Annotated in this window: 54 protein-coding genes and 1 pseudogene (1 of these 55 running past the window's edge); 31 read left to right on the forward strand and 24 right to left on the reverse strand. The window is 62.5% G+C overall.

Annotation, left to right across the window (positions count from 1 at the left end):
• The 4 genes and pseudogenes from ABX74_RS18615 to ABX74_RS18630 all read left to right on the forward strand — a co-directional run.
• Positions 1-544, forward strand: a pseudogene (locus ABX74_RS18615) (sulfite reductase subunit alpha); the annotation flags it as partial.
• 46 nt (positions 545-590) lie between these two features.
• Complete coding sequence (locus ABX74_RS18620; RefSeq protein WP_047889458.1) at positions 591-1484, forward strand: hypothetical protein; 894 nt, start codon at positions 591-593, stop codon at positions 1482-1484.
• Between the two features lie 132 nt (positions 1485-1616).
• Positions 1617-3245 (forward strand): ATP-binding cassette domain-containing protein, encoded by a 1629-nt coding sequence (locus tag ABX74_RS18625; RefSeq protein WP_047889428.1) that lies wholly within the window; start codon positions 1617-1619, stop codon positions 3243-3245.
• Between the two features lie 2 nt (positions 3246-3247).
• A complete protein-coding gene (locus tag ABX74_RS18630; protein WP_047889429.1) occupies positions 3248-4795 on the forward strand; it encodes an ABC transporter ATP-binding protein in 1548 nt (515 codons plus the stop codon).
• 11 nt (positions 4796-4806) lie between these two features.
• On the opposite strand, the gene ABX74_RS18635 is transcribed toward ABX74_RS18630, so the two are convergent.
• From ABX74_RS18635 to ABX74_RS18645, 4 genes are all read right to left on the reverse strand, one after another.
• Entirely contained in the window at positions 4807-5394 is a 588-nt protein-coding gene (locus ABX74_RS18635; RefSeq protein ID WP_047889459.1) for a sugar O-acetyltransferase, read from the reverse strand.
• 259 nt (positions 5395-5653) lie between these two features.
• Positions 5654-6739 carry an ABC transporter substrate-binding protein gene (locus ABX74_RS18640; protein WP_047889430.1) on the reverse strand — a complete coding sequence of 362 codons (1086 nt, stop codon included), beginning with the start codon at positions 6737-6739 and terminating at the stop codon, positions 5654-5656.
• Positions 6740-6812: 73 nt separating this feature from the next.
• Positions 6813-7160: a siderophore-interacting protein gene (locus tag ABX74_RS30650; protein ID WP_223257961.1), complete on the reverse strand. Its 348-nt coding sequence runs from the start codon at positions 7158-7160 to the stop codon at positions 6813-6815.
• A complete protein-coding gene (locus ABX74_RS18645) occupies positions 7046-7642 on the reverse strand; it encodes a siderophore-interacting protein (protein WP_223257962.1) in 597 nt (198 codons plus the stop codon). Before ABX74_RS18645 ends, ABX74_RS30650 begins: the two co-directional genes overlap by 115 nt.
• A 171-nt stretch (positions 7643-7813) precedes the next feature.
• Between ABX74_RS18645 and ABX74_RS18650 the strand changes: the two genes are divergently transcribed.
• Entirely contained in the window at positions 7814-9400 is a 1587-nt protein-coding gene (locus tag ABX74_RS18650) for a helix-turn-helix transcriptional regulator (RefSeq protein ID WP_047889431.1), read from the forward strand.
• Between the two features lie 19 nt (positions 9401-9419).
• Here the strand turns inward: ABX74_RS18650 and ABX74_RS18655 are convergent, their stop codons facing one another.
• Positions 9420-10076, reverse strand: coding sequence for a TetR/AcrR family transcriptional regulator (locus ABX74_RS18655; RefSeq protein ID WP_021333340.1), 657 nt, complete (start codon positions 10074-10076; stop codon positions 9420-9422).
• A gap of 167 nt (positions 10077-10243) precedes the next feature.
• On the opposite strand from ABX74_RS18655, the gene ABX74_RS18660 reads away from it, so the two are divergent.
• From ABX74_RS18660 to ABX74_RS18685, 6 genes are read left to right on the forward strand one after another with little or no spacing between them, the layout of a single operon-like run.
• Positions 10244-11632 carry a flavin-containing monooxygenase gene (locus ABX74_RS18660; protein WP_175470368.1) on the forward strand — a complete coding sequence of 463 codons (1389 nt, stop codon included), beginning with the start codon at positions 10244-10246 and terminating at the stop codon, positions 11630-11632.
• The gene (locus ABX74_RS18665) at positions 11629-12783 is read left to right on the forward strand and encodes a serine hydrolase domain-containing protein (RefSeq protein ID WP_047889432.1); all 1155 of its coding nucleotides are present in this window, start codon (positions 11629-11631) and stop codon (positions 12781-12783) included. The genes ABX74_RS18660 and ABX74_RS18665 overlap by 4 nt, the downstream gene beginning before the upstream one ends.
• The gene (locus ABX74_RS18670) at positions 12780-13856 is read left to right on the forward strand and encodes an NAD(P)-dependent alcohol dehydrogenase (protein ID WP_047889433.1); all 1077 of its coding nucleotides are present in this window, start codon (positions 12780-12782) and stop codon (positions 13854-13856) included. The genes ABX74_RS18665 and ABX74_RS18670 overlap by 4 nt, the downstream gene beginning before the upstream one ends.
• Positions 13840-15501 (forward strand): class I adenylate-forming enzyme family protein, encoded by a 1662-nt coding sequence (locus ABX74_RS18675; protein ID WP_047889434.1) that lies wholly within the window; start codon positions 13840-13842, stop codon positions 15499-15501. Before ABX74_RS18670 ends, ABX74_RS18675 begins: the two co-directional genes overlap by 17 nt.
• Positions 15498-17243 carry an N-acyl-D-amino-acid deacylase family protein gene (locus tag ABX74_RS18680; protein WP_047889435.1) on the forward strand — a complete coding sequence of 582 codons (1746 nt, stop codon included), beginning with the start codon at positions 15498-15500 and terminating at the stop codon, positions 17241-17243. Before ABX74_RS18675 ends, ABX74_RS18680 begins: the two co-directional genes overlap by 4 nt.
• Complete coding sequence (locus ABX74_RS18685) at positions 17233-18021, forward strand: SDR family NAD(P)-dependent oxidoreductase (protein ID WP_020971227.1); 789 nt, start codon at positions 17233-17235, stop codon at positions 18019-18021. Before ABX74_RS18680 ends, ABX74_RS18685 begins: the two co-directional genes overlap by 11 nt.
• 2 nt (positions 18022-18023) lie before the next feature.
• Here the strand turns inward: ABX74_RS18685 and ABX74_RS18690 are convergent, their stop codons facing one another.
• From ABX74_RS18690 to ABX74_RS18700, 3 genes are all read right to left on the reverse strand, one after another.
• Positions 18024-18503: a carboxymuconolactone decarboxylase family protein gene (locus tag ABX74_RS18690; RefSeq protein ID WP_020909587.1), complete on the reverse strand. Its 480-nt coding sequence runs from the start codon at positions 18501-18503 to the stop codon at positions 18024-18026.
• A complete protein-coding gene (locus ABX74_RS18695) occupies positions 18500-19624 on the reverse strand; it encodes a dihydrodipicolinate reductase (protein ID WP_047889436.1) in 1125 nt (374 codons plus the stop codon). The genes ABX74_RS18690 and ABX74_RS18695 overlap by 4 nt, the downstream gene beginning before the upstream one ends.
• Positions 19625-19685: 61 nt before the next feature.
• Positions 19686-20366, reverse strand: a complete 681-nt coding sequence (locus ABX74_RS18700; protein WP_047889437.1) for an NUDIX hydrolase — start codon at positions 20364-20366, stop codon at positions 19686-19688.
• A 78-nt stretch (positions 20367-20444) separates the two neighbouring features.
• Between ABX74_RS18700 and ABX74_RS18705 the strand changes: the two genes are divergently transcribed.
• The 6 genes from ABX74_RS18705 to ABX74_RS18730 all read left to right on the forward strand — a co-directional run bounded on the left by ABX74_RS18705 (position 20445) and on the right by ABX74_RS18730 (position 30508).
• Positions 20445-22397, forward strand: coding sequence for an O-acetyl-ADP-ribose deacetylase (locus ABX74_RS18705; protein ID WP_047889438.1), 1953 nt, complete (start codon positions 20445-20447; stop codon positions 22395-22397).
• Positions 22398-22700: 303 nt separating this feature from the next.
• Positions 22701-23810 (forward strand): Ig-like domain-containing protein, encoded by a 1110-nt coding sequence (locus tag ABX74_RS18710; RefSeq protein WP_021333332.1) that lies wholly within the window; start codon positions 22701-22703, stop codon positions 23808-23810.
• 29 nt (positions 23811-23839) lie between these two features.
• Positions 23840-25585, forward strand: a complete 1746-nt coding sequence (locus tag ABX74_RS18715; protein WP_223257963.1) for an Ig-like domain-containing protein — start codon at positions 23840-23842, stop codon at positions 25583-25585.
• 104 nt (positions 25586-25689) lie between these two features.
• Positions 25690-27813, forward strand: a complete 2124-nt coding sequence (locus tag ABX74_RS18720) for a phosphocholine-specific phospholipase C (RefSeq protein WP_047889440.1) — start codon at positions 25690-25692, stop codon at positions 27811-27813.
• Between the two features lie 80 nt (positions 27814-27893).
• Positions 27894-29363 (forward strand): cellulase family glycosylhydrolase, encoded by a 1470-nt coding sequence (locus ABX74_RS18725; protein WP_047889460.1) that lies wholly within the window; start codon positions 27894-27896, stop codon positions 29361-29363.
• 83 nt (positions 29364-29446) lie between these two features.
• Complete coding sequence (locus ABX74_RS18730; RefSeq protein WP_047889461.1) at positions 29447-30508, forward strand: alpha/beta hydrolase; 1062 nt, start codon at positions 29447-29449, stop codon at positions 30506-30508.
• A 7-nt stretch (positions 30509-30515) separates the two neighbouring features.
• Here the strand turns inward: ABX74_RS18730 and ABX74_RS18735 are convergent, their stop codons facing one another.
• Positions 30516-30842 (reverse strand): winged helix-turn-helix transcriptional regulator, encoded by a 327-nt coding sequence (locus tag ABX74_RS18735; protein WP_019745900.1) that lies wholly within the window; start codon positions 30840-30842, stop codon positions 30516-30518.
• 56 nt (positions 30843-30898) lie between these two features.
• On the opposite strand from ABX74_RS18735, the gene ABX74_RS18740 reads away from it, so the two are divergent.
• Positions 30899-31783, forward strand: coding sequence for an NAD(P)H-binding protein (locus ABX74_RS18740; RefSeq protein ID WP_021333327.1), 885 nt, complete (start codon positions 30899-30901; stop codon positions 31781-31783).
• 60 nt (positions 31784-31843) lie between these two features.
• On the opposite strand, the gene ABX74_RS30770 is transcribed toward ABX74_RS18740, so the two are convergent.
• Together ABX74_RS30770 and ABX74_RS18745 are read right to left on the reverse strand one after the other, a co-directional pair.
• Positions 31844-31972 carry a hypothetical protein gene (locus ABX74_RS30770; RefSeq protein WP_003943237.1) on the reverse strand — a complete coding sequence of 43 codons (129 nt, stop codon included), beginning with the start codon at positions 31970-31972 and terminating at the stop codon, positions 31844-31846.
• A 179-nt stretch (positions 31973-32151) separates the two neighbouring features.
• Positions 32152-32724 carry a TetR/AcrR family transcriptional regulator gene (locus tag ABX74_RS18745; protein ID WP_021333326.1) on the reverse strand — a complete coding sequence of 191 codons (573 nt, stop codon included), beginning with the start codon at positions 32722-32724 and terminating at the stop codon, positions 32152-32154.
• 53 nt (positions 32725-32777) lie between these two features.
• Here ABX74_RS18745 and ABX74_RS18750 point away from each other — a divergent pair, with 53 nt between their 5' ends.
• Positions 32778-33215: a DUF2867 domain-containing protein gene (locus ABX74_RS18750; protein WP_019745903.1), complete on the forward strand. Its 438-nt coding sequence runs from the start codon at positions 32778-32780 to the stop codon at positions 33213-33215.
• Here the strand turns inward: ABX74_RS18750 and ABX74_RS18755 are convergent, their stop codons facing one another.
• The 3 genes from ABX74_RS18755 to ABX74_RS18765 are packed head-to-tail and all read right to left on the reverse strand — an operon-like array spanning position 33216 to position 37115.
• Positions 33216-34844 (reverse strand): cation:proton antiporter, encoded by a 1629-nt coding sequence (locus tag ABX74_RS18755; protein ID WP_047889441.1) that lies wholly within the window; start codon positions 34842-34844, stop codon positions 33216-33218. It lies immediately after the preceding gene.
• 37 nt (positions 34845-34881) lie between these two features.
• A complete protein-coding gene (locus tag ABX74_RS18760; RefSeq protein WP_019745905.1) occupies positions 34882-35547 on the reverse strand; it encodes a YoaK family protein in 666 nt (221 codons plus the stop codon).
• A gap of 14 nt (positions 35548-35561) precedes the next feature.
• Positions 35562-37115 carry an MBL fold metallo-hydrolase gene (locus ABX74_RS18765; protein ID WP_021345977.1) on the reverse strand — a complete coding sequence of 518 codons (1554 nt, stop codon included), beginning with the start codon at positions 37113-37115 and terminating at the stop codon, positions 35562-35564.
• A 244-nt stretch (positions 37116-37359) separates the two neighbouring features.
• On the opposite strand from ABX74_RS18765, the gene ABX74_RS18770 reads away from it, so the two are divergent.
• Positions 37360-38337 (forward strand): ABC transporter substrate-binding protein, encoded by a 978-nt coding sequence (locus ABX74_RS18770; protein ID WP_047889442.1) that lies wholly within the window; start codon positions 37360-37362, stop codon positions 38335-38337.
• A 2-nt stretch (positions 38338-38339) separates the two neighbouring features.
• On the opposite strand, the gene ABX74_RS18775 is transcribed toward ABX74_RS18770, so the two are convergent.
• On the reverse strand, positions 38340-39218 hold the full coding sequence (locus ABX74_RS18775) for an alpha/beta fold hydrolase (RefSeq protein WP_047889462.1): 879 nt from the start codon (positions 39216-39218) through the stop codon (positions 38340-38342).
• A gap of 118 nt (positions 39219-39336) precedes the next feature.
• Between ABX74_RS18775 and ABX74_RS18780 the strand changes: the two genes are divergently transcribed.
• Complete coding sequence (locus tag ABX74_RS18780; protein WP_047889443.1) at positions 39337-41277, forward strand: BTAD domain-containing putative transcriptional regulator; 1941 nt, start codon at positions 39337-39339, stop codon at positions 41275-41277.
• Positions 41278-41287: 10 nt separating this feature from the next.
• Here the strand turns inward: ABX74_RS18780 and ABX74_RS18785 are convergent, their stop codons facing one another.
• Positions 41288-42862 (reverse strand): carboxylesterase/lipase family protein, encoded by a 1575-nt coding sequence (locus ABX74_RS18785; RefSeq protein ID WP_020909603.1) that lies wholly within the window; start codon positions 42860-42862, stop codon positions 41288-41290.
• A gap of 112 nt (positions 42863-42974) precedes the next feature.
• Positions 42975-44303, reverse strand: a complete 1329-nt coding sequence (locus ABX74_RS18790; protein WP_047889444.1) for a diacylglycerol/lipid kinase family protein — start codon at positions 44301-44303, stop codon at positions 42975-42977.
• Positions 44304-44457: 154 nt separating this feature from the next.
• Between ABX74_RS18790 and ABX74_RS18795 the strand changes: the two genes are divergently transcribed.
• Genes ABX74_RS18795 through ABX74_RS18810 form a run of 4 tightly spaced genes read left to right on the forward strand, consistent with a single transcriptional unit; the run spans position 44458 to position 46433 of the window.
• On the forward strand, positions 44458-44892 hold the full coding sequence (locus ABX74_RS18795) for a hypothetical protein (RefSeq protein WP_031333873.1): 435 nt from the start codon (positions 44458-44460) through the stop codon (positions 44890-44892).
• A complete protein-coding gene (locus ABX74_RS18800) occupies positions 44889-45152 on the forward strand; it encodes a hypothetical protein (protein ID WP_019745914.1) in 264 nt (87 codons plus the stop codon). The genes ABX74_RS18795 and ABX74_RS18800 overlap by 4 nt, the downstream gene beginning before the upstream one ends.
• Positions 45140-45784: a TetR/AcrR family transcriptional regulator gene (locus tag ABX74_RS18805; RefSeq protein WP_020909606.1), complete on the forward strand. Its 645-nt coding sequence runs from the start codon at positions 45140-45142 to the stop codon at positions 45782-45784. The genes ABX74_RS18800 and ABX74_RS18805 overlap by 13 nt, the downstream gene beginning before the upstream one ends.
• A gap of 10 nt (positions 45785-45794) precedes the next feature.
• Complete coding sequence (locus ABX74_RS18810; RefSeq protein ID WP_021345985.1) at positions 45795-46433, forward strand: DUF5701 family protein; 639 nt, start codon at positions 45795-45797, stop codon at positions 46431-46433.
• On the opposite strand, the gene ABX74_RS18815 is transcribed toward ABX74_RS18810, so the two are convergent.
• Positions 46430-47863, reverse strand: a complete 1434-nt coding sequence (locus tag ABX74_RS18815; protein ID WP_047889445.1) for an amidase — start codon at positions 47861-47863, stop codon at positions 46430-46432. The two genes, ABX74_RS18810 and ABX74_RS18815, sit on opposite strands and share 4 nt — an antisense overlap.
• 68 nt (positions 47864-47931) lie before the next feature.
• Between ABX74_RS18815 and ABX74_RS18820 the strand changes: the two genes are divergently transcribed.
• From ABX74_RS18820 to ABX74_RS18830, 3 genes are read left to right on the forward strand one after another with little or no spacing between them, the layout of a single operon-like run.
• A complete protein-coding gene (locus ABX74_RS18820; protein ID WP_021345987.1) occupies positions 47932-48564 on the forward strand; it encodes a TetR/AcrR family transcriptional regulator in 633 nt (210 codons plus the stop codon).
• Positions 48561-49415 carry an alpha/beta fold hydrolase gene (locus tag ABX74_RS18825; protein WP_031333874.1) on the forward strand — a complete coding sequence of 285 codons (855 nt, stop codon included), beginning with the start codon at positions 48561-48563 and terminating at the stop codon, positions 49413-49415. Before ABX74_RS18820 ends, ABX74_RS18825 begins: the two co-directional genes overlap by 4 nt.
• A 56-nt stretch (positions 49416-49471) precedes the next feature.
• Complete coding sequence (locus ABX74_RS18830; protein ID WP_047889446.1) at positions 49472-50776, forward strand: HNH endonuclease signature motif containing protein; 1305 nt, start codon at positions 49472-49474, stop codon at positions 50774-50776.
• A gap of 97 nt (positions 50777-50873) precedes the next feature.
• Here the strand turns inward: ABX74_RS18830 and ABX74_RS18835 are convergent, their stop codons facing one another.
• Positions 50874-51572 carry a type 1 glutamine amidotransferase domain-containing protein gene (locus ABX74_RS18835; RefSeq protein WP_047889447.1) on the reverse strand — a complete coding sequence of 233 codons (699 nt, stop codon included), beginning with the start codon at positions 51570-51572 and terminating at the stop codon, positions 50874-50876.
• Positions 51573-51788: 216 nt separating this feature from the next.
• Positions 51789-51959, reverse strand: a complete 171-nt coding sequence (locus tag ABX74_RS30455) for a hypothetical protein (protein ID WP_021333309.1) — start codon at positions 51957-51959, stop codon at positions 51789-51791.
• Positions 51960-52111: 152 nt separating this feature from the next.
• Here ABX74_RS30455 and ABX74_RS18840 point away from each other — a divergent pair, with 152 nt between their 5' ends.
• Positions 52112-52525, forward strand: a complete 414-nt coding sequence (locus ABX74_RS18840; protein ID WP_020971251.1) for a hypothetical protein — start codon at positions 52112-52114, stop codon at positions 52523-52525.
• Between the two features lie 15 nt (positions 52526-52540).
• Here the strand turns inward: ABX74_RS18840 and ABX74_RS18845 are convergent, their stop codons facing one another.
• The 3 genes from ABX74_RS18845 to ABX74_RS18855 form a co-directional block, all read right to left on the reverse strand.
• On the reverse strand, positions 52541-53815 hold the full coding sequence (locus ABX74_RS18845; RefSeq protein ID WP_019745926.1) for an RNA polymerase sigma factor: 1275 nt from the start codon (positions 53813-53815) through the stop codon (positions 52541-52543).
• Between the two features lie 3 nt (positions 53816-53818).
• The gene (locus ABX74_RS18850) at positions 53819-54247 is read right to left on the reverse strand and encodes a YciI family protein (RefSeq protein WP_007735729.1); all 429 of its coding nucleotides are present in this window, start codon (positions 54245-54247) and stop codon (positions 53819-53821) included.
• Positions 54248-54406: 159 nt separating this feature from the next.
• Positions 54407-55000: a hypothetical protein gene (locus ABX74_RS18855; RefSeq protein ID WP_047889448.1), complete on the reverse strand. Its 594-nt coding sequence runs from the start codon at positions 54998-55000 to the stop codon at positions 54407-54409.
• 93 nt (positions 55001-55093) lie between these two features.
• On the opposite strand from ABX74_RS18855, the gene ABX74_RS18860 reads away from it, so the two are divergent.
• Both ABX74_RS18860 and ABX74_RS18865 read left to right on the forward strand, forming a co-directional pair.
• Entirely contained in the window at positions 55094-56065 is a 972-nt protein-coding gene (locus tag ABX74_RS18860) for an alpha/beta hydrolase (RefSeq protein ID WP_047889449.1), read from the forward strand.
• A gap of 9 nt (positions 56066-56074) precedes the next feature.
• A complete protein-coding gene (locus ABX74_RS18865; protein WP_223257964.1) occupies positions 56075-57154 on the forward strand; it encodes a helix-turn-helix domain-containing protein in 1080 nt (359 codons plus the stop codon).
• A 22-nt stretch (positions 57155-57176) separates the two neighbouring features.
• On the opposite strand, the gene ABX74_RS18870 is transcribed toward ABX74_RS18865, so the two are convergent.
• Positions 57177-57671, reverse strand: partial view of a LysR family transcriptional regulator gene (locus ABX74_RS18870; RefSeq protein ID WP_046379565.1) — the 3' portion only. The gene runs 405 nt beyond the window's last position; 495 of the gene's 900 nt are visible here — the last part of the coding sequence; the start codon falls outside the window, past its right edge; the stop codon is at positions 57177-57179.

Here is a 57671-nt window from a genome sequence, read left to right on the forward strand (position 1 = left end):
CGTCTGCTCGACGTACCTGGCGGACCGCGTCGGCGAGGGAGATCGGGTCGGAGTTTTTGTCTCCAAGAACAATTCGTTCCGCCTACCTGCCGATGACACTGCTCCCGTCGTGATGATCGGACCCGGCACCGGTATCGCACCCTTCCGTGCTTTCCTGCACGAGCGTCGCGCACGCAACGCGTCGGGGCAGAATTGGCTTTTCTTCGGCGATCAGCATCAGTCGAGTGACTTCATCTACGAGGACGAGTTGAACGGTCTGACCCGTGACGGTGTCCTGACGCGTCTCGATCTCGCATTCTCGCGTGATCAGTCCGAGAAGATCTACGTCCAGACTCGTATGCGTGAACAGGGCCGAGACTTGTTCGACTGGCTCGAAAACGGTGCGCACGTGTACGTCTGCGGCGACGCGACCCGGATGGCAAAGGGCGTCGACGACGCGTTGCACGAGGTGGTCGCCGAGCACGGTGGGTTGGATGCGGACGCCGCCGAGGATTACGTCAACAACCTCAAACGATCGAAGCGGTATCTACGGGATGTCTACTGAGATGTGCCCGCACCGTGGCGAATGCCGTTGCGCGGCTTTGGCGCGCATGTCGGACCTGGATGCACTGCTTGCGCGTCCGGGTTTCCGCGGCGGACTGATCGACACCGCACCTGAGGTAGTCGGCAAAATGTTGCCGCTCTTGGACGACGCCGTAGCAATCACCGTTGCAGGTCCGGCGGCTGTCAACGACTCGGGCAAGTACGCCGTTCCAACAGTTCCCGGCGATCCGCTGGTCTGCACGCCCGGACTCGTCTCTCTACGTTTGAACCCTTCTACTCTCGGTTCGGTGGTGACCACTGACGCAGAACAGCACCTGCCCCCGACGCTTCGGATGTTCGATACCCACGGATCGAGTTCACACACAACGTATTTGACCCCGAACTCGGATCGTCTCGCCTTCGAAGCGATGCGAACTGCGCCCAACACTGCGAGGGAATCAAGCACTCCCGTCCAGACATCGAATACTCCCGCCTTTTGGGCCGAGGCCGATCAGCTGACACAGCTCGACTTCATCCTCGCGGACAGCGGCACCGAACGTCGTAGCGGCTTGGTCGCTCTGGGTGCCCTCGGCTACCGGCGAGTCGATCCTCACCTCATGGCTGCCGGGATGGAGCACCTGTCCTACCACCAACTGCCCGTCACGAGTGTCGTCGCCGGCAACGGCTGCCTGCAGATCCACCGCGGTGATCTCGACGCCGCAGCCATGTTCGGCGGGACATTGACTCTAGCCGCGGACACCTGCCGAACGATGATCGATCTGAACGGCGTCTCGGAGTGTTGGCTGACACGCACCCACGGAGTGCACGGTTTGACGACGTCTGTCGAGGTGTACGACTTCCGCCGCAAGTGCGTAGCCGTGTTCACTCAGACTGGCCCAACCGAATCCGCGGTCATGAGCGTATGGGAAGACGTCATGAGTTCCATTTCGGCCGCATCCTGAAGACCGAAGTACGACCCATTCGGGTGTAAGAAATCGGCGCATCGCGATAACTGGACGTGACGACCGAAGCCTAGCCTTGGGTTTCGGTCATTTGTCGTGTCTGCACTCGGACGCTGATTCAAGGAGTTATCCATGCCCCGCCCTCTCGTCGAACCGTCGCTGGTCCCGGCTTTGCGCCCGGCGCTGCCTGCATTGGCCGCCGGGGTGCTCGCGGCGGCAGCGTCGGGGGTCGCGATGCTCGGTGCGCTCTGGAGCGTCGTGCAACTCATCGGTGAACCGTCGATGACTTGGGCCGGGTGGGCATGTGGGCTGTGGCTCACCGGGGTAACGCTCGCGGCCACGTCGTCGTGGCTCTCGCATCACGCCGAGTCGCTCTTCGAGGCCAGGCTTCGACGCCAGCTCGCAGCTCATCTCGTTCGACTGCCCGCAAGCACGCTGTCCCGCTACAGCGGAGACGCACTGAGGAGGCTCGTTTCGGACGACATCTCGGCGCTGCACCATATGACTGCGCACCTACCGGCCGAGTTCGCGACACTCATCGTGGTCCCGGCGGTCACGATCGCTGTGCTGGTCGCCTCAGCCGGCCCCGTGGCGCTTCTCGCTCTGGCTCCGGGCATCGTGGCAGCACTGTTCTACTTGTTCGTGATCCCCAGAATGGCCGCTCGGCACAGCGCCGAAAGTGCGGATGTCATGGGAGACATCGCGACCGCCGTGGACGACTATGCCCGCGGTATCCACGTCTGCCGGATCTACGGCGCGCAGACCGGCGCCGCCGCCGACTATGCAGAATCGACAGCACGGTTCACCCGGGGAATGCAGGAGCGCGTTCGACTCGTTGCTACCCCTGCGGCCCTCGCGGTTGCCCTCATGCAGGCGACGGCGACGTTCGCGATCGCCTATACCGTCGGATATCGCTGGGATGCAACGACGTTGGCCGCCACTATTCTCTTCAGCCTCGCAATCGTGACACCGGCCCTGCGGCTCGGGCACGGCCTCGACTACGTCGCGGCTGGACGCGCTGCAGCAGTCCGGCTCGCCGCTGCCCTAGACGAACCCACCCTCCCTGCCGGCGAAGCACTCACCGTTCCGGCGTCGAGTCCCTCCGACCGCCTGGAGATCGTCGACCTGACTGTCATGATCGCGGACCGCAGAGTCGTCGACGGCGTCACGCATGCATTCCGCCCAGCCGCGATCACTGCGATCACGGGACCGAGTGGAGCGGGCAAGTCGACGCTCCTGAAAGCACTGGCCGGCTTCGAGATCCCGGAACTCGGTACCGTCCGCTACGCGGGCCAGAGCGTCGTCACGATCGACGAGAACCTGCGGCCACAGTCCATTCTGCTCACACCCCAGGGCGCAGACGTGTTGCCGGCCACGGTGCGCGAGAACATCGCACTGGCCGCCCCCGATACAACGGACGCGGAATACACCGCCGCACTACGCCGGGCACAGATCGACATCAGCCTCGACACCGACGCCACTTCACTCTCCGGCGGAGAACGTCAGCGAGTCGGGCTCGCTCGGGTATTCCTCTCGCCCGCAGCAGTACTGCTGCTCGACGAGCCGACCAGTGCGCTCGACGATCGGACAGCGGCCGAACTGCTGAAGGAACTGCGCCACTTCGCGCACGACGAAGGAAAGACGATCGTGATCGTCACCCACGACCCTGCTCTTGCAGACGACGCCGACGATCGACTCGACCTCGACAGTCCCAACTCGCACAACGCCGCCTCGCGTAATGCCGCCCTGACTGGAGCCTAATAATGAACAGCGCCAATGCAGCCCGTCGCCGCTTGATCACCATCGGATTCGGTTGGGTGTCCGTTGCTGTCCTCGAGGCGATCGCGTACACCACCCTCGCCCTCTCGATCGCTGATCACCGGTCGCCGGTTCTCGTGCTGGCCACGGCCGCAATCGCTCTCTTCGTGACCGTCCTGGTCTCGCGGGGTGGTTACTTCACCGGGGCTCGACTCGTCGGCGATCTCTACGATGCGCTCGGCGACGCCTTCGCCCGCACCAAGCTGTCGTGGTTCACCGACGACAACCGGGCGCTGCTCGCCACCGTCGCCGGGCGCGGAATCCCGTCACTGATGAGCGTTCCCGCGCACCAACTTCAGACCTTCCTCGTTACGCCACTGATACCGCTGCTCCTACTTCCTGGAGTCGCGGTCGTCGCGGGGCCCGGCGTCATGCTGCTCGTCGGCGGACTGCTCGCCGTGTCGCTCGCGGCTCAGACGCTCGCCCAACGCGCTCTCAGCCGAGCGGACGCGCGCCGGCACGAGGCCGAACTCGCAGCAACGCAGTCGACTCTCGAGCTCACCGATCATCTCGAATTACTGCGCACGGCAGCCGGTCCCACACGTTCCGTCGAACGTATCGAGCGAAGTTGGCGGGATCAGGAAACCGCGCTTGCACGGACCAATCTCGCCGCGGCACCAGCGACATTCATCTCGGCGATCGCCACCATTGTGCCGCTGGCAGGCGCAGTGATCTTCCTCGCCGCCACCGGATTCGACGATCCCGCAGCCGCTCTCGCGCTCGTCATCCTCACCGCCCGCGCCGCTGCCCCGCTCGACGAACTCGCTCTGGCCGGAATCGGAGTCAATGAACTGCGTGCAACGGTTCGCGATTATCGGGCCGCGACTTCGGCTCCCGCACTACCCGAGCCCGCGTCCCAGGACGCCGCGCGCCCTGTTGGAACTGACATCAAGGTCGTCGGAGTGGACCACGCTCCGGTTCTGCGCGGCATCAACGCGGAGATCCCCGCCGGGGAGCGTGTTCTCGTCGCAGGGCGCTCGGGTACGGGGAAGAGCACCCTTCTCGGGCTGCTCATGCGCTTCGACGACCCGGACGAAGGCAGCGTCACTCTGGGTGGAGTTTCATTGCGCGACTTGCCATATGACGACCTGGCTACTCACATCGGCTACGTGCCACAAGATCCACTCGTGTTCTCGGGCACGCTCGGCGAGAACATCGGACTGGGAAGACCGGGCGCTACCGAAACCGAGATCGAGGACGCCGCAAGGCGCGCTGCCCTCGGCGCCGTTCTCGACCGCTCGGCGCTCGGCATTCATCAGGACATCGGTCACCAGGGAACCGCTCTCTCCGGTGGCGAACGTCAGCGGGTGGCGATCGCTCGCGCCTTCCTCAAAGACGCTCCCGTCCTGGTGCTCGACGAGGCGACCTCGGCTCTCGACGAGGGCACCGAGCGCCGCATCGCTAGCGCTGTGCGGGAATTGGCGGCTACCGTCTTCGTCGTCACCCACCGCGACCCCGCCATCTGGGAGCCCACCCGCACGATCACGCTCTGACATCGCAAGCCCTAGTGCTCGCGTTGCAGTCCTTCTACTTCGGCAGGTGTACGACGGACAACCCTTGCAGGCGATCCAGCAGCAACGACGTGATCGGGAATGTCATGCAACACCACACTTCCGGCACCGATCACGGCGTTATGACCGATCGAAACTCCTGCACCGACGGTGACGGAGGCACCGAGCCACGTGTTCTCGCCGATGACGATCGGAGCGGCTCGCTCCCATCCCTCGCGACGCCGTAGATGGTCATCGACAGGGTGCAACGCTGTCATCAGCTGGGCTCCAGGCCCGATCCTCACGTCCGCACCGATCGTGATCAGCGCATCATCCATGAAGAACCCGTTCGCGTTGACGAATGCGTTGGCTCCGAGCCGAATGTTGTATCCGTAGCTGCATTGGAACCGCGGCACCACCAAAGCTCCGTCACCTACCTCACCAAAAAGGCTGGCGAGAGCCCGTGAGCGGACAGCGTCGTCGTCCGCCGCAGCCCCATTGAACGAGTCGAGTCGACGCCAACACTCGAGCCGCCGCTGCCGCAGCTCGTCATCATCGAGATACCACTCACCACGAGCAAGACGATCCGCCTGTTCTCCCACCCGCGGATCGTCGCACACCGCGCCACCGCACTCCGACTGGGCACACCGCACCCCATCGAGCGCTATAACAGGGAGGCTCCAATGCAGCCCGGACGGCGAACGAGATCGCACACCTTTACCGCCGGACCGATCACCCCAGGTTGCGCGGCTTTTTTCGTTCCATCGGTGACCCCAACCCGGGACACCTGCTGTACGAACAACCCGTCGCCACACAATCATGTGGCGACGGGTGAGCGCTTTCCGTTCTCCAGTTGTACGCCTACAGCTTCGCGCTGATGAGCGGCACGATATGTTCAGCCGCCCACATCGTTCCGATCGGACCACCACTCGTGATTGCCCACAGAACATCCCCGCCGTCGGCGGTGCGAGGAGGCAGGCCAACCCAATGACCGGAGGACACAGCGCCGAGTGCGTGGAAGAGCTTCCCGCCGGTCAGCTTGTCGAAATCCTCTTCGCTGCCGGCGGCACTACGGCCGATCAGCAGGAAATCCGCGTCGATATTCTCGAGAAGTTCCTCTCCGACCGTGCTCTGGGTGACGAACTCCTTCGCACGCGGATTCTCGGCGAAACCAAGCTCACCCAGGAATGTTGCCGGCGCCGAACCTGGCGCTGAAAGATACTGCAGCCCATTGCCCGTGCCGTAGAAGATCGCCCAAGTCGCAGTCAGACCCGCGAGTTGCGGGTTCTCCTCACGCACTTTGGCGAAGTACTGATCATGCTCTGCCACAACCTTTTCAGCCGCATTCGAGAGATCGAGGGTCTCGCCCAGAACACGGATCGACTCCTTCCACGGCACGAGCATCCGCGACTTCGTGTCGGGGCTCGTCACCACCGGTGCGATGGAGGACAAACGCTCGTAGTAATCACCCATGGACAAACCACCCAGGCCATCAGCCCAGCCGACGGCGACTATGAGGTCCGGTTCGCTCGCGGCGATCGCTTCGACGGGAAGTGTTCCGCCCATCGCGAACTCGAAGGTGTCGAGATCCTCTGCGTCGTAAGGCAACAAGTACGACTGGGAAGCCGATTCCTTCACCATCGACGAGGAGAGGACGGGTTTGACGCCGAGCGCGAGGAGTATTTCCGTGTCGACGGCATTGGGCACGATGGCGGCGATCCGCTCCGGTCGCTTCTCGAGAATACTTGTACCGTATGGCGATTCCAGGGTCAGCGGGTAGGTAGTCGTTCCTTCCGCAGCTGGAAGGGCGTTCCCCTCCGAACCGGGAGAGGATGCCGTTTTCGAGTCTTCGGCCGAGGCCGAGCACCCGGTTACGAGGAGCGCTGCGGCGAGCGCGGCCCCGATCAGTCCGGTGATCCGTGATCGTCTGGTGCGCAGGACTGTCATTTCTGCCTTTCGGTGTTATCGAACACTTTCGGTGTTGCTGCGGTGAAGGTGTTGGGTGAGCGATGGAGCCAGGTCAGGAATCTGCACGCACGGCCCCGCCGCGTTTCCAGTAGCCGGTGAAATCGATGTCGGTCTTCACAATTCCTCGATCACGAATCAAATGACGACGAAGCGAGCGAACCGTCGCCTGTTCGCCTGCAAGCCAAGCGAATACGCGTCCGTCAGACCATTCGACAGCACTGACCGCGTCGAGCAACAAAGTAGTAGCGCCGGGCTCGGCCCCCTCGTGTGGCAACCACGTGACACTCACTCCGGACAACTCGCGCACCGATTGGATGTGAGCCGAGTCCGCAATTTCGACGAACACATGCCCCCTGGCATCGGCGGGCAATTCCTCGAGCAGACGTGAGATCGCCGGCAACGCGGTCTCGTCACCGACGCCAGCAGATACTCGTGATCTTCCGGGAGTCCCTGCGATACAGAGGGGCCCGCGATGTGCATTCGGTCGCCCGGGCTGGCGTCCCGCGCCCAGGTGGTAGCCACTCCGTCGCCGTGAACGACGAAATCGACGTCGAGTTCCCTTGTTTGCGGATCGTAGCGGCGCACGGTGTATGCGCGGGCAAGCGGACGGCGCCCCGCAGCGAAAGTCACACTGCCGTCGACCATTACCGGCAGGACCGGGTCGGATTCGCCGGGGTAGGTGAACAGCAACCGGATGTCGTCGTCGAAGCCCGAACTCACGAAGGCGGGTTCGGCAATTCCGTCGGCGTTGGTGAAGGTGTCGAGTTGGGCTCCGGTGAGCGTCACTCTCCGCATGCCCGGCGTCACCTCTGTCACCCGATGTACCTCGAGTTCACGCAAGGTAACGGGGTACGCCGTTGTCGGACGGGTGTTTCGGGGCACGGAAAGTCTCCTCGGAAGCGCACAGACGGGGGTCCGGCCCACGTTCGATCACGACGGGAGGGCCAATAAATAAAGCTAGCCTGCCCTAATCAGTTAGTGTTATCCGTGCGTGCCGACTTCTTACACTCATCGGTCGGCTGGAAGAGAATGCATCGACGTCGGGAGGGCATCGTGGGACCACGGTTGGTGTTCCCCGCAGGCGAAGTCCCCGAGATCCCCGCTGCTCGGCTCGCCGCGATCGCGAATGAACGCGAGCCACTGCTGTTCTGGGTACATACCGGGCGCGCAGAACTGCAGATCGGCGGCCGTACCCGCAGTGTGACTGCGGGGGCGGCAATCTGGGTACCGGCGGGAGTCGCGTACAGCATCCGGGTCGATCCGGGCGCGGTCGCATTTCCCATCCCACTGCCCGCGGCCGACCTGCCGCCCGCGTTGAACCGGGTCATCGACTTCGAGATCCCAGCAGACTGGCAGGACTGGCTCGTCCACCAATTCGCGCACAACTTGGGATTTCTTCGGGGTGAGACGGCAGCGGGAGCCGGACTGATCGAGCTTGTCGCGGGTGTTCACTCCGACGGGGACGACAACTCCCCGTCATACTCCCCACCGCGCTTGCCACGCTCGGCCGAAACCCTCGAGATCGCACGCACGCTGCTTCGGACACCATCCGACGACACCGAACTTTCCCGGTTCGCCCAGCAACTCAAGATCGGTGTCCGCACCCTGCAGCGCCGATTCATCGAGGAAACGGGATTGTCATTCGTGCGCTGGCGTACTTCGGCCCGGATCGCGGCAGCGACCTCATATCTGGCCGCCGGCCGCGAAATCGGCTGGACGGGTAGCCAGGTCGGATTCGCGACACCCGCGGGCTTCACCCGCGCCTTCCGAGAACACACCGGCATGACACCCACCGACTACGCACGCGCCAACCGGCGCCCGACGCCGCCCCGTGAAGACGAGACCCTGGCACAGGGCGTTGCATTGTTGTCCGAAGAAGGCGCCCGGTCAGGATCGGCACCAGCACCCCCGACGATCCCCGCAAGTGGAACGTGGGCACGGGTCAACGACTTTCACGTCGTTGTCTGGATCTACCGAGGCTCCGCCCGGGTCACTTTCGGCGACCGAACCTGGAATCTGAGACGGGGTGACGCGATGTGGCTTCCCGCTGGAGTGCGCAACAGCGTCGAGATCGCCGAAGGCTCTTTGTTACTTCCCCTCGGATCCCAGCCGGGTGCCTCTCCCGTCACCGCACCGCCCCCACGTGTGCTGCACTTCGCGCGCGAAGCGCAGGCGTATCTGCTGCACACGGTGGTCGCGAATTACACCCACCTGCGCCCCGAGATCCACGATCCCGCCCGGATCGCGAGGCTGATTCGAAGTGCCGCGGCAGCACCCCTACCCAGCGGCGATCAGGCCGATCCAGTCGAAACGATCCTTGCCGCACTCCGGAAGAACCCCGCCGATTCGCGCACGCTGCCGGATTGGAGCGCTCGGCTCGGCGTCGACGAGGACTTGCTTCACAAACACTTCGTTGCGGCCACCGGCCAGAGCTTCCCGCGCTGGCGCGGTCAGTTGCGGATGACCCTCGCCCGCGCTTATCTCGAGGAGGGTCTCGCGGCCGGAGAGACTGCCCGTCGACTCGGATACGCGCACGCGTCCGGATTCACCAAGGTCTTCATCGCGGCTCACGGCATGTCGCCCCGGGACTACCAGCGCCGCGGATGGCGAGGAACGGTCGAAGGACTCATCGACCCGTGAACCTCCGTCGGATTCACATCTACCGCTCGTCGCCGCCCTTGGATTCCGGCGACAGGGCCGGGAACCAGATGTCGGTCAGAACCTCGGCCGCCTGCATCCGAGTCACGTCGATCGTCCCCTGCACGGCCCAGCGTGTGAAGAATCGCTCCAGCTGGCTCACGAGCAATTCGACGCGCAACCTCGCCTCGTCATGCTGTTCCACCGGCCACCGACCCAGATACTTGGGCATGGCATTCGGTAGTTCGGTCATACCGTCTCGCGCTGTCTCGCGGAACTCCGGTTCGAGTGCCACGGCCTCGTCCCACGCCGGCAGCAGGCGCTTGTTCTCGTCGAACCAGTCGAAGGCACGCTCCAGCCATGCGGTGAACTCCACGCGAGAGTTCGTGTCGAGGACCCGATCGAGATCGATGTAGAAAGCGAACGCACTCGCCGCCATCCCGGCCGCGCCGATCGTCTTGAGCATCTCCACCTTGCTGGCGAAATGCACGTAGAACGTGGCTCTACTGCATCCGACGACCGAGGAGATGTCGTCGACCGTGACAGCCGCGTATCCCCGTTCCTCGAACAGAGTGCGTGCGGCGTCCACGAGTTTGGCCCGCGTCGCGCGTTTCTGCTCGTCGCGAAGGGTTCCCCGCCTGTTCTTCGGGCCATCCGTAGTCGTGCTCACGTCGCCCACCTTGCTCGCATTTCGACTTCCTGGCAAATCACCGACTCACCGTCATCAAAAAACATTGCGTCATTCATTGACACATCGTCAGCGAATGGCGCACTATGACTCAAGTCACTTCTCGGGCTTCGATTCTTCTTCGCGCACGCCCGAGACAGAACAGAAAGCGATGGCGAATGAGCCCCTCCCCCTTGCCGAGCGTCTGCATCATCGGCGCCGGGCCTACCGGAATCACGACGGCCAAGCGAATGAAGGAATTCGGAATACCCTTCGACTGCTACGAAGCGTCCGACGAGGTCGGCGGAAACTGGTACTACAAGAACCCCAACGGAATGTCGGCCTGCTACCAGAGCCTGCATATCGACACGTCGAAGTGGCGCTTGGCATTCGAGGACTTCCCGGTCTCTGCCGACCTTCCCGATTTCCCCCACCATTCCGAACTCTTCCAGTACTTCAAGGACTACGTCGAGCATTTCGGCCTGCGTGAGTCGATCATCTTCAACACCAGTGTTGTTGCTGCAGAGCGTGATGCAAACGGACTGTGGACCATCACGCGCTCGGACGGCGAAGTCCGTACCTACGACGTCCTGATGGTCTGCAATGGTCACCACTGGGATCCCAACATCCCGGATTACCCGGGCGAGTTCGACGGCGTCCTCATGCACAGCCACAGCTACAACGACCCGTTCGATCCGATCGACATGCGCGGCAAGAAAGTTGTCGTGGTCGGAATGGGGAACTCCGGCTTGGACATTGCTTCCGAACTCGGGCAGAGATACCTCGCCGACAAGCTCATCGTCTCGGCACGCCGCGGCGTGTGGGTGTTGCCGAAATACCTGGGCGGCGTGCCGGGAGACAAACTGATCACCCCGCCCTGGATGCCTCGGGGGCTGCGCCTGTTCCTGAGTCGTCGATTCCTCGGCAAGAACCTGGGAACCATGGAGGGCTACGGACTACCCAAGCCGGACCACCGCCCCTTCGAGGCCCATCCATCAGCCAGTGGCGAGTTCTTGGGTCGCGCCGGGTCCGGCGACATCACCTTCAAGCCGGCGATCACCAAACTCGACGGAAAGCAGGTTCATTTCGCCGACGGCACCGCCGAGGACGTCGATGTGGTCGTCTGCGCCACCGGCTACAACATCAGCTTCCCCTTCTTCGACGACCCGAACCTGCTGCCGGACAAAGACAACCGATTCCCCCTCTTCAAACGCATGATGAAGCCCGGAATCGACAACCTCTTCTTCATGGGACTCGCCCAGCCCATGCCGACGCTCGTCAACTTCGCCGAGCAGCAGAGCAAACTCGTTGCCGCCTACCTGACCGGGAAATACCAACTGCCGTCCGCGAACGAGATGCAGGAGATCACCAAGGCCGACGAGGCGTACTTCCTCGCCCCCTATTACAAGTCACCGCGCCACACCATTCAGCTCGAGTTCGACCCGTACGTCCGCAACATGAACAAGGAAATTGCCAAGGGCACCAAGCGTGCCGCGGCCTCGGGGAACAAGCTACCTGTTGCGGCGCGTGCAGCAGCACACGAACTCGAGAAGGCGGATCGCGCATGAGCACGGTGAACGGTCACTGCAACAACGAGTTCGAAGCCGTCCGCACCGCCTTCGAGGCGCAACTCGAATCCGGTGAGGAGTTGGGTGGCTCCATCGCCATCACCGTCGACGGAGAAGCCGTAGTAGACATCTGGGGCGGATACGCCGACGAATCCCGTACCACTCCTTGGGGCCCGGACACCATCGTCAACACCTTCTCCATCACCAAGACCATGACGGCTCTGTGTGCGCTCCTGCTGGTCGAACGCGGCCAATTGGACGTGTACCAGAAGGTTGCTCACTACTGGCCCGACTTTGCGGTAAACGGCAAGGAGGACATCGAAGTTCGCCACCTCCTGTCGCATACGTCTGGCGTCTCCGGTTGGGAGCGCCCGATCGAACTGACGGACATCTACGACCTCGAGACGTCCACCGCTCGCCTCGCTACCCAGAAGCCTTGGTGGACCCCGGGTACGGCGTCGGGCTATCACGCGATCAACTACGGCCATCTCGTCGGTGAAGTCATTCGTCGCATCGACGGTCGGACCCTCGGCAGGTTCTTTGCCGAAGAGCTAGCCGGTCCACTGGGAGCCGACTTCCACATCGGCACGTCCGCAGAGCATTTCGGTCGAATAGCCACCATGGTTCCGCCGCCCGCGTTGGAGTTCGACCTGTCCACGCTCGACCAGGACAGCATCTTCATCAAGACCCTGACCTGCCCACTGCTCGACTACCCCGAGGTCAACACCGCGCCCTGGCGGGAGGCCGAGATCGGCGCAGTCAACGGCCACGGAAACGCACGTTCTATCGCTCGGATCCAATCCGTGATCTCGAACGGTGGTGTGCTCGACGGCCAGAAGCTGCTCTCGCAGAGCACCATCGACCTGATCTTCGAGATCCAAGCCGACGGTATCGACCTCGGGATCATGACTCCGCTCACGTTCGGCATCGGATACGGACTGCCGCACCCGGATACCGCACCCCTGGTTCCCGACGGACGCGCCTGCTGGTGGGCCGGTATCGGCGGCTCGATGCTGGTCAACGATCTGGACCGCCGGATGACTTTCGCCTACGTCATGAACAAGATGGCACCCGGTCTGATCGGGTCCGACCGCAGCAACGCCTATCTGAGCGCCGCGTACAACTCCGAGATCAGCGAGGTCAGTTCATGAAGGCAGCTCAGCTCATGGGGCCTGGTCTCCTCGAGATCAACGACGTGCCGATCCCCGAGATCAGTCCATCGGAACTGCTGATTCGGGTGGGCGCAGCGGGAATCTGCCACTCCGATCTGCACCTCCTGCACTTTCCGTACAAGATGCGCGAAGAACCGCTGACCATCGGCCACGAAATTGCCGGAACGATCGAAGCCGTCGGGAGTGGCGTCGACGGCCGTTCCGTCGGAGAGCGTGGCGTCGTCTACCTCTGTTGGTCGTGTGGCCAGTGCCGAGAATGCATGAGCGGCAACGAGAACATGTGCCTCGCCGCTGGACGCACCGCGATGCCGCCCTGCCCCGGGCTCGGTCCCGAAGGCGGAATGGCCGAGTACGTCAAGATCCCGGCTCGCTCCTTCGTACCCATCGGAGACCTCGACTTCCTGCAGGCCGCACCACTCGCCGATGCGGCACTGACGAGCTACCACGCCATTCGCGGCGCACGCGAACATCTCCAGCCCGGTGCCACCGCCGTCGTGATCGGCGTCGGCGGACTCGGTCACGTTGCAGTACAGATACTTCGGGCAATCAGTGCCGTGCGCATAATCGCCGTCGATGTCGGACAGGATCAACTCGATCTCGCCAAACGTTGCGGCGCCGACATCACGCTCGAATCGGGACCGGACACCGCGCAGCACATCCTCGACCTCACGTCGGCCAGAGGCGCAGAAGTCATCTTCGACTTCGTCGGTATCGACGCAACTGCACAGATGTCCGTTCAAGCGGTTGCGCCGAACGGCGCGTATCGCATGGTAGGTCTCGGAGGCGGAAACCCCGGAATCACTGCCGAAGCTGCCGGCGGACCTGGCTGGCCGTGGGGCGCATCGGTCCGGAAGTCCTATGGCGGCACCAGAAACGACCTCGTCGATTCCATCGCCCTGGCACAGGCCGGTCTGGTAACGGTAGAAGTAGCCCGCTTCGACCTCGCTGATGCCCGCGACGCACTCGACCGTCTCGAACACGGCAAGGTCACCGGACGCGCAGTGCTCGTACCCAAATCTTCGAAAGGCACTTCACGTGACTACTTCCGCTGATACACAAGCATTCATCGCGTCCGTCATGGCTGGGCTGACCGGCCCCGGTGGTCCTTTCGAGATGCAAGTCGAGGATGTACTCGGCAGCTCGATGCCCGTCATGAAGAACCGTGACAAGGCACTCGGCGATGTGCTCGCCGCATCCTTCGATTACGGATCACGCGACTACCTGGTGACCAAGGACCGACGCTTCAGCTACCTCGCGCACGGCGAGGCCGTAGCGGCACTGGCCACTGCGCTGCGCGAGCGTTACGGCGTTCGCAAGGGCGATCGGGTGGGCATCCTCGCCGCCAATACGCCGGAATGGGTGATGACCTTCTGGGCGGCTCAGTCGCTTGGCGCCATCGCCGTCGGGTTCAACTCGTGGTGGGTGGCCCGTGAAGTGCAATACGGCATCGATCACACCACTCCCACCGTGGTGATCGCCGACGCCAAACGCGCACAAGTTCTTTCCGAAGTGAACACCGATGTTCCCGTGCTCACGATGGAAGAAGATCTACCGGCCTTGATGGAGAAGTATTCGGGTTCGGCACTGCCCCGCACGTCCGTCGACGAGGACGATCCGGCCGTCATTCTTTACACGAGCGGAACCAGCGGCCGCCCCAAGGGCGCTGTTCACACTCATCGAAACGTGTTGGCCGTCATCGACTACCACCGCTACAGCGATCGCCTCGCTGCGGCGTTCACCGGCCGACCCAGTGACGGCCGACCCAGTGACTTGCGGTATCTGCTGACCGCGCCGCTGTTTCACATTGCAAGCCTGCATAACCTGGCGATCCCACGACTCGCAACGGGCGGAGCGGTGGTCATCCACCAGGGCGCCTTCGACGTCGACGAAGTCCTTTCCCTTGTCGAACGCGAGAAGGTCACCAACTGGGCGGTGGTCCCCACCATGGCAACCCGTCTCCTCGAACATGGCAGTCTCGAGAAGTACGACCTGACCTCACTGAGCGCCTTTGCACTCGCGTCTGCGCCGTCATCTCCGGCTTTGCAAGACCGCCTGCGCGCGCGACTGCCTTTTGCGCAGCACACCTTGGTCGACAGTTACGGGCTCACCGAATCCTCCACCGGCATTTCGGTTGCCACGCCACCAGAACTCGCCGCGTTCCCCGGAACTCTCGGACGGCCCATCATCGGTGTGAGTGTGGAGGTCCGTGATCCATTCGGTGTTGCGGTTCCCGACGGCGAGGAGGGCGAAATCTGCGCTCGCAGTCCGTATGTGATGTCAGGATACTGGAACGACGAGACTGCAACTGCTGCCGCCATCGGTCCCGACCGATGGCTCCGAACCGGCGACTTCGGAGTTCTCGAAGACGGCCGACTCCGCCTGACGGGCCGCCGGTCCGATCTGATCCTGCGCGGCGGCGAGAACGTCTACCCTCTCGAAATCGAGCAGACTATCGACGAGCATCCCGCGGTACTCGAATGCGCTGTGATCGGCATTGATTCGGCAGACCTCGGCCAAGAAGTGGCGGCCGTTGTCGTTCTTCGCAGCGAGGGAGCGGCGACCGAAGAAGAACTACGCGACTATGTCGCCGAACGACTGGCCTACTTCAAGGTGCCGGTGAAGTGGAAACTGAGCACAACTCCTCTGCCTCGCAATGCAACCGGGAAGACGATACGCACAAAGGTGGCTATCTCATGACCTACGACGCCGTGATCAACAACGGTCTGTGGTTCGACGGCACCGGGGCGAAACCAGCTGTCCGCAATCTGGGTATCAGCGGCGGGCTGGTCACTGCCATCTCCCTCGATCCACTCGACGAAACCGACTGTCCCCGTGTCATCGACGCGCGGCGCAAGTGGGTGATCCCGGGCATCGTGGACATCCACACTCACTACGACGTCGAGATCCTCGAAGGCCCGGCGCTGAGCGAATCTCTCAGACACGGGGTCACGTCGATCTTTGTCGGATCGTGTTCCCTGTCCACCATTCACGCCAGCCCGTCGGACGCCGGCGACCTTTTCGGCCGCGTCGAAGCTATCCCACGCAAGCACGTCGTCGAAGCACTCACGCGGGCCAAGACCTGGAACTCCGCGAGAGAGTATGTTGCTGCACTCGAGGCGCTTCCGCTAGGTCCCAACATTGCAGCCTTCATCGGACACTCCGACATGCGAGCCGCCGAGATGGGACTGGATCGTGCTACCAGGAAGGACGTGCACCCCACCGACACCGAACTCGCGTCGATGGAAGCGCAGTTGACCGAAGCTCTCGACGCAGGATTCGTCGGGATGTCCAGTCAGCAATTGTTGTTCGACAAACTCGACGGTGAGACCTGCCGATCACGCACGCTGCCGTCGACGTATGCAACCACGAAAGAACGACGCCGACTCAATGCGATCCTGCGCCGCCGAGGACGGGTATTTCAGGCCGGACCTGACCTCTCCAACCCGATGAGTACCGGAGCGATGGCGTTCTCCAGCGCGGGTATCTGGCGTAAGCGACTCAAGACGAGCATGCTTTCGGCGGCCGACATCAAGTCCAACAAGTTGGCCGTGGTGATCCTCGGCCCACTGGCACACTTGGTCAATCGACTCGGCGGCGACCTGCGCTGGCAGCACCTGCCAGTTCCCTTCGAGGTATATGCCGACGGCATCGACCTGGTTGTCTTCGAGGAGTTCGGATCCGGCGCTGCAGCACTGCATCTGACCGACGAGATGGAACGCAACGTCCTGATGCAGAGTGAGAAGTACCGTCGACAGTTCCGCAAGGACTACGATCAAAAATTCGGCGTCCAAGTCTGGCACCGCGACTTCTTCGACGCCGAAATCGTTTCCTGCCCCGACGAATCCCTTGTCGGCAAGAGCTTCGGGCAGGTCGGCGTCGAACGAGGCGGCCTCCACCCTGTCGATGCATTCCTGGATCTGGTCCTCGAACACGGCACGAAAGTGCGTTGGCGCACAACCATCTCGAACCACCGACCGGAGATTCTGAACAAGTTCGCCCAGGACAACGGTGTCCAACTCGGGTTCTCCGACGCCGGAGCGCATTTGCGCAACATGGCGTTCTACAACTTCGGCTTACGACTGCTACGACGTGTCTACGATGCCCAAAAGGTCGGCCGTCACTTCATGACCGTCGAGGCAGCGGTGCATCGCCTCACCGGCGAACTCGCCGAGTGGTACGACGTCGATGCCGGGCACCTTCGATTAGGTGACCGCGCCGATCTGGTTGTGATCGATCCCGCCCATCTCGACGATTCACTCGAGGCGTACGCCGAAAGTCCGGTCGCGGAGTACGACAACCTCTCCCGCATGGTCAATCGCAACGATCAGACCGTCACCGCAGTGTTCGTCGGCGGCGAGTACGTCTTCGGCCACGGAGAAGCAGCACCCGTTCTCGGCAACCGCCGAACCGGAAAGTTCTTGAAAGCAGGTGCCCATTAACACGTCCAGATTTGCCGGCAAAACCGCGGTTGTCACCGGCGCAGCATCAGGTATCGGTGCAGCCATCGCACTACGACTTATCGGCGAAGGCGCACAGGTAGCCGGAATAGACATCGATGCAGAGGGTTTGAAGGAGATAGCCTCCCAGCACAGCGCGTCTTTCCTCGCCGTTCCCGCTGACGTCACCAAGGAATCCGATGTTGCCGAGGCTATTGCCGCTGCGGCAGCGGAATTCGGCGGTATCGATCTGGCTTTCAACGTTGCCGGGGCGTCGAGGGTGGGGCAGATCGTCGACCTCGACGAGGCCGACTGGGACTTCACCATCGACCTGGTGCAGAAGGGCGTCTTCCTCTGCACCAAACATGAAGCGCGGCATATCCGAGAGCACGGTCGCGGTGGTGCGATAGTCAACGTGTCCTCATTGAACGCGCACGTACCGAGCCCCTACGGGAGCGCGTACGCGACAGGCAAAGCCGGGGTCGAGATGTTCAGCAAGAATGCCGCGATCGAACTCGCTGCGTCGGGGATCCGGGTCAATGCCGTTCTACCCGGCCTGGTCGACACGCCACTGGTCGCGCCGGTCATGAACTACGAACCCGCCCGCGACATGTTTCTCAGCCGAATTCCCATGTCCCGAGCGGCAACTCCCGACGAGATCGCAGGCCCCTGCCTCTATCTCGCCAGCGACGACGCCTCGTACATCACCGGAACCAGTCTGGTCGTCGACGGCGGCTGGGAGGTCTCGAACTACCCGGATCTGACGACGCTGGGCAACTAGGTTCAGTTGCCGGGCAACACACATTGAGTATCGAGGCCGAGGACGTGGTTGAGCCGGCCGAAGGCCAACCACGATCCGAGGCACATGCTCAACTCGACGATTTCTCGCTGGGAGTAGTGAGCTGTCATACGTTCCCAGAACTCGTCGTCGAGCCCGTGGTGGTCGAGGGCGTATCTCTCGGCGTATTCGGCAGCGAGGCGCGTCCTGTCGTCGAAGGCATCTGTGGTGCGCCAGTCGGTGACAGCCTGATCGAACGTCGACTCCACAGTCTCGCCGTCACGCTCGGTGCGCCAGTCCTGACAGAAGATGCACCCGTTGATCTGAGCGATCCGAAGCCTGGCCGCCTCGAACTCGCGGAGTCCGAGAGTGCCTTCCGTGTAGACCTTTTGGGAGAACCCGGCGGCCGCGGGCCCGATGCCGGGAACCATCTCGCCCCACACGTAGCCGATCGGGTTCTTGCCTTCGGGTATGTCGATATTCATGTGAGTACCTCCGAGTTTCGGGCACCGAGCTTGCCGACGCCGGCTGTAAGCGGAACGTCCAGCGCGTCGTAAAGGCCGGGTTCAGCCTTACGTAGCCACGGAATTGCGTTGACGAGACGTCCTACGGCCGTGGCATTTCCACCGGCCGCGCGGTTTCCACCTTCATCGGTGGCTTCGACGTTGATCTCGATTCGTGGTCGTCCTTCGACGATCACCTTGTGCGCGCCGTCGCCTCCGTCTGGCGGGAGCGGCCAGTCGCGGGCACAGGACGGATGAATACGCGTGACGTGTTCGATCACGATCAGGGGTTCCCCGCCGACGATTCCCTGAACCTCGAATCGCAGTGCGCCTTGGGTGCCGGCCGCGAACTCCCCCATATGTTCGGTCGACACGGTTTCCTCGAGCGGGCGGCGCAGCAAGGTCTCGCGGATCTCGTCGAGTTCCACCCCGAGCGCTCGGGCGATGAGCCGAATCTGCCCGCCCCAGACCATGGTGGGAACACTGGGCGCGACCATCGGAGGTTCGTAGTCCATCGGCTGACCCATCCCGATCAGGTAGCGGACAGAATCCGGCTGTTCGTAGGTCGTGTAGTCGAAGATTTCCTGACACCGGATCTGGTCGATTGTCCCCGCGAGCCCGCTGACGAGAATCGGCAGGATGTCGTTGCCCCAGCCTGGGTCGATACCGGAGACGAACAGAGCGCCGCCGCCCGCCTTGGCAGCAGCTTCAACGGGATCACGAAGTTCGGGAGGCGCAGATTTCGGGTCGTACAGCGCATACACCGACGGCGTGACCACTACAGCTCCAGCGGCCAGCGCCCGCGTGATGTCGGCAACAGCGTCATCGGGCCGAATGTCGCCGGACGCCGCGTAGACCACCGCGCCGGGGGACGCTGCGAGCACGGCATCGGCGTCGTCGGTAGCCGCGACGCCCAGGTGCACTCCCAGATCCGCGAGGTCACCGGCGTCTCGCCCGACCTTTGCAGGGTTGGCAACGATGACGCCGACAAGTTCGAGGGCAGGATTGGCTGTCACAGCGCGAATCGATGCACGCCCGACGTTGCCGGTACCCCACACGACAGTCGGAATCTTGGACTCGGCTTCATTCGAAACTGCACCCATCAATCGGACATTACCCAGCTCAGCGCGTCAGGTCAGCAGAACTGCAAGAATTCGTTTCACTTCACCCGGTCAAAAATGCCATTGCCTGCGCAGTCAGTGCACCGTCACCCCGCCTCCGGTACGTCTCGGCGGGTCGGCCGTTACCTGGCCTGCTCATCTCGCCGGTACTTTCGAGCGCGTCGAACACCTGCCGGCGGAAGCTGTCCTTCTGGAACGGACGATCGAAGATCACCTCGTACAGTCCCCGAAGTTCGGCGACGGTGAACGTCCCGCCCGACAATCCGTCCGGATCCACGTACGACGCATACCTCGTGCGTAGGTCCGTGACCGCGAGTCGCACCATGTCGGCGTGATCGAATGCGAGTCCGCTCACTGCCTCGTCGTCGTACACATCGACGAGAAGCGCCGAATCGGGCAGTGCCGATTCCGGTAGGCAAGCCGTGTGTGCGACCGACAAAACCCATCCACGGTCGTCGCGGTCCGGTCGGTCGAAGATCGCCAACTGGTGAAAGCTCGTCTGGGCCAACTCTGCCTTGACCGACAGGGCACGATCGGCTGCGGCCGTGAGCAATTCGCGTTCGTGCAGAAATGTTCCCGGTAGCGCCAGCGCACCGAGACGGTGCCGAACCACCAGAACTTTCAGAGATCCACCGCTGTACGTCAGCACCGCGACGTCCACTGCCACAGACGGACGCGGATAGTCCGTCAATCGCTTGCCGCTCGTGTCTGTCCATTTATTCACCCTTGCATGTTATCTCAAATATGATCTATGGTTAGCGCAAAGTTGATCAAACGATCATCGCGAACCGAAGAGGTGGCTATGAAACTCACCGCACAGCAGTCCGATCGAGCGGCCGGCGTTCTGCTCGGCACCGCAGCAGGAGACGCACTCGGCGCCGGCTACGAATTCACCTATCCGAAGGCCGAGATCGACATCGACATGATCGGTGGCGGCCCGTTCAACTGGGCACCGGGAGAATGGACCGACGACACCTCGATGGCAGTTGCGATCGCCGAGGTGGCCGCTACCGGAATCGACATCGTAAGCTCTGGCGGTCTTGATGCCATTGCAGCACAGTTCATCCGGTGGTACGACTCGACGCCCGCGGACATCGGCAACCAGACGCGAGCAGTGTTGTCTGCCCGCTCCGAAAGCGCAGCGGCGATGGCGGATCGTGCGCGGGCGATCAGCGGCCGCAAGGCCGGCAACGGCTCGCTCATGCGGACTGCTCCCGTCGCCCTCTCCTACTTGGACGATGCAGAAGGTGCCATGGCGGCCGCGCACCGGATCAGTTCACTCACGCACGACGACCCGCGTGCCGGACAGGCGTGTGAGTTGTGGACCCATGCCATCCGCCATGCCGTTGTCGCCGGCAACTTCGACGGCGTTCGAGGCTTCCTCTCCGTTGCCGATCAGGAGGTAGCCGAATACTGGGGCCCGCTGCTCGATCAGGCCGAAACCGGGAACCCGCAGGACTTCTCCAAGAACGGTTGGGTGGTGCATGCACTTCAGACTGCTTGGTGGGCCATCACTTCCACGGACAATGCCGACGCTCGCCACCTCCAGTACGCATTGGAAGCAGCCGTACGAGCCGGCGGGGACACCGACACGACTGCGGCCATCGCGGGTGGCCTTCTCGGCGCCCGTTGGGGAGCGTCGGCGGTTCCCGCCCGCTGGCGCCGAATCATGCACGGCTGGCCGGGATACCGTTCCTCCGATCTGGTTCGCCTGGCGATCAAGACTGCTCGCGGCGGTACCGACGACCAGAACGGATGGCCGTCGACCGCAGAACTCGATTACTCGAAATTCCGCGGAACCCACCACCTGACCACACATCCGCATGACGACGGCGTGATGCTCGGCGGCGTCGATGCGGTGTCCACTGCAGACTACGACGCCGTGGTCAGCCTGTGCCGCATGGGAACACGGCAGGTCAGCTCCGATCACGTCGAGTTCTGGTTGGTCGACGACGGTCACGATTCCAACGCCAACCTCGAGTTCGTTATCGACGACGCAGCGCGCACCGTCCAGGCGTTGCGGGCCGAGGGAAAGCGCGTACTCCTTCATTGCGTTCAGGCGCACAGTCGCACACCGTCGGTTGCGGCGCGATACTCGATGTTGATCGGACGTGACCCCTACGACGTACGCTCGGCTATGCCGTGGGCTCGCCCGAAGCGTGAACTCTGGAACACGGCAGTCGGAAACACGGCAGTCGGAAACACGGCCGTCGGAAACACAGCCGTCGGGTACACAGGAGGATCCATGCCCGCTATTACCGTCGTCGAAGGTGACATCACGACGCTGACTGTCGACGCCATCGTCAATGCGGCCAACTCCAGGCTCCTCGGCGGTGGCGGTGTCGACGGCGCGATCCACCGAGCCGGAGGACCGGAGATCCTGAAGGCCTGCGAGGTATTGCGCAACACCAGCCTTCCCGACGGCCTCCCGGTGGGTGCGGCCGTGGCCACCACCGCGGGAAAGCTCCACGCCAAGGCCGTGATTCACACCGTCGGCCCGAGGTATTCGCGCTCCGAGGACCGATCCGGATTGCTTCGGTCGGCGTACACCCGCAGTCTCGCCGTTGCCGACTCGATCGGCGCACGAACCGTCGCCTTTCCGTTGATCTCGGCAGGGGTTTACGGCTGGCCGAAGGAAGATGCGGTCCGACAGGCCGTTTCAGCGATTCGCACGGCGAAGACCGAGGTCGAGACGGTCACACTGGTCGCATTCAACAAGGAGACGGCAGAACTGATGCGCCGCGCGATCGCCTGACCGTTTACCGGGCCCACTTCACGCCACGTCAAAGCAGTGCAGAGCGGTCAGTGAAGTGGAGAAATTTCGCCGGTTGGACGTTTGTCCAACAATTTGTCCGAATCGCATATTTTGCGGGTCGCTCTGTGTTCTACTCCTCTCCAGGGTTTGAGCTGGTGGTGAGCAAACGACGAAGACGTATTCGCTTCTCTGTCAGCTCGAGGCCGGTTCCCGGACCCGGCTTCAAGCCGAGAGCTCGATTTTTTCGAGCGCTACTCAAGGAGAATGTGAATGGTGTCGACGTTGATGCGCCGAGGAGTAGGGGTGGCCGCATCCTTGACCGGATGCGTTGCCCTGGTCGTCGGCGGAGCGGGAGTTTCATCCGCCGCTGATGTGAACCTTCCGTTCACGGCATCGTGTCACGGGTGGCAGTTCCCCGGTCCGATCACACACAACGAGACGCGTGATTCCGGCGTCACGATCAGTGCCCCGACCGTGGTTCCGCCGAACTCGACATTCACCTACCGACTCGCCCCCAAGCCGATGACGGTCCCCAATGACGGCTACGACCTCAGGTCCGTCGTGAACTGGACGCGTCTCAAGTTCGATTTCGACATCCCTGCAGGCACCTCCTACGTGGGGGCGCAGATCGTGGCCGGCACCAGCTCGAATCTGGGTGGGGTCGCCCCGACGATCACGCGGGTGAACGATGCCGGTTCACCCGATCCGAATGGGACGCATCTTCGTATCTCCGGCAACAACATCACGGCGGGCAACGGACCCAACACCGACGACAACGGCGGCGGCGGAATCGAGGTCGGTGGAGGAAAGACGTTCCAGCTCCCGGCAGTCGACGTCACCGTCACGTCAGGGGCTGTGGGAACCCAGATCAAGCCCATGCTCCGCGTTTCCGACACCAACTCCGGTTCCTACGACAGTGCCGCCAACTACCTGACTTTCCTGCAACAGGAGACACTGCTCGGTGGCGTCAAATACTGGCTGACCACCAATTGCTCACCACGCGACAATCGTTCGGCCGGATTGAACGCAGGCGGCCAGCCGCTCGCCGTGATCAATGTCGACTCCAGTCTCGCTCAGACACAGACGCGAATCGACGCACCCGGTAAAGCTGTCGTCGGTGACTCCGTGGAGCTGACGGCAACGGTCACTCCGTGGCCGTCGGGAGGAACAGTGCAGTTCCGTGACGGAGGGGTCGACCTCGGCGCTCCGGTGGCCGTCGTCAACGGTGTCGCAAAGGCCAACCGCACGATGACAACAGCGGGCGACCACAACATCACGGCGTACTACACGGGATCTGCCGGTTTCATGGAATCGATGTCGGGCGCCGTGACGATCAACGTGGTCGAACCGTCCGAGCCCGAGCCTGGCACCGGTAGCCTCGGCAGCCTTGGTACCCCCGGATTCGGGTCGTGAAAACTGTGAACAGAAACCAGGATTCGTCGATGAACTCGAAACTCCTACGCGGCTCTGCGATTGCAACCGTCTCGGTACTGGCCGGCGGGCTGTTCTCCATCGTCGGCGGCGGGACCGCCTCTGCTGCCCCCGAGACCAAGAGCGTGGCCTTCACAACTGCATGCCATGTGCGCGAGATGGACGGTGCGGCAAGTCCGATCACATTCAACGAGACGCTCGGCTCGGGGGTCACCATCACCGCACCGACCACCGCGGCACCAGGTGAGACCGTCACCTACCGCGTGCAGCCGAACGAGATGAAGGCAAACAGCGGCGGCCATGCCAGCCGTGGAGTCGTGCATTGGGCCCGGATCAAGTACGACTTCGACATCCCGTCGGGCGTCGAATTCGTGAGTTCCCAGCTTGTGGCGGACAGTGCGTACGGCCTCGGATCCGACAGTGCCACTCCAACAGTCGCACAGATCGACGACGGCGGTAATCCATCGGCATCCGGTACGCACCTGCGTATCTCCGGATCGAATCGGACCATCGGAAACGGTCCGTCCTCCGCGGTTCGATCGAGTGACGGCATCATCGTCGGCGCCAACACCAAGTTCCGACTCCCCGCAGTCGACGTCACAGTCAAAGCCGGTGCGGCTGGTAGCGAGATCAAACCTTCGCTGCGAGTTTCCGATCCCGGCTCCGCCAACTACGACGACGACCGAAATGCGCTCACATTCGTCCAGCGCGAGAAGGATGTCTTCACAGTCAACTACTGGGAGCGCTACAACTGCTCCCCGCGGGACAACAGGAACTCCGGCCTCAACGCCGGTGGGCAGGCCCTGACCACCATCTACGTCAGCCAACCGACAACCACCACAATCCAGATGCCCGACTCGATCCAAGCCAGCACACCGACAGAGCTTGTCGCAAAGGTGGATCCGGCGCCGGTCAACGGAAACGTGCAGTTCAGGGTGGACGGCGCTGACGTCGGTACACCTGTCACGCCCGGTGCCGACGGCACTGCCCGGCTACCGCATACCTTCTTCACCGCCGGAACCGCGCGGGTCTCCGCAACGTTCCAGGGAGTCAACGGATTCCAGAGTTCCAACTCGACAGAGGCGATGGTCACGGTGACTGCCGCACCTGTCGTCAAGCAAACCGACACTGCCGTGAACGTTCCTACCGATGCAAAGACGGGCGTATCGGTGTCGCTGAGGGCGCAGGTCACGCCGACCCCCACTGGTGGCACTCTCCAGTTCAAGGATGGCGCTGCAAATATCGGTGCCCCGATCCCGGTGGGCGCTGACGGAAAAGCCACTCTGGAACACGCATTCACCTCGGCCGGATCTCATGCAGTGTCGGCCTACTACTCCGGCGCAACAGGATTCATGCCGTCGATGGCATCGGCCCAAACCGTCACCGTGTCTGATCCCGCGCCGTCCGATGTCACCACCTCGACCTCACTGGCAGCTCCCGCGACGGCCAAGCAGAATGTCGCGGCAGAACTTTCCGCAACGGTCAGTCCTAATCCGGGCGGGGGTTCGGTTCAGTTCTTCGACGGTGACCAACCCATCGGACAACCCGTTGTCGTCGGAGTCGACGGTGTGGCGCGACTGACGCACACTTTCGCATCGACGGGCGATCATCCGATCAAGGCGGCATACGCCGGGCGAAGCGGATTCACGCAGTCTGCGTCGGACGAATCCGTCGTAAAGGTTTCTGCTGCGCCTGATGATGGCGGAAACGGCGGCTCGGGCAGCCTCGGTTCGCTGGGCGGTCTCTTCGGTTCCTGATCGCATTTCTCTCGACACTGTTGCCGCTGCACCGATTCGGAGCAGCGGCAACAGCATGTCGCGGCCGTAGTCATAGCACTGATTGATTGATCGATGGAGCACAAGTGTCCAGGAATTCCTTTTCTCGACGGTCGTTTCTCGCCGCCGGGGTCGGCGCGACTGCAGTCGCCGCCGCTTCCCTTCTGCCGCCGTCGCTTCAACGTGCACTGGCGACACCCGCGAACTCCGGCGGGCTCGATTCGATCGAGCATGTAGTCCTCGTCATGCAGGAGAACAGATCTTTCGACCACTACTACGGCGCTCTGAGGGGTGTTCGCGGCTTCGGGGATCCGAATGCGTTGCGTCTACGCAGCGGCCAAAGCGTCTTCGAACAACCCGGACCTACCGGTCCGGTGCTCCCCTTCCCCATCCGCGATTCCGCTGCGGCACAAAGTATGGACACCCAGAACGTCACCGGGCTGGATCACAGCTGGGCGGGCGGACATGCCGCACTCGCCGACGGCTGGCACGACGGTTGGATTGCGGCAAAGACCGGTACGACGATGGCGTACTACGACCGGCAAGACATTCCCTTTCATTACGAACTGGCGGACTCGTTCACAATCTGCGACGCCTACCACTGCTCCGTTCCGACGTCGACGAGCCCCAACCGGAACTATTGGGTCTCTGGATACACCGGATGCGAGCCACTTTCGCCGAATCCGACCGAGTCGGTCCTGCCTTCGGATCCGCCCGGCCCCGAGGGAAGAGCTGTAACCAATGCGGCCTACAACCCCTGGCACGCCGGCTACGGATGGACGACGGTTCCCGAGCGGTTGCAGTCCGCCGGCATTTCCTGGAAGACCTACCAAGAGTGGGACAACTTCGGAGACAACAACCTCGAATACTTCACTGCCTTCAAGAAAGTGGCGGCAGGGCTGCTTGGTCGGCCAAGCCTGCTCCCCTACGAACTGCAGACCTTGGCCGGGTTCTATCTCGCCCTGCCGTCGATGCCGGCGCCGGTCCAGGACGCAGCGGTACTGGCCCTCGAGAATGCTGCAGACCAACTGTCGCCTGCTGATCGCCAACTCTACGATCGCGCACTGTACCGATCCCGGCCCGGCACACTGGCCGCCGAGTTCAGGAAGGACGTCGAGTCGGGCCGACTGCCGCAAGTCAGTTATCTCGTTCCGTCCGAAGTGGATTCGGAGCACCCATCGGGATCGTCACCTGCGGCGAGCGCAACACTGCTCTATCAAGTGCTCGACGCCGTCGCCTCCGATCCCGATCTGTGGGCGAAGACGGCCGTGATCGTCAACTTCGACGAGAACGACGGGTACTTCGACCATGTACCGCCACCTCGACCACCGCGCTCGGTCGAAACCGAATGGGTCGGCAATCAGCCGCTCGGCCTCGGCCCGAGGGTGCCGATGACGATCATCTCGCCGTGGACTGTTGGCGGTTTCGTTTGTTCACAAGTGTTCGACCACACGTCCGTCACGCAATTCCTGGAGAAGCGGTTCGGAATCACGCAGCCGGAAATCGACCCGTGGCGACGCACGGTGAGTGGCGACCTGACGTCGGCGTTCGACTTCGCCAACCCGCGTAGCCGACCGACTTTGGCGCGCCCGCAGCCCACTCCGCCTCTGGAACCGCGGTGGACACCGACCCCACCCACCGAGCAGAGAATGCCCCTGCAGGAAAGCGGCACTCGACCAGCACGGGCCCTTCCCTATCAGCCCGACGCCTACACGACGGTGAACCCGGAAACCGGCTCGTTGACGGTCCATCTGGTCAATGCCGGTGCCGCATCAACTCACCTGGCCTTGTACCCGTACGCAGGTGAGTTCGACGAGCCACGGCATTACGACCTCCTGGGCGAGGTCGATGACACCGTTGCGCTCAGTGATCGCGTCTACAGCCTGACCCTGTTGGGTCCCAATGGTTTCAGGCGCGAGTTCAGTGGAGCTACAGACAGTGCGGCAGCTTCGCTCGACGTCTCGACAACCATCGACGCAGGGTCGCGCGCGCTTGTACTGACCGCGAACAATTCCGGAAGTCGTGCACTCTCCGTCGACGTCGACGGAGACCGACGGAAGCTCGCTGCCGGCGCACGCGGCCGGTGGGCGGTGGCGTCGGTGGACGGCTGGTATCAGGCCACCGTGACGGTCGACGAAGATCCTGAATTCAAGCGCGTGCTCGTCGGACACATCGAAAACGGGCGTACCAGCGTAAGCCAACCGACGTGAATCGACACCGAGTGATCAAGACCAGGGCTGAATCCCCAGTCGGACAAGTCAATCCATCCACACATCCAGGAGGAGTTTCCGTGCGCCGTATCCCGCTCTCAGCACTGATAGTCGCGGGCTCACTGATACTGGGCGGCGGAATCGCCGCTGCCGAAGGTAGCCTGCCCACGTCGGGGAGCGCCGGTGGCACTTCGATGTCGCCGTCGTACCTGACCGATGACGCCGGCCGCTCCTTGATCCTGCGAGGGTTCAACACGGCGTCGAGCGCAAAAAGCGCACCCGACGGCATGCCGAAGTTCACCGAAGACGACCTCGAGCGCGAACATGCAGACATGGGAACAAATTTCGTGCGGTTCCTGATCTCCTGGCGTTCGGTCGAACCGGAACCAGGACAGTACGACCAGGAGTATCTCGACCGCGTCGAGGACCGGGTCAGCTGGTATGCCGAGCGCGGCTACAAGGTCATGCTCGACATGCATCAAGACGTCTATTCCGGCGCGATCACACCAGAGGGCAACAGCGGCAACGGCGCAGGCAACATCGGCAACGGCGCACCGGCCTGGGCGACATACATGGACGGCCTTCCGGTCAGCCCTCAAGACCGCTGGGAGCTGTACTACATCCAACCCGGCGTGATGCGCGCATTCGACAACTTCTGGAACACCACCGGCCAACACCCCGAACTGGTCGAGCACTACGCGAACGCATGGCAGGCGGTGGCCGAACGTTTCGCAGGCAATGACACCGTCGTGGCATACGACCTGATGAACGAGCCGTGGGGCGGTTCCCTCCAAGGCCCCGCATTCGAAGGCGGGCCCCTCGCTGCCCTGTATCAGCGAACCACCAACGCCATCAGGGAAGTCGATCAGGACAGCTGGGTGTGCGTGGCCCCGCAGGCCGTCGGCGTCAACCAAGGTGTCCCCAGCGGACTGACGAAGATCAACGACCCACGAGCCGGCGAACAGCGAATCGCCTACTGCCCACACCTGTACCCACTGCCCCTCGACCTCGGTGACGGATACTCCGGCCTCTCACGCACACTCACCGACGCGACCATCGACACCTGGCGCGACAGCGTCGAACACATAGCCGGAAACGTACTCGGCGGCGTCCCGGTCATTCTCGGCGAATTCGGGCTCGACACAACACTGCCCGGCGCAACCGACTACATCGACCGCGTCTACACGACCGCCCGAGAACTCGGCGCGGGCGTCTCCTACTGGTCCAGTGATCCCGGGCCTTGGGGCCCGTACCTGCCGGACGGAACACAGACACTCCTCGTCGACACCCTGAACAAGCCGTATCCGCGCGCCGTCGCTGGCACACCCACCGAATGGTCCTCGACCGTCGACCGCCTTCAGCTGACGTTCACCCCGAACCCCGCGGTGACGGCACCGACCGAGATCTACTTACCCGAGAGCGGCTTTCCCGGCGGCGTCGACGTCGCAGGCGCCGACATCGTGAACTGGAACCCCCAAAGCCGGCTTCTCACAGTGGAAACCGCGGACGACGCGGGCCCCGTCACAGTCACGGTGACGCCGGCAAGCTGATCGCGAGCGTCGAAGTTCCTGGATATTTGTCCAGTTCTTTCGTAACGTACAAGCGACGGGTGATCAGCCGACGGAAGGCGAGTATGTCCACGGAGAAGATGTCTGTCCAAGATCGTGTTGCGCGGGCGGTGCTCGATGTCGTTGGCGCCTTACCGACCGGCGCGCAGCGCATTCTCGGTGGCAAGCCGAAGGAGATCGACGGACAGACTCTGCACCCCGAGATCCAGCTTGCACTGCGATTGCTCTCGGCAGTGGAAGGTACGAGCTTCGAGCATCTTCCGGTCGAAGAGGGACGAGCTCAGATCGACGCCGAATCGCGACTGTTCGGCGGTACGCCCATCTACATCGAAACGGTTCGCGACCTCGAGATTCCGGCCGGGGACTACGCGATTTCCGCTCGGCTGTATCGCCCGGCCGGGGTCTCCACGCCCGCTCCACTTTTGGTGTACTTCCACGGCGGCGGGTTCGTCCTCGGCAGCCTCGAGAGCGGCGACAGTGTGTGCCGCTTCCTGGCCCGCCACGGCGAAGTCAGTGTGCTGTCGGTGGACTACCGGCTGGCACCGGAGTTCCCCTTTCCCGCCGGGATCGACGACGCCGTCGCCGCATTCCGGTACTGCGTCGAACATGCCGCGGAACTGGGCGCCGATCCGAAATCCATTGCGGTGGGCGGAGACAGCGCCGGCGGGAACCTGGCTGCCGTCGTCGCGCAGTCCACGACCGAAGACGACGTCAAACCCGCATTCCAACTGCTCTTCTTTCCCTGGGTGGACCTTTCGTCGAAGCGCCCGTCGCACAAGATGTTCGGCACCGACTTCTTTCTCACCGACGCCCAACTCGACTGGTATGCAGCCCATTACCTGTCGGGCGGCACTTCGGCTCTCGACCCGCGAGTCTCACCGCTGCTCACTCCGGACCTGGCCGGCCTACCGCCCGCGTACGTTGCGGTCGCCGGTTTCGACCCACTACGCGACGAGGGCGAAGCGTATGCGAACCGGCTGCGAGAGGCCGGAGTCCCGGTCGCACTGAGGCGCCACAGCGGTTTGATCCACGCCTTCGTCAACACCACCGGCGTCGGCCACACCGGACAAGACGCGATGTTCGAGGCCTGTGGCGCTCTGCGAGTTGGACTTTCGGGCCCGCGCTGAGGGCGCGTCAGGAAACGGGGAGTGCCAGATCCGCCCACTCGACCATCGCTTCCAGCACGGAGCGCAGTTCCATCCCCGTCGCGGTGAGTTCGTACTCCACTCGCGGCGGCACCTCGGCGTAAGCAGTCCGGGTCACCAGGTCGAACTCCTCGAAACGTTTGAGCCTGGCCGACAGTGTCCTTGGACTGATGCCGGGCAAAGCGCGTCGTAGTTCCGTGAAGCGCATGGGGCCGTGCGTGAGCTCACGAACGATCAGCGTTGCCCACGGCCCGTCCAGGACCAGCAGGAAGCGCGCGACGCCGCACTCCGGAAGCACGTGACCTGATTCACTCATCGATTCCCCATTAGTTCACTTGAAGTAACTGGTTCCCGATGTGAACTATAGGCGTCATGACTTACACAGTGCATGGCGCCACCGGCGCACAGGGCTCTCCCGTTCTCGCAGGACTGGTCGCGGCTCTCGCCGGATCGGCAGGGGCCGAAGTCCGAGCAATTACCCGTAACCCTGACCAGACGTTCAAGGGTGCGAACACCGTCGTCGCGGACAATGCGTCAGTCGACTCTCTCGCCGACGCTTATCGCGGGGCGGACGGGGTGTTCTTTCACCTGCCACTCGCCGGCGACACCGAGACGCTAGCTGGTTATGCCCACAACGTTCTGGCTGCAGCGAGAGCGGCACGCCCTTCGCGGTTCGTGATCTCTACCAGCGGCACGGTGATCGGCGACGCTACTTCGCCGCTTGCCGGTCCCAACACACCCGTTCTCTCCGAGCTCGTCGACGGACTTCGCGCCGAAGGCATCGCGGTGACCGTTCTGACCCCACGTTTGTTCCTCGAGAATCTTCTTCTGCCCACTGTGCTGTCGGGAGTGAAAGACGAAGGCGTCCTGCGTTACCCACTGCGTGCCGATCTCGCGGTCGCATGGAGTTCACATCTCGACGTCGCTGATGCAGCCGTCGCGGCCCTGACTCTCGACGTAGCACCGGACGCGGTCGACATCGGACAGATTCCGGCGATCACCGGTATCGAATTGGCCGAGGCATTCGCCGAACACTTCTCGCGCGCGGTAACTTTCGAAGCCGTGACACCCGATGCCTTCGGTGCATCGATTGCGCCGATCATCGGAGCGGGTGCAGCAGCCGGGGTTTCCCAGCTCTACACGGGACTCGAATCTGCCGACAGCGTCGCGTTCGACTCCGCGACGGGTTCTACTGCTGCCTTGGGTATCACTGCCCGCAGCACGCGGGCCTGGCTGGCAGATCTCGGGGTGAACTGACCGGACAACGCAAAAGGCCGGCTCCGCGAAATATCGCGTGGAGCCGGCCGATTTCCGGGGTTACCGGTGCGTGCGGGTCTTCAACTGGCGGTTCAGCTGCCGACTCCCGAAGTCCAGACCGGCACCGTCACTGGTGGCCAGCACGGTGAGTCCAGCGGCGACCAGCAACGAAATAAGCACAACGCTCATGGTGAGTCACCTTTCTTCCTGTCGTGAAACGGTTTTGCGCCTCCGGGAAATGCCGACATATCCGGCACCCCACTTCAGCTGACCTCAAAGTATCTGTAACTATGGGTTACGCGCAATGTGTGGTCCCTCACCTGAAAGCGCAGGGTGATGCGCAGATCACGCTGCATTCGATGGCGGACTTACCCGGCCAGAACCATGCTCACGAACTCGTCGGCGAGCGCGTGAGCGTCCGCACCGCTGCCAGGAACCACATCTGGCGCACTGTGCACCAATTGCATCTGCCCCAGGTACATCGAATAGGCAAGTACGCCACGATGTTCCGCTTTCTGCCTGTCCATCCCCAGATCGACCAACAACGTCACGATGTAGGCGACTCGACGCTCGGTGACACGTCGAACCGCCGCCGAAACCACAGGATGGTCGATCCCGGCAAGCAGTTCCAACTCCGCACGGCGACCGGCCAGTCCGGTTGTGACCGCGTCGACCAGGCGACGCAACCTCACCTCTGCCGGTTCGCCGGAGGCCTCGACGGAAGAGATCAGTCGCTCGGTTGCCAGAACTTCCCATCGATCGAGCGCAGCCTGCAGCAATTCGTCACGGTTCGCAAAATGCCAATAGAAGGAACCCTTGGTCGATCCCAGCGTGCGTGCCACCTTCTCCACAGCGACGGCACCTGGCCCGTGGCTGGTCAGAGCCTCGAAAGCAGCATCGATCCACTGATCGCGGGAGAGTCGGGCGCGGGCATTCGTCACCTCCGTACGGTACCGTATGGGTAAGTTCCATACGGCACCGTACGGAGGATGAAATGACACTCGCATTCAAGGCAATGCCTGCACCGGACTGGGCAGAAGCCACCACGATCACCATCCCGTCTGTTCCGACCCATACATCCGAGGAGTGGGCGCAGGCCGTCTTCGACGTCAGGAATGTCCCCGCACCAGTCCTCGCGATGTTCTGGCTCAGGGAGCGGGTAGTCGGACTGCTCGGCATCGCCAAGGGACGCCCGGACACCTTTACCGTCGACAAGATCGCCGACGGCGAGGCCCTCATCGAGGCGGACGAGAAACACCTACGATTCGTCGCCTCGGTTCAGGCCGACAACGACGCCGGTCTCCTGCACGTCGTCACTGCCGTGGAGCTGAAGAACCGCGCGGGCCGAATCTACTTCGCACCAGTTCAGGTACTGCACGGCGTGATCACGCGGGCAATGATGACGTCTGCTCGAAAGAGACTGTGCACGTGATCAACCGTCCGGACCGCCCTTGAGTTCGAGGCTGATCTGATCGGCGTCCAGCGCGGCCAGTGCCGATCCGAGCATCCGTGCGTCGAACAGGCCGTCGTCCCGCGCGTCGAGTAGCGCTTGGCGCTGCGCGTCGATGACGTCGAGCCGGGTCTTCTTCTTCGACTGCCCCTCGGGTGGAACGAAACTCGCAGAAGCATCCTCGAGTAGAGCGAGCAAACGTCGATGTTCGTCGAGTTCGGAATCGGTGAGGTCCTGCGCTGCCGGACCGACCGCCACTACGACGCGCTTCAACGTCCCACCCTGAAGGATCAACGAGCCGGCTGCGACCAGGAACGCCACCAAGATCAGAAGCGATCGACTCGGAGTGTCTTCCGGAAGAGTCTGCGCGGCAGCCAGAGTGACCGCTCCGCGCATACCGGCCCAGATGACGATCGTCCCTTCACGCCATCCCAACGGTGCGGCTAGGTAGTAGTCGATATCGGCAACCGTCCGACGCACCCGAATCTTGAACCGTTCCATCTGATTCGCCGAAGGCGCCCGGCGCCTGCTACGCCGCCCTTCGTCCGGTGGGTAATCCTCCGGATTGTCGAGACGATTCGCGATGTCGGAGAGTCTGGGTTTCATGCGTTCGCGAAAGTTTGCCCGCGCTTGGAGTGCTCGCAGTAGCGGCGCGACGTACAGAGCCCGAACCAAGATCGTGAGGAACAGTGCACCCGCAGCGACGAAGACTGCGGTGGTTATTCCCTCGTGGTCGACCCGGACATCGTCGACTATCGACGAGAGTTCGAGGCCCATCACCAGGAAGATCGCACCTTCGAGGACCAGTTCGACTGTGCGCCAGTTCTGGGAGTCCGACAACCGATGACGCGGCGAGAGCTTCCGAGGAGCGTCGTAGCCGGTGACGAGCCCGGCCACGACGGCAGCAACCAAACCCGATGCACCCAACTCTTCGGCGGGGATCGCGGCCAGAAACGGCACCGTGAACGAGATGACTGTGTTGACCGTCGAGTCGGTGACACGGGCACGAACCATCAGGTTGACCTTGCCGACGACAACACCGATGACCGCGGCCACGACGACGGCAAAAGCGAACTTGCCCAACACACTCCACAGCGATACCGACGCGGCCGCTCCGGCGATGGCAGTACGCAACAGGACCAGAGCGGTAGCGTCGTTGAGCAGGCTTTCGCCTTCGAGGATCGACACCACCCGCGGCGAGACCGGGAGTTTCTTGACGATGGACGTCGCGACGGCATCCGTCGGGCTCACGATCGCGCCGAGTGCAATGCCCCACCAGATGCCGAGTCCTGGTATCACCCACGAGAAGAACACACCGAGAACAAGCGCACTCACCACGACGAGGAGAACTGAGAGCCCACCGATAGCACCGAATTCACGCCGAAACTCCATCGACGGCATCGAGACCGAAGCTGAGTACAGCAGCGGCGGAAGCACACCCGCGAGAATCCATTCCGGATCGATGTCCACCGCTGGGACAAAGGGGAGGAGGCTGACAACGATCCCGGCCATCACCAGAATCAGCGGCGCCGCGACTCCGATCCGCGCCCCGAGCGTCGAGGCGGCGACGATTCCGAGTAGTCCCAGCACAACGATGATCAGCGCATCCACAGTTCCCCCGCACTCCGGCTTGTGTACCCCGCTCTTTTTACACCTGTGCCGGCGCCGGGGGCGAAACCCGCCACGCGACGGCGATCAGAAGAACCGTGAATGCCGAAGCAGGCCACAGAGCGTGAAGGCCGATCCACCGATGAACGAGCGCACCGACTACCGCGCCCGCGATCAACCCCGCGCACATCCCGAAGTGCTGCAGCCACGCCCACTTCGGGCCGCCCAGAAAGGCTCCGGTGAGACGCTGGCCCATCTTGACCAGTGCACCGGTCATGTACGTGACACCGATCGTCACCTCACCGTCGCGCTGGAACACCGAGTTGACGGCTCCCATCGCCAGGGCCATCGCCGAGATCGCGCCTGGGGTGACGTCGAGGCTGCTCATCACCGAACCGATGGCCAGCAGTCCAGCCACAACCGCAAGCACCGTGACCTTGCGCGTCCGGACGGAGTACCGCTCCGTGAAGTGGGTGACGACGGTTCCCAGCGCGATTCCCAGGAGGAAGAGCACGATGATGCCGCCTGCCACCCGCGCGGTCGACCACACCCCGTCGGCAAATGCGACGCTCGCCTGCGTCATGTTGCCGCTCATGAACGAAACGAAAGGCCCACCGAGCGTGATGAATCCGAGCGCGTCGACGTAACCGGCCAACCCGGCGAGCGCTGTCGCCAGGCCGATCAGCGACCTGCTGTATCCCGTCACCCGACGAGCTCGGTTCAGCTCAGCTTGCTGGTGCGCAGCTCGTGGCCCTTGGACGTCTTGCAGCGGCCGGTCTCGAGATCCCACTGCCAGCCGTGCAGATCGCAGGTGAGGTTGGTGCCGTCGACGACACCGAACTTCGACAGGTCAGCCTTGAGGTGGGGGCAACGACGCTGAATCTCGTAGCCACCCAACTCGATAGACGCGCTGTCGTCGTGCGCCTCGGCGAACCAGCCGTCGGCGTATGCGATGCGTTCGTCGGTGAGGCACTTGAAAAACGTGTAGAGGAACTCGTTGTACCCACCGATGCGCCACGCCGTGAAGCGTGTCGACAGGAAAATGGTGTTGACCCAGTCTGGCTCGTCGTCACGCAGAACGGTGCGAACCAGTTCGGGAGCAATGCGGAAGCCGTAGCGGTACTTACCTTCTCCGTCGATGGGCTCGCGAACGATCCGCTTCGGGAAGTCGAGGACGACAGTCTCCTCTCCCATCACGAGTCCGACGGGGTAGCCGATTCCGTCGCAGATCAGATCGGACTGCGCCATGATCGGCTCGAACTTGGCCTTCAGACCGTCGAGCAGCGGCTCGCCTTCGGCCGGAGCCCACGTAGCCTTCTGCGCGGCGATGACCGGTGCCATCTTCTGCGCCATCTTCTCGATGTACTCGGCCTTGTTCGAGAAGATCTTGTCGACGTCCGCGTCCGGGATGGGATGCGTCAGGGCAACCTTCTCGCTTCCCCGAAGTTCGACGGTCGAGCCGGGGATCATCAGCAGACCACGATCGTTGCCGTTGATGCGCATCTGCTCGAGGAACGTGATCTGGTCGGGGAAGATGTTTCCCTCGTCGCCGTGATCGTCGTTGAGGTAACGCAGGTCGTCGTCGAGGAAGACCGGCGGGCCGGCCGACGGGACAACCCAGGCAGCGTCGACCTGGGAGATGTAGTTGCGGCAGCGGTCCATGCCGCGCTGACGCTTCTGCTTGCCGAAGTTGCGCTTGGTGCCCTTCGGGATGTCGTAGACCATCGGGTACCAGATCGCGCCCGAGTACTGCAGCAGATGGATGTCGACCTTCCCGAAGGCGTCGGTCAGCGGGTCCAGGTCGACGGGCCTGGCGTCGTTCATGTTGAAACAGGTGGTCTCCCCGTCCGAGACGACCAGGCCCGAGTCACCGATCGGACCGTCCGCCGGAGCGCGCAGAGCGATGATCATGATGTCGAGATCGCCCTTGGGACCGCTGACGGTGTGCTTGACGGAGTCTTCCGTCTCGAAGAACTTGTGGAAGCCGAGCTTCTCGAGCTCACGCTTGAGGTCCGGCACCGGGTAATCGGGGAGCAGGACGGTGGCGTCCTTGTTGACGTGCGCGATCAGGTTCTTCGGATCGAAGTGATCCTTGTGCAGGTGCGAAACGTAGAGGTAGTCGCAGTTGCCCAGCGCGTCCCAGTCCAGCTCGGTGTTGTCGGGGAACGGCACCCAGGACGCGAAATACGTCGGGGTCACCCATGGATCACACAGGATGGATCCGGCCTCGGTCTGGATGTGAAATCCTGCGTGGCCGACACTGGTGATCTGCATTGCAACCTCCGAAATCGTACTGCTGGTCAACTCAGCATAGTCGGCGCGATCAGGGCCAAATTGCGATCGCGGAGGCGGTCGGTTGTGACGTCATGCACGTCAGAGGTCGAAAGTGGGTTGTGAATCAGTCCTGCCGGTGACGCGGACAGCACTCTCTGCGCTGGCGTGTTCGCCGTATTTCTTGGCGCTCGCGGGAGCTGTTTCGCCATTCCCGAAGGCAGCCCCTAAGGCTAACCTAACAAACATGACTCGTCTTCTTTCTCCCTCCACGACCGATCGCGACTACTGGGCGATCGTGGACAACCTGACGCGGCGCGGTTTCTTCGGCGTCGGCGCGGGCGTCGCTGCGGCCGCGTTTCTCACCGCCTGCGGCAGCACGGAAAGTTCGACGCCCGATAACGCGGAGACCTTCGAGTTCACACGCGGCGACGAGAAGCTGATCATTCCGACGGACCCCCAGAACGTCGTTGCCCTCGATCCACGCGACGGCCTCGAATTGTCGATCCTCGCCGGATACCCGGTGACCGCCTACCCGACCGGCGCAGCCGAACACCTGCGCCGCGAGGTCCCGGATGCCACCGGTGTCGAGATTTTCGCCGAAGGTGCTTCGGATCCCAACTTCGAATACATCTCGACCCTCGGCGCGGACCTTCTCGTCCTCAGCGCCGGCTGGTGGGACACCGGGTCGTACGGCAACGACCGGATGCAGCAGATTGCACCGGTACTGCCCGTCGGCAAGGACTTCACCCCGGAATGGCGGAAGGTCATGTCGGACTTCCTCACCGGCATCGGGCGCAGCGATCGCGCCGAAGAAGTACTCGCCGAGTACGACGCCCATGTAGCTCAGGTCCGCCCGACCGTCGAACCGCTGATGGCCGGCAAGAAGGTTGCCTTCGTTGCCGCCGCCGAGGATCAGATCGCGTGGTTCCAGAACGATTTCCGCACCGCCGTCGCCGAGGACCTCGGGTTCGAGGTGCTCCGTGAAGGCCCCGACCTTCGCGTGATGCTCGGGTCGGAGCAGTTCAACCGTCTCGAAGAAGCCGACGTCATCTTCGCCTTGGATCGCAGCGCCTCCGGCAGCGTGTACACCTCGCCGACGTGGCAGCGCCTGCCCGCCGCACAGGCCGGTCGCGTAATTCCGTTCGACTACTACAAGGCCGCGGGATACGCCTTGACCGCCAAGGTCCTGGTCGACGACTTGGCGGCCGGGGTCAAGCGCTAGAACTACCTTTTCAGCAGAGTGCGGATCGCCTCGACCACTTCGGCAGGCGCCTCTTCTGCCATGAAGTGACCTGCGGACAGCGTGCGGTGCTCGAGATCGGGCGCCCACGCTTTCCACAGGGCCTCGGCGTCGTAGCCGAGCATCGAACCCCAGTCCTGCTGAATGACCGTGACCGGCATATGCAGTTGGTTACCCGCATCGCGATCGGCCCGATCGTGTTCGATGTCGATGCCTGCCGACGCCCGGTAATCGGCAACGATCGACGGCACCGCCTCCCGTGAGGCGCGCAGGTATTCCGCCCGCACGTCTACCGGAATCGCTTCGCGGTTCTGCGTCCACACGTCGAGAAAGTGCTCGAAGAACGCGTCGGCGCTGGCGCTGATCATCTGCTCGGGAAGACCAGGTGGCTGAGCCATGAGATAGAGATGGAACGCCACAGCAGCATTCGATCCATGCAGGATGTCCCACATATCCAGGGTGGGGAGCACGTCCAGCGAGCCGAGTTGCGTGATCACATTCGGATGATCCAGCCCCGCTCTGACGGCAACCAGTGCGCCACGATCGTGGCCGACGAGGGCAAACTTCTCGTGTCCCAATTTCCTGGCCACCTCGACGATGTCGGCAGCCATTGTTCGTTTGGAGTAGGTGTCCGGGTTTTCCTCGACCGGTTTGTCGCTGGCTCCGTATCCGCGGAGATCCGGGCAGATGACGGTGTGATCCGACGCCAGCGCAGTGGCGACGTGACGCCACATGAGGTGCGTCTGGGGGAAACCGTGAAGAAGGACGAGTGGTGTTCCGGTTCCGCCGACCGCGACGTTGAGCCGCACCCCGTCTGTTGTGGAAATCTGCTGATAGTCGAAGCCTGGAATGGTGATCGTCATCGGTCGCTCTCGTTTGTCGGGGTGATGGCAATAGTTGGGGTGATGGCAATAGTTGGGGTGATGCCAATCAGCCTCGCCGTAGTCGATGAGCATTCGATGAGCGCGATAACGTGGGGAAATGCGAGACCACACATTTTTCGGAGTTCTCGGACCCGTGGTCGCGTGGAACGATTCGTCAGGGTTGATCGATCTGAAAGGTCCACGACACCGAGCGGTCCTCGCTCGTCTGATCATTGCCCGAGGACGTGTTGTTCCGGTGGACGTGATTGTCGACGACTTCTGGGTCGATCCTCCGGCCGGGGCTACCAGTGCAATACGTACGTTCGTTTCCGCACTGAGGCGCGCGCTCGAACCGGATCGTGCCCCGCGAACGAAGCCGAAAGTCATTGTCACCGAAGGGCCTGGCTACGCCTTTCGCGCTGCACCCGACGCGGTCGACGCTTGGGAATTCGAAAGACTGGTACGTGAAGCCGCCGATTCGACGCCGGCGCAATCACTCGAACTGCTCCGAACCGCGCTCCAACTGTGGAGAGGGCCGGCCTACGCGGAGTTCGCCGAAGAACCGTGGGCTCGATCTGAGCGGTCACGCCTCGAGGAACTGCGTCTGACTGCCGTCGAACGCTTCGCATCCGCGCAACTCGATCTCGGGCGAACTGCCGAAGCGATTCCCGATCTGGACGCCCACGTCACGGAACACCCTTGGCGCGAGGACGGTTGGCGACTACTCGCTCTCGCGCTGTACCGGTCCAACCGTCAAGGCGATGCTCTGGCAGTCCTACGTCGCGCACGCGAGCTACTCGCCGAAGAGTTGGGCATCGACCCCGGGCCACGACTGACCGACCTCGAGTCCGACATTCTCCGCCGCGAAAACCACCTGGATCCTGTAGCGGCAGAACAGATCTTCACTCAGGTTTCGGCAGCGTACGACCGGACCGTAGCGGCAGGATCGAAATCGAGATTGGAGTCAACCGTCGGTCTCCTCCGAAGTTTGGCAGTTACGGGCGGAAGCGGACTCGAGACTGCCCGAAACCAACGACTGACAATCATCGGTGCCGCTGAACAATTGGACGATGTCGAACTCACCGCACGGATCATCGGCAACTACGACGTGCCCGGAATCTGGACACGATCCGACGATCCTCGGCAGGCTGCGCAGATCGTCGCGGCCGCTCAGCGCACCCTCGATCGACTTCCGGTCGGCAACGAACCCGCTCGGGCCAGACTGTTGGCGACAATTGCACTCGAATCGCGCGGACTGTCCGGTCATCGTGGGCTCGAATGTGCCCGCGCTGCAGTGCAGATCAGTCGTTCTCTCGACGATCCAGGTCTCCTGGCTTTCGCTCTGAACGGATTGTTCATGCAGACGTTCTGGACTACCGGTCTGGCCTCCGAGCGCGACGGCATCGGCCGTGAACTGGTCGACCTCTCCGCTCGACACGGACTGTCCACCTTCGAGATTCTCGGACATCTCATCCGTATGCAAGCCCTCAGCGCACTGGGGCAATTCGACGCAGCCGAGCTACACGCCGAGACAGTTGATCGATTGGCCGGACGTCACGAACGGCCGTTGGCAGCGGTGTTCACCACCTGGTTTCGCGCTATGCGAACGGCCACTACCGGCGCAGAAGCGGCGCACTGCGAGAAGCTGTACGAAGCTGCGGCGGTGAACCTTTCCGGTTCCGGCATGCCGGGTCTCGAGGACGGCATACTCCCTCTCGCAATTCTCGCCCTCCGTGTGTGGCGGGGACTGCCGGCAATTTTCGACCCGGCTACGCAGTGGGGCCCGTACGAACCCTGGGCCCGGCCACACCTGCTCATCGCACAGGGGCAGGCGAACGAAGCTGCGAAGGCCGTCGAGGCATTGCCGGACCCGCCCAAAGACCTACTCTCCGAGGCACTGTGGTGCTTGACTGCCGCGGCGGCCACTGCAGTCGGCGACAGTCGAGTCAAGGAGCGTGCTCGAGCGGCGCTCTTACCTGCCGCCGCCGAAATTGCCGGCGCCGGAAGCGGAATGCTCACAGCGGGACCCGTCTCGCACTATCTCGCCACACTGCAGTAGACCGGAACCATCAGGTGAATGCAATCACCGTGTCGCCCCACGCCTCCCGGATTTCGCAATCCAGATCAGCGACGACGGCATCGTGCTTGTCGATCAACAGTGTCGAGCGTGTGTCGGTGTCGTAAGTTGGCCATCCCGGGTCCGCACCCAGTTCACGATCGGCCCCGGTGCCGTAATCACCTGCAGCTCTGGCGAAATCCAGCCACCTCGCCTGCATGCGCTCTGACACGTGACGCGCCGCGCTCAGCCCACCCAATTTGTAGGTGATGTCCCGCGCTCCGTGATTGATGTTGCCGAAGACGTAGGCAAGTTCGGTCCCGTGGGTCGCACCAATTTTCAGCGCCTTGAGCATCGGCGGCGCGTAGTCGAATCGGTACAACCAGGTCGGTGCAATCTTGCTGTGCGCCTCGGCAATCCACAGCGTGGGCAAACGAAATCCGAAGTCACGGGTCAGCCCGAGACCAGCGCCCAGCTTGGACAGCCCCGAATACGCGCCTTCGATCTGCGAATGATCGGGTAGCTCGAGCCCAGGGTGCTCGTCGGCGATCTCCGCGAACATCGACGTGATCACGACGGGATCGATCGGCATCAACGGCGATTTCATCATCCGGAAGAGCGAAGATTCGTCTTTGTTGGTTCCGATGATCAGCGGAATCGGGTGTGCACTGCCGTGACGGAACGCGCGCACCGGGTAATCAGGGAGCAGATCACCGTCGACGATCGGCGCGAACGCCAAAGTGCCGGGCGTCTCCTGAGGGACGCGAGCAAACAGTTCGTCTGACGGCCCGATCATGTCTTCGGCAGACGTGGACCGCAATAGACCCAGATCGCCACCGCCGCTGAAGATCTCCAGAAACAGCTTCGCGACGATCTCGCCACGTTCACTCCCGTACACCGAAGTGGCGGGGGAACTCTCGGCGATAGCGCGATGAAACAGGCCACGGGCGGACGGCACGGTCATCAGCGTCGTCACAGCGCCGCCACCTGCCGACTCGCCGAACAACGTCACCCGATTCGGATCACCACCGAAGGCCGCGATGTTGCCTTGAACCCATTGCAGCGCTGCAATCATGTCGCGGAGAGCGACATTGGGTTCGAAGGTGTGTTCTTCCGAGTTGAAGGACGAGAAATCGACGAAGCCGAACACACCGATGCGGTAGTTGATCGAGACGACGACAACGTCACCGTTCTCAGCCAATGTGGTTGCGTCGAAAAGTGGTTGGCTGGATGCTCCGCGAAAGTACGCACCGCCGTGAATCCAGACCATGACCGGTTTACCCGGCGCATCAGAGCCGACGGGGCCCGGCGCCCATACGTTGAGAAACAGGCAGTCTTCATCCATCGGAACGTTCTCACCGAGCGGGATCATCGCAAGTCGACTTTGCGGTTCACACGGACCGAATTCTGTTGCGTCTTGAATCTCGGTCCACGGCTGTGGCGGAACGGGTGCGCGGAAACGCAACGACCCGACCGGAGGTGCCGCGTAGCGGATCCCCTTCCAACTCGATACCGCACCTTCCGTGGATCCACGAACCGGCCCGTACGTTGTCTCGACTACCGGCGCTTCGCTGGGTGTGATCGTCATTCGATTGCTCCTCGAGGATCCGTACCGGCCCTCAATGCTGCCAGCATCCGGTGCAAATCGGACATGTTTGCCGGATTCACTCTGCTGGCAGTCATGCAAGGCTATCGCCAGGTCATGCGCCGGATTTCGTGAACTTAGCCAACTCTCGCAATCGGACCAGATCCCAGGCATGCCTGGGCCTACGGACGCCCGGACGGTCTCGGGGGACTCTGACTCTCAGTGCCTGCGGGCTGACCGTGCACCTGACGGGAGTCGGCATCACCAGAGCCTCACCGTCGACGCCGACCGGAATCTCGTCGGTGTCGGCGTCGATGATCACCTCGAATCCGGTGCCCTGAGCCAGGCCTCGTTGATGCGCCCGATGGAGTAACCCGACGGCCTGACGGGCGCTGCCGACGGAGATCGCCACGATCCCGAGAGTGCCCCGGTCCAATCGCGGGCGATGACCGAGCCCCGCCAAGTCGTTCATCTCGTACGGTCCGTTGCTGACCAGAACCGCCTGTGGACCCACCGCGGACACGCTCGGGGAGCGCGCGGTCAGCACCGCTCCGGCGCGTCCGGCGAGCAGATCCGGGAGTTTCTGCAGGAAGGTGCTGGTTTTGGCGTCGCGGTACTCCGGACTCTGGACAACTTCGGCGTATGCCCCGAACGATGCGTTGTTGACGAAGGTTCGACCGCCGACATTACCCAGATCCACCGTCACCTCGACGCCGTCGACAAGAGCGTCGAGGCACCGTGACGGATCGTCGAGGTCGAGACCCAGATCCGCGGCGAAGTGATTGCGCGTCCCGGCGCTGACGACGAGGAAGGGCAGGTCGTGTTCTGCCGCGACAGCGGCAACCAACGCCTGAGTTCCGTCGCCACCGGCAACACCGAGTAAGTCGGCGCCGTCCGCGACCGCCTGCCTGGCCAAGGCCGTCACGTCGATCTTCTCCGGCCCCTGGAGCAGTACGACCGTGGCCCCTCGTTCCTCGGCCTTGCGTTTCAAGTCGAACTTCTCGACCTTGCCACCGCCGGAGTTCGGATTCATCACGAAGAACGGTTTGGCGGGCGGCGGCGCCGGTCGCTCGACCACCGGCAGTTCCTTCTCCTCCCCCTCCAAAGCGGCGCGGGCGCAGATACCGGCTATGACGAACAATCCGATCGAGAGCAGCACCACCCACAAGAGGCGTTCTCGGATCAGGAAGGCGAGCACCACGATCGGCGTCAGAGCCGCCACAGCCAACGAGATCCAGCGGAGGAATCCGCGGGTGGTCAGAAACCAGTACACCGCTACGACGCACACGACCACCCCACCGATCCCCAGGATCAGCATGGTCAAGGTTTTCAGTCCGGCGAAAATCAGGAGCACCACGACGGCAAGAACCAGCGCAGCAAATGCCGCGCGCGCCAACCAACTCTGTTTCGACGAGGGCCGATCCGTGCGGACAGGGGTCGTCATCGAGCCACCTCCCGCAGTTCGCCTCGTCGGATATTCAACTGTTGATATTGCCGTGTCTGTCTCCTCAGGACTAGCCAATTACCTACCCTCGGAAACCCACTTTTCCAGCGCTGATACTTTATGACGACACCTCGTCATAAAAAGGAGAAGGCCCGTGACAACACCGACGTCCGCAGCATGGGGATCTTCGGAGGAGCCTCTGACCGTGGTGCGGAAAGCCGGTCTTCACGGACTGCGGTGGACGGCCTGGCTGGCCGGCGCGACAGGCCTCGCACAATTGGTGTCGATCGGGCTGAACCTGACCGACACCGTCCACGGAATCGTCCCGACCACGTACCCGCCTGTAGACGTGGCCTGCAGCGTTGTCGCGCTCGTTCTCCTGGTCAGCCTGCTTGTCGGCCGACCCAACGGCCCCGCGATGTTGTCGGGTCTCGCCCTCCTCATGGCCATGCTGATGGCGCCGACCCTCCACAAACATGCACCCGAGTCGCTCTGGCTGGCGGCGGCACACGCCGTTTCGGTCGTCGCCGTCATCATGCTGTCCGTGATGACTTCGAGGTTCTCCAGTGCCGAGTTGGATCGGCCGTGACACCGGATTCACCCCTCTCGCTTGCGGCCGAAGAATGGATCACCGATCTGACTGCCGCGGAGATGGAGCGATTGCGCAAACGCACGACGCTCACCGCCGCCGAAGCGCAGGAAGTCTGCCGATCCGTACGCTCGATCGCGCAGCAGATGATGCTTGTACCCGTCTCGATGTGGCAGGGTGATCCACGCCTTGTTGCGGATCTGTTCGACCTCCCCGTGACCATGAATCAGACACAGGAGGATCGACCATGCCGAAGCTGACCGGTGGCGCGACAACCGCAGAACACAAGATCGCGACCCGAGAAGCCATGTTGGACGCGTTCATTCGCGAACTTCACGAGCAGGGCTGGCAAAACGTGAAGCTGCAGACTGTGGCCCAGGCAGCCGGTGTCTCACGGACAGCGGTGTACAACTACTTCCCCGACAAATCTGCGTTACTGCTTGCCTGGTCCACCCGCGAGATGGACAGATTCCTGCTCCTGGCCGAGCGTGAACTCGCGGATCGCGAGAATCCTGTCGACCGAATCGAAATCCTCGTCAAACTGACGCTCGTCGAGTTCTCACTGCAGCGATTCACGGGAATCGCGTTGGTCGAATTGCTGTCCGCGCAAGATCGCGAAAGTTTCCTCGAACATATTGTCCCGCTGTCGGTTCTGGTAGAACAGCTCGTCCAGGAAGGTGTCGACGCCGGCGTCTTTGTCGATTCCGATGCTGCCGCGTCCGCGCAACTCATCCTCGCCTGCGTGGAAAGCCGACGCCCGATGCTCATGGCCGGCGACCGAGTGGACACCGTCGTGGCGACCACCGTCCCGTTCATCATGCGCGCGTTGGGCGTCTCGTGGCCGACTTCCCTCACCGCCGATCCCACCGATCGGCCTGCTCACGATCGGTAGGATCGCAGGTATGCACTTCGACCTCCCGCCCATCGATCAGCAGGCCGAACGATTGATCGAACTCGGGGTACACGAGATGGCCGGGCTTTCTGCCGGCGACGTCAGGGCAGCCGCCGCAGCCGGACAAGGTGAGGTGGGACTGCTTACCGTGCACGAAAAACTCGCTCCAGCTTCCATTTTGACTCCCCTGCTCGAGCACAAGAACAAGCGGGGCTTCGTTGTCGTCGACATGGCCGACGTCGATCTGTTCGCTCCTACCGAGCCGGCCGCGTTGCCTGATACCGCGATGTATCTGCTCGGTGAAGTCGACCGCGGGGATCACCTGGCCAATTGGAGCCCGGACGAAGCACTTCCCGCGATCGTTGATGCCGACCGTACGCCGCTGACCCTCACCGAAGGCATTCACTGGCTGTTGCAGCGCCCCGACGTCCTCGAACGCGGAAAGTGCTTCATGACGATCGGCTCCCGATTGCGTAAGCCTGACGGATCTTTCGACACCAGAACCCCGGCTGTGTGGATCAGCAACGGAACCGGCCGGGACGGCAAAGACAACCGCAACGCCCCGAAAGTCGGGTGGTGTTGGTGGGGTAACCGCCACACGTGGTTGGGGTTTGCATCGGCCGGCGGGCGGACGTCGCTCCCGGGTTAGAGCACGGTTGCGCGGTCGAATCGGTATCGATCCTTCCACGGCATCGCGTTCTCCAGCATTGCAGCGGCAGAGAGCAATTCTGCGTCGCAACCCCATTTCGCCGAGATCATCACGCCGAGTGGAACACCGTCTTCCGTCCAACCGAGTGGCAAGCTGATCGACGGGAATCCAGTTGCGTTGGCGACGATGGTGTTTCCCGTGAAAGCGACCATGTCGATCAGTTCGGTCGCGGGGTCTTCGTCATTACGTAGCTCACCGACTGCCAACGGCGGTGTTGTCACCGTCGGGGTGACAACAAGATCGGCGTCGGCGTAATCCAGGCTCCACCGCCGCGCCCATGCCTGAACAACTCCGATTGCCGCGGCCAGATCGCCCGACGGCACTTCGTTCGCTCGAACACGTAAGTGCTGCACTATCGGACGGAGAAGGTGTTCGTACTCTTCTGGAATGGGCTTGGTGCCGGCCAAGGACAAGAACATCGTGGTGAAGGCATCGACGAAGGCGTCGTCTCGGACCTGAGGTCGTTCGAACACGTTGTGTCCCAGGCTCTCGAGAACGACGCCCACCCTCGATACCGCCTCGGAGACTCGTGGGTCCACCGTGCCGCCGGATACCGAGCCATGAGCGAGGGCGACGGTCAGGGGGCGAGAGTGCGACCCTTCTGCCTGGACGACAAACTCTTCGAACGACTTCGGCCGGGGCGGGTGAATCGTCCCGGCGCCAGGTCGCGTCGCCAGAACATCCAGCAGTGCAGCGGTATCGCGAACCGTTCGGGCGATCGGCCCCTTGCTCGCAAAACCGAAGTTGTCGTGACCTGCCACCCCCATCGTGATCAGACCGCGACTCGGCTTGAGGCCCACGACTCCGCACGTACTTGCCGGTGAACGCAACGAACCGGCGGTGTCACTTCCCTGAGCAAACGGCACCAGACCAGCGCCGACGGCGGCCGCGGCGCCACCACTGCTACCGGCAGCACTGCGTGTGCGATCGAACGGACTGCGCGCGGGCGGAGCAACTTCCGGCTCGGTGTAACACGCTGCCCCGAACTCGGGCACCGTCGTCTTGCCGATGTCGATCAGACCACCTTCTCGGATCGCCTCGACGATCTCGTCATCGGCGTCCGGCACGAAGTCCCGAAAGAGCGCCGATCCGAAGGTCGTGCGGATGCCGCGAGTCGCGTCGAGGTCCTTGATAGCCGTCGGGACGCCGAACAGGCGCGGAAGCGGTCCGGCGTCCCGCGCGTCCAACCTGCGCTGGGCCTGCTCGGCGAGTTCGATCGCATGTTCCCCGGCGATCGTCGTGAATGCACCCACGTCATCGGAAGTGGTCGCACGATCGACGAAGTACCGTGCCACCTCGGGGATCGAGACCTGCTTCGCGGCGATCACTGCGGCGAGTTCGACAGCGGACAATTGATGGAGATCAGTCATGGGGCAGCACTCCTTGTAGGTCAATCGGCACTTGTAATTTCGATACGCGTATCGCTATTGTTGTCAGCATGGTATCCGAATCCGCCGGCTCCGCAAGGGCCGGTCGACCAAAAGCATTGAGTCACAGACAGATACTCGATGCTGCGGCCGAGATCGCCGATACGGACGGCCTGGACGCGGTCTCATTTCGAGTGCTCGCCGAGCGACTGGGCATATCGCCGATGTCCGTCCACCGCACTACCGGCGGCATCGACGCGTTGAGGCGAGACCTGATTTCCACCCTCGTGGGAGAAGCCGTCTCGTCGATCGACTGGCCGACCGACTGGCGCGGGGTTGCCCGCACGTTCGCCTACGGTCTACATGACCTTCTGATGAGGCATCCTCTCGTTCTGGAAGCCCATCGGCAGGCATCACTGGAAGCGCCCGGCGCCGACGATACCGCCCACCGAGTCGTGCGAGCGCTTTCGCAGGCCGGCCTCGATGACGAACAGGCCACTTACGCGTACGGCGCCGTGCATGATTTCGTGACCGGACACGTCGCAATTCAATTGGGACGCGGAGCTTTCGACAGTGCACCCGCCGATCGACGCGAGGCATCGGTGTTCGCGCTTCATCACGATCCCGCCCGAAGGTTCGAATTCGGAGTCACGCTCATTCTGGATGGCGTGGCGTCGATCGCGCAGCGAGGAAGCACAACATGACAAGTAGCGTGACGACAACCGAAATTCGTGGCACCTCGGGGCGCCGTATCGCGTTCTGCGAGTACGGCGATCCGACTGGCCGGCCGGTAGTCGTGGTTCATGGATCACCTGGCAGCCGATACGAGGGGCTCTCGCTCGACAACGCGGCTGCGACGGCGGGTCTACGGCTGATCGTCCCCGATCGTCCCAGTTTCGGGCGCACAGATCCACACGCGGACAGGGGATTTCATTCCTGGGACGACGACTACGTCACTCTGATCGATCATCTCGAGTTGGACTCGGCCACACTGATGGGTTTCTCCGGAGGCGGCGGTTACGCGCTCGCAGTCGCTGCGGCCGTACCCGAACGAGTCTCGAAATTGGTGCTGGCGTGCGCCATGATTCCCGGAGCCCCACGAGATACTTTGCGGCGCAGGATAAAACTGGTATCCGCGCTGTACTTTGCCGCCAACTGGGCTCCCCGCATGGCTGGTGCAATGCTTGCGGGAACCGGAGTGTTCTCCAAGTTGCGCAGCGACTCCGTCTCGATCTGGCCGGCCGCCGATCAGGCCGTCATGACCGACGAGTCGCATCGCCCTGCTCTCCAACTGGATTCATCCGAAGGGATCGCACAGGGCGGATCCGCAGGGGTTGTCGACTTGGCGAGGTATCGCCACGAGATGCCAGGGTTGCTTCAATCCATCTCGGTACCAACGGTTTTCCTGCACGGAACCGACGACAGGAACGTACCCATCGAAGTTGCCCGCTGGGCCCACTCGATGATCCCCCACTCTCGCTTCGAAGAGGTCAGCGGGGGCGGTCATCTGTTCGTAGTCGCAGACCCCACTCCACTCATTCGCGCCCTCACATAACCTCTTGACTCGAACTGATGTTCGAGTATTGTTGGGGGTGGGGATCGGGGGATTCAATGAGTGTTCTGTTGTCGGACGTGGTGTCGGGTTCTGCGGTGGGGTTGCGCGGACGTCTGTGGCGGTTGTCTGCTTCTGAGTTGCGTGCTGCCGCTATCGAGGCGAGTGCGGAGATTCTTCGCCTCGAGGCTGTTCGAGTGGCCGTGGTGGACGAGTTGTCGATGCGTCCCGATGATCAGGTAATTGCCAGCCGCGGGGTGGGGTGCTGGTTGGCGGCGAACACGATGCTGCAAATCCGGGACGGGAAGAAGATCGCCGCCCTCGGTGCAGCGCTACGACCGTTTCCCGCGGTGGCGGCACGGTTCGATGACGGGGACTGCTCCTTCGAGCACGCCGTGCTGATCGTGGCGTTCTGCGAATCACCACCGAAGGGAATGCCGGACGAAGCGCTCCCTCGCTGTATCGACCTACTGTTGGCGGCCGCGTCCGGAGTGGAAGCGACGACCACGAAAGTCCGGAACGTTATCGCGACCTTGGAGCGAATCTTCGAATCGGATGAGATTCCGCCCGCCGAAGATGTGGATCGGAATGAGTTGCGGATCGCGTCGACGTTGAATGGTCGGGTGGTGGTGCGCGGGGATTTCGATGCTCTCACCGGGGAAATGTTGTTGTCGGCATTGTCGAATCTGACGATGCCGACCCCGGCACCGGATGGAACTCCGGATTCTCGGTCGGCGGCGAAGCGGACGGCGGATGGGTTCACCGAACTGATTCGCCGCTACCTCGACTGCGCGAAGACCGGTGTCGATGGTGGTCAGCGCCCGCACGTGAACGTGCACATCAATGCCCGTGATCTTGCGGAGCATCGTGACTGCGCCGCCGCACCCTCGCCCGATGGTGTTGCTGTGGCTGTGTCGGATCTTGATGTCGGTCACATGCCCTGGCTGGGGCCGCTGTCGGTGTCGCAGACAAGGCTTCTCGGGTGTGATTGTTTCCTGTCCACGGTGCTGCTCGACGGTCACGGGGCGCCTTTGGATGCGAAACCCGGGAAACGGTTGGTGTCCGCCGAGCAGCGAGTGGCGTTGATCGCCCGAGACAAAGGCTGCGCTTTCCCGGGCTGCACATGCGTGCCCGCGTGGACCGACGCGCACCACATCCGGCACTGGGCCAACGGTGGCCCGACGGTGATGAACAACCTTGTCCTGCTGTGCCGTTCACATCATCGATTGATGCACCGCAAAGCCGGGTTCGTCGGGAAGTGGGTGATCCGCATCGGCGTCGACAACAAACCGTGGTTCATCCCACCACCCTCGATCGACCCGCAACAGCACCCGCGACCGGCGAACACCACCTTCAAAACCTGAGAAGAACCTCAGGCACAACAGAACACGGCCCAGCACCCCATCGAAGGAGTCCTCGATGCGGTGCCGAAAGCCGTGCTCAGGCCTAGCCGGTGATCGTTCAGCCCAAGTCGGCGACGATCCGCTCGGCGAGCGGCTTCGACGAAGCCGGATTCTGGCCGGTGTACAGCTTCCGGTCCACCACGACATAAGGCGACCACGCCTCAGCCTTCGAGAATTTGCCGCCCAACTCGCTTAGCCGAGTTTCGAGCAGCCACGGAGCCTTGTCCGCCAGACCAGCCTGCGTCTCCTCTTCATTGGTGAACGCCGTCAGCTGATAGCCGTCGAACAGCCAGCTTCCATCGGATCTCTGGGCGGGCAGAAGTGCCGCCGGTGCGTGACAGACCGCCGAAACCACCTTGTCGGCGTCCAAGAACTTCACCAGAAGCTCACCGAAGGATGCCGACACCGCAAGATCTTCCATCGGTCCATGTCCACCTGGCACAAAGACCACGTCGTAGTCGGCAGCATCGGCGTTTTCCAGAATCTCCGGCGAATCCAGCACCGGCTGCAGATCGGCGATGTACTTGCGCATACGATCAGCGCCTTCTTGCCCGCCGTTGACCTCGGGCGCCAGGCTTCCCTCATCCACAACGGGGGCTTTACCGCCAGGCGTCGCGATCACGATGTCGTAGCCGGCCTCGACGAAAACGCGATGCGCCTCGACCAGTTCTTCCGCCCAGTATCCGGTTGGGTGGGCTGTCCCGTCGTTCAGCGTCCAGTGATCTGCAGAAGTGACTGCAAACAACAGCTTTGTCATCGCGCAACCTTTCGTCGTAGCCAGGAACCGTCGTAGTCAGGAACCGTCGTAGCCAGGAACCCCGAGACACGGAACCCCGGCGAACGCTCCCTTGGATGAAACGCACTCAACCGGAGGGAATTCCGCATCGGCCGTTCCAGTGCGACTTCTCACCAACGGGGCATACAACCCGTCATACCCACATTCCAGCTCGGATATTTGGGGCGAACAGTGCGATCAGGTCAGTACGAAGGCCACGGCAAAAAGTGTCCAGGCGGCAGCAAGAACCGTCGACGCCGCAGTAACTGCCCCGGTCACGGCAGGTCGAGTGCTGCAGTTGCGCGCCGCGATGATCCCGACCGTCATCAAGGTCAGCGCCATCAGGAATGACAGAACCACGATCTTCACCAGCAACCCCTTCGACGTCGGCCAACAGAACCGAAGGCCATTTAGATAGTACACAAATAGATCGTGCATTAATCAAATGGAATCAGTCAGGTACCTCTTGACAACATTCGATTGAAACTGTCAGGCTAAACCTGACGAATGGAGAACTTCTTATGCAAGATCTGATCGAGACCGCCCTGACCGCAAAGATCGAGACCGCCGCAACTTCGACGGCCAACGTCGCAATCGCCGAGGCCGGCGCGCAGGCGGACAAGATTGTCGGAACGGATCCATTACCTGGCAGCCCCGAATGGGAGGCAGAACAGGACACCGACATCCCGGCGCAGCGTCAGATGGCTTGGCAGTTGGCAAGTTTCCGGATCCAGCTCGCCGCAGGCATCGATTCGACGGCAAGCGTCATGAGCCTGCGAAGATTCGGCGCGACATGGGCAACCATCGGCCGCGCTGCCGGAATGACCCGTCAGTCCGCGCATGAACGGTGGGGTCGACGTGTATCGGACATGCTCGATCCGTACGGAGTCGGGATGCCGCCCATGGTGCCGAATGATGATCCGACTCAGCCCTGACTACCAATCGCGTGACTACTGATCCGACAGCAGCGCATCTGCTTTCGCGACCAATACTGCACGCTCACGCTCGTTTCCGGCCAGCCTCGCTGCCTCGAGGAGTTCGGTTCTAGCCTCCTCGGATCGGCCGAGCTGACTGAGCAACTCCCCCCGAACACTGGGAAGCAGGTGGTAGCCCGTCAATTCACCTGAAGCGACAAGCTTGTCGACGAATTCGAGCGCAGGGCCAGGACCGTATGCCATGGATACCGCCGCCGCATGATTGAGGTCGACCACGGGCGACGGGGCCAGTTGCGCCAGAGCCTCGTAGAGGATGACTATCTTCTTCCAATCGGTGTCATCGAAAGTTGCTGCTCGCGCATGACATTCGGCTATCGCTGCCTGCAAACCGTACGGGCCACGTCCACGCCCGACGGCGTCAGCTCGTTCCAGCGCCGCAAGCCCGCGCGAGATCTGTAGGCGGTCCCACCTAGTCCGGTCCTGGTCCGCCAGCAGGATGGGCTCACCTGTCGAGGTTGTCCGAGCGCCGAATCTCGAGGCTGTCAGCTCCATCAACGCGACAAGGCCGTGTACCTCGGATTCCCCGGGGACCAATTCGGCGAGTATTCGCGCGAGCCGCAGAGCTTCAGCACTGAGGTCCGCTCGCATCCACTCGTCCCCCGAGCTGGCTGCATAACCTTCGTTGAACACCAGGTACAGGACTCCGAGGACGGCGCTCAACCTGCTCGAAAACTCTTCTCGTCCTGGAACTTCGAAAACCGCTTTCGAAGCGGTCAACGCCTTCTTCGCACGGACTATCCGCTGTTGAACTGTCGCGGTCGGCGTCAGGAACGCCTTCGCAATTTCTTCGGTGGTCAACCCGCCCACAACCCGAAGAGTCAAGGCCACCTGCGCTTTTCGATTCAACACCGGGTGACAGGCGATAAACATCAGGCGAAGGACATCGTCGTCGATCCGATCCGGATCCCAGCTGACGTCGTCGAAATGCGAAGCGTCGTTCTCGAGTTCACGCGCAAAGTGGGCGTAGCGCTCGTCCAGCCTCTCACGTCGTCGCCACCCGTCGATTGCTCGACGCGTCGCAACGGAAGTCAGCCAGGCAGCGGGATTTCGGGGAACTCCGGTGGCAGGCCACTGCTCGACGGCTTCGAGCAGAGCCTGCGCTGCCAGGTCTTCGGCGAGATCAAGATCTCCGACGGTGCGAGTCAACGTGGCGACGATCTTCGCGGATTCGATTCGCCAGACCGCGTCGACAGCCTTTCTCGTTTCTTCTCGCACCGCCTCGTCGGTCATGGTTCAGCCTGCGACCGGACGATCGGTACCGAGCTCTTCGCGCCAGCCGGCTTCCTTCTGGATGTACTCGTTGTCCTGATCGAAGTCCGACATCTCGCTCACGCGGCGCACCTCGAGCTTGCTTCCCGGCCCGAGCGGGCAGCGCTTCGCCCATTCCAAGGCTTCGTCTTTGGTCGACGTCTGAATGATCCAGAATCCCGAGAACAACTCCTTCGTCTCGCCGTACGGGCCGTCGGAAACCAGCGGCGGATCGGACTCGAAATCGACGATGAATCCCTCCTCCATCGCCAATCCCTCACCCGCCAGCAGCACACCGGCCTTGATCAAGGATTCGTTGTATTGCCCCATCGCGGCGATGATCTCGTCGAAGTCCATGTCCTTGGATGCTTCGATGGCTTCGTCGGTGGAACGCATGATCAGCATGTACTTCATGAGAATCTCCTTCGTTTGTGGACCGCTCATTCGGTCCCTCTGCCTACACGTCGAACGGCAAAGACGCCGATCGACAAACTTCCGAAACTAATTTTCGAAGGACAAATCCGCCGGTCGAATACGTTGCCCACGGTATCGGCAGAAGGGTCGTCTGGCAGCTCAGAAATCGAGAAATCCCGGCACGACTTCAACGGCGAGCCCGGCCGCGTCAGCGCTCCCGTAGAAATACACCGAGCCGTAGCCAAACAGGTATTCCTCGACGAACTCGGGTTGCGGCTCGGCAACCACCGGCCACCCCTCTTCATTGATCTGGAACAGGAAGCGATGCCCGTCCGCCTCGACGGCATCGGCGTAGGACGGTTCATTTTGTATGAGTACCGGTTGCGGCGCGATCAACACCAACGGCATCACTTCGTCGTCTGCGGGAAGATTGACCAACGCCGCGCTCCCCAGGCCCTCGTGAGTGCCGGCCGATTCCGCACTTCGTGATGACGGCGGGTGCAGGACTGCCCTGAACCCGATGTCCGGGTATTCGAGGTCGTCGTCGCCGATGGAGAATCTCCGACGGATGAAGACGGAAAGCTCTCGCGCACCGAGCCACGGAGCCGTGTGCGCCGCGAGCGTCAAAAGATACTCATGCGTCTGCAAAATCGGCTGACCAGCGAAAACCTGCGGCGGGAGTCCACCAATCCTGGACCCAACTTCCGAATCGCTCGAACCCACCCCGAGATGTACTCTGTCCACCGGCGTCATCCTAGGGAGATCCGACGGGCGTCGGAAGAAGACTCTCCGATTTCCTACAAACCACTGGTGACGTAGGCCACATTCAGGATCGATGATGAGTGCATGACAACATTCCCCACTCTCGACCCCGAACTCGCCGCAGCACTCACCATGCTCCCGAAGGTGGACTTCGCTGACCTCCCCAACGCGCGGGCCACCTACGACGCTCTGATCGGCGCCATGTTGGCTGACCTGTCATTCGACGGAGTCTCGCTTCGTGAACTGTCCGCTCCTGGCCTGGACGGCGATCCGGAAGTCACGATTCGTTTCTTCACCCCGGACAACACCGCCGGCCCTGTCCCCGTTCTGCTCTGGATCCACGGCGGCGGATTTGCAATCGGCACCGCTGAGTCCAGCGATCCATTTTGTGTCGAGGTAGCGCGCGAACTCGGATTCGCCGTTGCAAACGTGGAGTACCGCCTCGCCCCCGAAACCTCCTTTCCCGGCCCCGTCAACGACTGCTACGCCGCACTCCTCTACATCCACGCCCATGCAGAGGAACTGGGGGTCGATCCCAGTCGCATCGCAGTGGGCGGGCAGAGTGCAGGCGGCGGATTGGCCGCAGGCACTGTCCTCAAAGCCCGCGACGAGGGCGTTGTGCCCGTGGCATTCCAATTCCTCGAAATTCCTGAACTCGACGACCGTCTGGCGACTGTCTCGATGACGAACTTCGTCGACACACCGTTGTGGCACCGCCCCAACGCCATCCTGTCGTGGAAGTACTACCTCGGCGAGTCGTATTCAGGTCCCGAAGATCCTGACGTCTCCATTTACGCTTCGCCGTCCCGGGCGACCGACCTCACCGGTCTGCCGCCGACCTACCTGTCCACCATGGAACTCGACCCTCTTCGCGACGAAGGAATCGAATACGCCCTTCGACTGCTGCATGCGGGAGTCAGCGTCGAATTGCACTCCTTCCCCGGAACCTTTCACGGGTCGGCACTAGTGGCGACCGCAGCAGTCAGCGAAAGAAGTGCCGCCGAAGCCCTCACTGCGCTCCGGAGAGGGTTGCGTTCGCTGTCGCCTGTCTCGTAGCGTTGCGAGATGCAAGGACTGATGTACCGGCTTGCCGAGCTCGATGCAGACTCGGCAGGCCTGGTACGTGTCATCGATTACTTCGACACGCTCGTGCGGCACGGCTCCGACACCGCATCTCTGCTTCGCGCGAGCGCGCAGTTGGCGGACTGCGTTGTAGGTATCGAGATCGTGGAACACGGTAGAAGCAAGAAGAATTTGCGCCGATGTGACCCACGCGGCCGATGGTCACCCGAACCCCAGTTCCCTCCGAGCATGGCCAGGGACATCGCTGTAGACGACGAGGTTCTCGGGAAGGTATGGATCGAGCGTCCTGGTGCGCACTTGCCGCTCGACGAAATGCTCGTCGACCGAATGGCCCTGACCGCAGCGATAATCCTGCAACCCCGACGCTTGCCTACCGAAGCCGAGCACACTCGAAATCTGTTGTTCCCGATGGATGAACTCGCGGTGCTCACCTCCTGCGCCGGTCTCGGTATCGAACCCCAAACCCCAGTCCGCGTCATGGCAATCAAGGCAGTCTCAGACACGGCCGGCGGCACTGCACACCTTGTTATTTCGCAAGATTGCACACCTGGCAAAGCCGTTGGGATAGAAGCTGATGGCGAGTATCTGAATCTCGTGGCGGGTTCGTTCGCACCGACACCCGAGCTGTCCGAGTCAGCACTGTCGTCATCCATTCGCGCCGGAATATCTTTGGCTGCTTCCGCTTCCGAAGTGAATACAATACTCACCACTGCACGATTCGCTCGTGCACAGGCGTCAGCAACAACACCGATCGTGAACGCCGACGATCTCGGCGCCCTCAACCTCCTGGCACCGGGATCACACATCGATCACTCGCGAATACCGGATCTGGTTCTTGCCGAAGAGATCGGCGATACCAAACAGGGATTAGAACTACTCGAAACCTTGAGGGCATACCTGCAATCCGGAACATTGAGGGCCGCAGCCGATTCCATGCATCTTCATCACAGCAGCGTTGCGCACCGATTGGCGAAGCTGTCCCAGCACGTCGGATTCCACGTCGACACCATCGAGAACCGGGCACGCGCAACGGCCATGATGCTGGTCCTCGATGGCGGATAGGGCCCACCGCGCATCACTTGTGCTACACAGTGGTTGACGATCTTTCGCGTTCGGCGAGCGCAACGAAGGGTGCAAGCGCGGGATTCGGGTTGTCCGGACGGTAGGTCACGGCAACTTCGAGAGTCGGCTGCATACCGGCGATCTCACACAGATGAATACCCGGGATTCGGAGCATCCGGGCCCGCCCCTGCGGGATCGGCGCAATTCCCACCCCGTCCGAGACGGCGTGCAAAACCTGCTCGTCGTCAGCCTCGAATCGAACGATATTGGGAGTGCTGTCGGGCCAAAGTTGTTCGAGCGTACGCGAATACATCCCGGGCGCATTCGCCTCGGGCCAGAATACGACGGGGATGTCCACCAGATCTCCGAGTTCGAGTGTCGTTCGATCCCCGAACGGATGATCCACGGGAACGGCGACCAGGATAGGTTCGGTGTCGAGGACGATCAGGGGAAGTTCACGATCGTCGTCATCGAGCGGCGGTCGCACAACCGCGATGTCGACGGCTCCGGTTCGGAC

The organism is Rhodococcus sp. ARP2 (genome assembly GCF_001029585.1).
GTDB lineage: Bacteria > Actinomycetota > Actinomycetes > Mycobacteriales > Mycobacteriaceae > Rhodococcus_F > Rhodococcus_F erythropolis.

Coding starts and splice junctions, on each gene's coding strand:
- ABX74_RS18785 (WP_020909603.1), bottom strand. CDS start 42,862: ATGACGATCACACCCAGCGAAGCGCCGGTAGTCGAGACAACGTACGGG.
- ABX74_RS18810 (WP_021345985.1), top strand. CDS start 45,795: ATGCACTTCGACCTCCCGCCCATCGATCAGCAGGCCGAACGATTGATC.
- ABX74_RS18770 (WP_047889442.1), top strand. CDS start 37,360: ATGACTCGTCTTCTTTCTCCCTCCACGACCGATCGCGACTACTGGGCG.
- ABX74_RS18775 (WP_047889462.1), bottom strand. CDS start 39,218: ATGACGATCACCATTCCAGGCTTCGACTATCAGCAGATTTCCACAACA.
- ABX74_RS18840 (WP_020971251.1), top strand. CDS start 52,112: ATGCAAGATCTGATCGAGACCGCCCTGACCGCAAAGATCGAGACCGCC.
- ABX74_RS18825 (WP_031333874.1), top strand. CDS start 48,561: ATGACAAGTAGCGTGACGACAACCGAAATTCGTGGCACCTCGGGGCGC.
- ABX74_RS30770 (WP_003943237.1), bottom strand. CDS start 31,972: ATGAGCGTTGTGCTTATTTCGTTGCTGGTCGCCGCTGGACTCACCGTG.
- ABX74_RS18670 (WP_047889433.1), top strand. CDS start 12,780: ATGAAGGCAGCTCAGCTCATGGGGCCTGGTCTCCTCGAGATCAACGAC.
- ABX74_RS18695 (WP_047889436.1), bottom strand. CDS start 19,624: ATGGGTGCAGTTTCGAATGAAGCCGAGTCCAAGATTCCGACTGTCGTG.
- ABX74_RS18830 (WP_047889446.1), top strand. CDS start 49,472: ATGAGTGTTCTGTTGTCGGACGTGGTGTCGGGTTCTGCGGTGGGGTTG.
- ABX74_RS18790 (WP_047889444.1), bottom strand. CDS start 44,303: ATGACGACCCCTGTCCGCACGGATCGGCCCTCGTCGAAACAGAGTTGG.
- ABX74_RS18715 (WP_223257963.1), top strand. CDS start 23,840: ATGAACTCGAAACTCCTACGCGGCTCTGCGATTGCAACCGTCTCGGTA.
- ABX74_RS18805 (WP_020909606.1), top strand. CDS start 45,140: ATGCCGAAGCTGACCGGTGGCGCGACAACCGCAGAACACAAGATCGCG.
- ABX74_RS18765 (WP_021345977.1), bottom strand. CDS start 37,115: ATGCAGATCACCAGTGTCGGCCACGCAGGATTTCACATCCAGACCGAG.
- ABX74_RS18690 (WP_020909587.1), bottom strand. CDS start 18,503: ATGAATATCGACATACCCGAAGGCAAGAACCCGATCGGCTACGTGTGG.
- ABX74_RS18750 (WP_019745903.1), top strand. CDS start 32,778: ATGACACTCGCATTCAAGGCAATGCCTGCACCGGACTGGGCAGAAGCC.
- ABX74_RS18640 (WP_047889430.1), bottom strand. CDS start 6,739: ATGACAGTCCTGCGCACCAGACGATCACGGATCACCGGACTGATCGGG.
- ABX74_RS18860 (WP_047889449.1), top strand. CDS start 55,094: ATGACAACATTCCCCACTCTCGACCCCGAACTCGCCGCAGCACTCACC.
- ABX74_RS18705 (WP_047889438.1), top strand. CDS start 20,445: ATGAAACTCACCGCACAGCAGTCCGATCGAGCGGCCGGCGTTCTGCTC.
- ABX74_RS18780 (WP_047889443.1), top strand. CDS start 39,337: ATGCGAGACCACACATTTTTCGGAGTTCTCGGACCCGTGGTCGCGTGG.
- ABX74_RS18815 (WP_047889445.1), bottom strand. CDS start 47,863: ATGACTGATCTCCATCAATTGTCCGCTGTCGAACTCGCCGCAGTGATC.
- ABX74_RS18620 (WP_047889458.1), top strand. CDS start 591: ATGTCGGACCTGGATGCACTGCTTGCGCGTCCGGGTTTCCGCGGCGGA.
- ABX74_RS18865 (WP_223257964.1), top strand. CDS start 56,075: ATGCAAGGACTGATGTACCGGCTTGCCGAGCTCGATGCAGACTCGGCA.
- ABX74_RS18855 (WP_047889448.1), bottom strand. CDS start 55,000: ATGACGCCGGTGGACAGAGTACATCTCGGGGTGGGTTCGAGCGATTCG.
- ABX74_RS18735 (WP_019745900.1), bottom strand. CDS start 30,842: ATGAGTGAATCAGGTCACGTGCTTCCGGAGTGCGGCGTCGCGCGCTTC.
- ABX74_RS18680 (WP_047889435.1), top strand. CDS start 15,498: ATGACCTACGACGCCGTGATCAACAACGGTCTGTGGTTCGACGGCACC.
- ABX74_RS18845 (WP_019745926.1), bottom strand. CDS start 53,815: ATGACCGACGAGGCGGTGCGAGAAGAAACGAGAAAGGCTGTCGACGCG.
- ABX74_RS18660 (WP_175470368.1), top strand. CDS start 10,244: ATGAGCCCCTCCCCCTTGCCGAGCGTCTGCATCATCGGCGCCGGGCCT.
- ABX74_RS18630 (WP_047889429.1), top strand. CDS start 3,248: ATGAACAGCGCCAATGCAGCCCGTCGCCGCTTGATCACCATCGGATTC.
- ABX74_RS18850 (WP_007735729.1), bottom strand. CDS start 54,247: ATGAAGTACATGCTGATCATGCGTTCCACCGACGAAGCCATCGAAGCA.
- ABX74_RS18740 (WP_021333327.1), top strand. CDS start 30,899: ATGACTTACACAGTGCATGGCGCCACCGGCGCACAGGGCTCTCCCGTT.
- ABX74_RS18730 (WP_047889461.1), top strand. CDS start 29,447: ATGTCCACGGAGAAGATGTCTGTCCAAGATCGTGTTGCGCGGGCGGTG.
- ABX74_RS18625 (WP_047889428.1), top strand. CDS start 1,617: ATGCCCCGCCCTCTCGTCGAACCGTCGCTGGTCCCGGCTTTGCGCCCG.
- ABX74_RS18665 (WP_047889432.1), top strand. CDS start 11,629: ATGAGCACGGTGAACGGTCACTGCAACAACGAGTTCGAAGCCGTCCGC.
- ABX74_RS18835 (WP_047889447.1), bottom strand. CDS start 51,572: ATGACAAAGCTGTTGTTTGCAGTCACTTCTGCAGATCACTGGACGCTG.
- ABX74_RS18820 (WP_021345987.1), top strand. CDS start 47,932: ATGGTATCCGAATCCGCCGGCTCCGCAAGGGCCGGTCGACCAAAAGCA.